Below are 54,584 nucleotides of genomic sequence, written 5' to 3'. Positions count from 1 at the left end.
GACCGCCGTTGCCACGGCGATGCCCGTTGCCGCGCGGGAGCTGGACGGGGTGGCGTTGTACGCGTTCGCCTTCTCCGGGTACTTCACTACCAGTCTGTTCGGGATGGTGCTTGCCGGGCAGTGGAGCGATCGGCGGGGGCCGCTCGGGGCGTTGACCACCGGGATCGGGGCGTTCGCGGTCGGGCTGGTGGTGGCGGGGACCGCCGGGGCGATGTGGGTGTTCATCCTGGGGCGGGCCGTGCAGGGGCTCGGGGGTGGGCTGGTCATTGTTGCGCTGTACGTCGTCGTGGGGCGGGCTTATCCCGAGCGGTTGCGGCCGGCCATCATGGCGGCGTTCGCGGCCGGGTGGGTCGTGCCGTCCATCGTCGGGCCGCTGGCCTCGGGGGCGGTGACCGAGCAGCTCGGTTGGCGGTGGGTGTTTCTCGGGATACCCGTGCTGGTCGTGCTGCCGTTGGCGCTTGCGCTGCCGCAGATACGGCGGCGGGCGTCCGGGGCGGTCGACGGCGGGGCGGCCCAATCCGCCTCCTTCGACCGGCGTCGTATTCGGCTTGCCCTCGGGATCTCTCTCGGGGCCGGGCTTCTTCAGTACGCCGCCCAGGATCTGCGCTGGGTCTCGTTGCTACCCGGCGCTGTGGGTGTCGCGCTGCTTGTGCCGGCCGTTCTTGGGCTGCTTCCGCGTGGCACGTATCGGGCGGTGCGTGGGCTGCCGTCGGTGGTGTTGTTGCGTGGGGTGGCCGCGGGGGCCTTCATCAGTGCCGAGTCGTTCGTGCCGTTGATGCTGGTCACCCAGCGGGGGTTGTCCCCGACGCTCGCCGGGTTCTCGCTCGCGGCGGGTGGGGCGACCTGGGCGCTGGGGTCGTGGGTGCAGTCCCGGGCGCGGGTGGAGCCGTATCGGGAACGGCTGATGGGGGCCGGGATGGTGCTGGTCGCCGCGGCCATCGCCACCGCGCCCAGCGTGCTGATCCACTCCGTGCCCGTCTGGACCGTCGCCGTCGCGTGGGGGTTCGGGTGTTTCGGGATGGGGCTGGTCATCTCCTCCAGCAGCGTGCTGCTGCTCAAGCTCTCCGCCCCCGAGGAGGCCGGCACCAACTCCGCCTCCCTCCAGATCTCCGACGGGCTGTCGAACGTGGTCCTGCTGTCGGCGGGCGGTGCGGCCTTCGCCGCGCTCGGGGGCGGCACGGTGGCTCATACGGCCACCACCGCGAGCGGGTCCGGGTCACATCCGGCCGCCTTCGCCGCCGTGTTTCTGCCGATGGCCGGGGTGGCGTTGGTGGGGGCGTGGGTGACAACGCGGTTGCGGGCGAATTCCTGGTGACACCATCTGGTACCACGTAGTACCGTGCTGGGCATGGCTGGACTGAACCTCAGGTTTACGGACGAGGAGCTCGACGCGCTGCGCGAGCGGGCGGCTGCGGAAGGGCGCAGCATGCAGACCTTCGCGCATGACGCCGTGATCGCTGCCGTAAACGAGCACTCACGGCTGTTCAACGAAGCGGCCGAGCACGTGCTGAACGCCAGCGCAGAGCTCAACCGGAGGCTCGCCTGATGCACTACCTCACGCTTCCCGAGCAGCTGAACCTGGCGCGGCGACTAGGAGCGGACGAGGTGCGCGACTACGGGCTTCTGGACTCCGCGCTGGTGCGGCCGCAGTCGAGCGTGTTCGGGCAGGACGCCTATCCGGACGTATGGCAGAAAGCCGCCGCGCTCATGGAGTCCCTTGCCCGAAACCACGCCCTCGTGGACGGGAACAAGCGCATCGCCTGGTACGCGACATGGGTTTACCTGCACATGAACGGGCATCCGCTGGACGCCGAGTTCGATGTCGACGAGGCCGAGCAGTTCGTGCTGGACGTCTGCCAGGGGGCCCTGGACGTGCCCAAGATCGCAACCCGGTTGCCGCGCTTCGCACGGTGACTGTGACGTCGATCCCACCCACGGGTGCCCCGGCGTCGTCAGCACGTTGACACCGCCGGCCCGCCGGTAGGGTGGCCCGGTTGTCATACACGTAGCCGCCTTGTACGTAGCAGAGCCGCCCGACCCCTCTACGGAGACCGTGACTACCACCGCCGCTTCCTCCTCGCACAACCACCACCTCTCCCCGGCCTTCCCCGGCCGTGCCCCCTGGGGTACCGCCGGCAAGCTGCGTGCCTGGCAGCAAGGGGCCATGGAGAGGTACATCCAGGAGCAGCCGCGCGACTTTCTCGCGGTCGCGACGCCCGGCGCCGGCAAGACGACCTTCGCGCTGACGCTCGCCTCCTGGCTGCTGCACCATCACGTCGTCCAGCAGGTGACCGTGGTCGCGCCGACCGAACATCTGAAGAAGCAGTGGGCGGAGGCGGCCGCGCGGATAGGGATCAAGCTCGACCCTGAATACAGCGCCGGGCCGCTCGGCAAGGACTACCAGGGCGTCGCCGTCACCTACGCCGGCGTCGGCGTGCGGCCCATGCTCCATCGCAACCGCGTCGAGCAGCGCAAGACGCTCGTCATCCTCGACGAGATCCACCACGCCGGTGACTCCAAGTCCTGGGGCGAGGCGTGCCTCGAAGCCTTCGAGCCGGCCACTCGGCGGCTCGCGCTCACCGGTACGCCCTTCCGGTCCGACACCAATCCCATCCCCTTCGTCACGTACGAGGAAGGGAACGACGGGATTCGGCGGTCCTCCGCCGACTACACATACGGGTACGGGTCCGCGCTCTCCGACGGAGTCGTCCGGCCCGTCATCTTCCTCTCCTACAGCGGCAACATGCGGTGGCGGACCAAGGCCGGTGACGAGATCGCCGCGCGGCTCGGCGAGCCGATGACCAAGGACGCGATCAGCCAGGCCTGGCGTACCGCGCTCGATCCGCGCGGTGAGTGGATGCCGAGTGTGCTGCGCGCCGCCGACCAGCGGTTGACGGAGGTCAGGAAGGGCATCCCGGACGCCGGCGCCCTCGTCATCGCCACCGACCAGGAACAGGCGCGCGCGTACGCCAAGTTGATCCGAGAGATCACCGGGTCCAAGGCGACCGTCGTCCTGTCCGACGACTCCGGCGCGTCCGACCGCATCGACAAGTTCAGCGCCAACGACGACCGTTGGATGGTCGCGGTGCGCATGGTGTCGGAAGGTGTCGACGTACCCCGGCTCGCGGTCGGGGTCTACGCCACCACCATCTCGACGCCCCTCTTCTTCGCCCAGGCCGTCGGGCGCTTCGTACGGTCCCGGCGGCGCGGCGAGACCGCCTCGGTCTTCCTCCCCACCGTCCCCGACCTCCTCACCTTCGCCAACGAGATGGAGGTCGAGCGCGACCACGCCCTCGACAAGCCGAAGAAGGAGGGCGAGGAGGACCCGTACGCCGAATCCGAGAAGGAGATGGAGGAGGCGAACAAGGAGCAGGACGAGGACACCGGCGAGCAGGAGCAGTTCGCGTTCGAGGCGCTGGAGTCCGAGGCCGTCTTCGACCGGGTGCTCTACGACGGTGCCGAGTTCGGCATGCAGGCGCACCCGGGGAGCGAGGAGGAGCAGGACTACCTCGGTATCCCCGGGCTCCTCGAACCCGACCAGGTGCAGATGCTGCTGCAGAAGCGGCAGGCCCGGCAGATCGCGCACAGCCGCAAGAAGCCGGACTCCGAGGCCGACCTGCTCGAACTGCCGGCCGAGCGGCGGCCCGTCGTCTCGCACAAGGAGATGATGGAGCTCCGCAAGCAGCTCAACACGATGGTCAGCGCGTACGTCCATCAGAGCGGCAAGCCGCACGGCGTCATCCACACCGAGCTGCGCCGCACGTGCGGCGGGCCGCCGAGCGCCGAGGCCACGGCCGGGCAGTTGCGGCAGCGGATCGCGAAGGTCCAGGAGTGGGCTACGCGGATGAAGTGACGGCCTCGCATTCGGTGGCGGGGTGTGTGTCTGCCTGCGCGGTGTCGGGGTGTGTCCGCGGTCGGTGGCGCAAGGGACGTGCGATCAGTCCGTAGGGGCGCGCAATCGGTGCGCAGGACGCCTTTGTTCGGTGCCGACGGGGGCCCGTATCAGGACAAACGCTGGTACTCCCGTCCCGTCGGTGCCCGGATTCTGGACGGAGCCTTCCGCTGAGCGAACCCGCTTCGCTACTGTCCCGCTACGCACACGCCCCGTGGCAGCGCCGCCGCGGAGCGCAGCCGTGAAGCGACGCGGTCCGGAGCGCCGGACCGCCGGCCGACCGGCGGCCTCTGAAGCGCGTCACTGACGGGACTCGGTGACGCAACCGCCGCGATGAGAGCCGCCGACCTCACCACTTGGAGGAGTGGGCGTCGTGACCGCGGAGACCTCTCAGACGCTCGACCGGGGACTGCGTGTCCTCAAGCTGCTGGCCGACACCGACCACGGGCTGACCGTCACCGAGCTTTCCCATCGACTGGGCGTGAACCGGACCGTCGTGTACCGGTTGCTCGCCACGCTGGAACAACACGCGCTCGTACGCCGGGACTTGGGCGGTCGCGCCCGGGTCGGACTCGGCGTGCTGCGCCTTGGCCGGCAGGTGCATCCGCTCGTCCGCGAGGCTGCGTTGCCCGCGCTTCGGTCGCTGGCCGAGGACATCGGGGCGACCGCGCATCTGACGTTGGTGGACGGGGCGGACGCGCTCGCCGTGGCCGTCGTCGAGCCGACCTGGACGGACTATCACGTGGCCTATCGGGCCGGGTTCCGGCATCCGCTGGACCGGGGGGCCGCCGGCCGGGCGATCCTCTCCGCGCGGTCGCAGCCGTTGAGTGAGCCGGGGTACACGTTGACGCACGGGGAGCTGGAGGCGGGGGCCAGTGGGGCTGCCGCGCCGCTTATCGGGGTGACGGGGGTGGAGGGCAGTGTGGGGGTTGTGATGCTGGTCGATGCGGTGCCGGAGCGGGTGGGGCCGCGGGTTGTCGACGCGGCGCGGGAAGTGGCCGAGGCGTTGCGCTGAGCTGCGTGCAGCTGAGCTGCGGGGTTGGCCCGGTTACCGGCGTTTCGTGGATGCCGGTGTTGATGGCACCGTCTGGGGGCTGCCGCCCCCAGGCCCCCGCTTCGGCCTGGACGGCCTCGTCCTCAAACGCCGGACGGGCTGGAATTGGCTGACCTGGGCTCATCCCCGCCTGTCCCCAGAGGCCGCCGCCTGGCCGAAAGTCCCCCTCACGTTAGATTGACCCCGTGCTCTCTCGCCTCACGCGCCCCCAAGCCGTCGCCGTCTGTGCTCTGCCCGTCGTGGCGTTGATCGCCACCGCGGTGTTCGCGCCGTTGCCGTTCTCGCTGGCGCAGCCCGGGATGACGGCGAACGTGCTCGGTAAGAACAAGGGCACCCCGGTGATCACGGTCACGGGCGCGTCGACGCGGGCCACCAGCGGGCAGCTGCGGATGACGACGATCGAGGCGACCAATCCGGACACGCACGTCTCGCTGAGCCAGGTGCTCGACGCGTGGTTCGCCACGGACCGGGCGGTCATGCCGCGGGACTCGGTCTATCCGAGCGGTGAGAGCACCAAGGAGATCGAGGCGCACAACACCGAGCAGATGGAGCAGTCCCAGGACGCGGCGACCCAGGCGGCGCTGAACTACCTCGACCTGAGCGACAAGAAGGTCAAGGTCACGCTCAAGCTCGCCGACGTCGGCGGGCCCAGCGCCGGGCTGCTCTTCACTCTCGGCATCATCGACAAACTGAACGGTGACGGCAGCGGCGGCGACCTCACGGGTGGCCGCAACATCGCCGGTACGGGGACCATCACCGAGGACGGGACGGTCGGCGCGGTGGGGGGCGTGGCCCTGAAGACGCAGGCCGCGCGGCGCGACGGGGCGACGGTGTTCCTCGTGCCCAAGGACGAGTGCGCCGACGCCAAGTCCGAACTGCCCAAGGGGCTGCGGCTGATCCCGGTGACCGACCTCAAGGGTGCGGTGAAGGCGTTGGTGGCGCTGGGGGCGTCGAAGGGGTCCGTGCCCAGTTGCTAGGCGACGGCTCCTAGACGGCCGGTACGGGGTTGGGGGCTGCGGCCAGTCGCAGGCCCACCTCGACCAGCGTCCAGCCCAGGCGGGTACGGAGGTCGCGGGGGCGCTTCGCTTGTAGGGCGAGGTGGTGTTCGGCGGCCTGGGCCTGGAGTTCGGCGGCGCGTATGCGGTGCAGCTGGAGGTATGTGTCCGGGTGCATCAGGCGTCCTCGTCTCACTCTGATTCGATCGGGAAGGCGTGCGTGTGGAAGCGCACCCGCTCGGTACCGGGGGCGTCCTCGTCCTCGTAGCTCTCGAGCAACTCGTGGATTTTGCCGATGAGTTCACGGGTCCGCTCCGGGGTGAGCCGGACGGTCCAGTCGCTCATGTCGGTGGCGCCCGACCAGGTGGGCTGCCAGTCCTCGCGGGTGCCGAGCCAGGTCGACAGCTCGCGGGTGTGGGTGGTCGCGATCTCGTGCAGGAACACGTCCGCGGCCCCTCGGACCGCCGGGTCCGGGTCCGCGAGCTGGGTGCTGTCGAACTCCAGCCCCTGGTCGACCGCCCGCCACCAGCGCTCCCGCCCCTTGCCCTGTTCCGGCGCGTCCTCGACGAAGCCGTGCGTGGCGAGCTGCCGCAGGTGGTAGCTGGTGGCCCCGCTGGACTCGCCCAGGCGCTCGGCGAGCCTCGACGCGGTGGCCGGCCCGTGCAGCCGCAGCGCGCTCAGCAACTGCATCCGCAGCGGATGGGCGATGCCGCGCAGTGAACGGGCGTCCAGCTTGCGGTACTTGGACTCTTCCGGCTGCGTCATGCGTACAAAGGTAGCGTTGCAAAGAGTCCTTTGCAACATCTTCTTTGTAAGTTCCGCCCCTGCCGGGCTACTTCACAAACCCCTCCGCCTTCATCCAGTCCAGCGCCACCTGATGCGGATCCTCCCCGTCCACGTCCACCTTCGCGTTCAGCGACTGCGCCACCGTGTTGTTCAGCTTCTTGGTGATCGGGTCGAGGACCTCGGCGATCGCGGGGTACTTCTTCAGGGCCTTGGAGTTGGTCTCCGGGGCCACGTTGTAGTTGGGGAAGAACTTCTTGTCGTCCCGCATCACCGCGAGGTTCATGGACTTGATGCGGCCGTCGGTCGTGAAGACCTCGCCGTAGGCGCAACTGCCCTTCGCCACCTGGGTGTAGATGATCCCGGTGTCCATCTGCGTGATGTTCTTCGCGGGCAGGTTCATCCCGTACGCCTTCTCCATGCCCGGCAGCCCGTCCGCCCGGTTGGCGAACTCGCTCTCCACGCAGACGGTGACGGCCCCGGGGTCCGACTTGGCCAGTGCGGCCACGTCGGAGAGGGTCTTCGTGCCGTACTTCTTGTAGTGGGACCGGTTCATGGCCAGCGCGTAGGTGTTGTTCAGGGCGGACGGCGGCAGCCAGGTCAGGCCGTTCTTCAGGTCCGCGTCGTGCACCGCCTGCCACTGCTGTTCGGGGTCGGTGATCGGCTTGCCGTTGCCGAGGTACGTGATCCAGGCGGTGCCCGTGTACTCGTACATGCCGTCCGCGTCCCCGCTCTTGACGGCCTCCCGCGCGCCGATGGAGCCCTGGATGCCCGTGCGGTCGAGGACGTCCGCGCCGGCCGCCTCGAAGGCGATGCCCATCATCGCGCCGAGGATCAGCTGCTCGGTGAACTCCTTCGAGGTGACCGTGAGATGGGCGCCCTTGAGGGGCTCGCCCTTCCCGATCGAGCCGGGCGTCACGTCGTCGACCATGGGTGAGCCGCTGGTCAGTCCGCAGCCGGCGGAAGCCACGAGGACTCCGGTCAGCAGCAGGCGACCGCCGATGTGCCGTCTCATGTCGACACCTCCAACCCCCGCGGCCGCAACAGCAGTTCGGCCAGGGACGCGAGCCAGTCCACGAGCAGCGCCAGCGCCACCGTGAGGATCGAGCCCAGCATCAGCACCGGCATGCGTTGGTTGGTGATGCCGGTGGTGATCAGGACGCCGAGGCCGCCGCCCCCGCCGAAGGTGGCGAGCGTGGCCGTGCCGACGTTCAGGACCAGGGCGGTGCGGACGCCGGCCAGGATCAGCGGGACGGCGAGGGGGAGTTCGACCTTGGCGAGCACGCCCAGGGGGGACATGCCGATGCCGCGGGCCGCTTCGAGGAGGGTCGGGTCGTTCGCCTTGAGGCCGGCGATCGTGTTGGACAGCACCGGCAGGACGGCGTAGATGATGATGCCGATCAGGGCGGCCTTCATGCCGGTGCCGAGCCAGATGACGAGCAGGGCCAGCAGGCCGATCGCCGGGGTCGCCTGGCCCATGTTGGCGAACGTCATCGCCACCGGGGTGCCCTTGCGGAACGCCTTGCGGGTCAGCAGGATGCCCAGCGGGATGGCGATGATCAGCACGAAGAACGTGGAGATCACGGTCAGTTCGACGTGCTGCCACAGCGCCTTGGAGACCTGCCCGTTGGAGATCGCGTTCTCGGAGATCGAGTCCAGGTGCGCCTGCTGGAACCAGAGCCAAGTGGCCAGGAGCACCGCGATCAGGAAGGCCGGCAGGAAGGTCAGCTTCTGCCAGGTGACGCGGCGCCTCGGCCGTTGCGGGGAAGCCTCTTGCCCGGCCCCATCCCCGCCCCCGTCCTCGCCCTCGTCCCGGAAGGCGAGCCCCTTCACCTCGTGCTCGCCGGCGGGCCTCTTGTGTTCCGCGGGGCTGGTCACGACGTCGACTCCCCTTCGTCGACGCCTTCCTGCTCCGCGTGTGTCTGCGCGGCCCGGGCCTCCTCCAGCTCGTGCTGGTGCTCCATGGCCTCCAGGCGGTCGGCCTCCAGCAGTTCGTGCACGGAGTTCATGAGCGTCTCCATGTCGACGACACCCTCGTACTCACCGCGCCGCCCGGTCACCACCGTCCGCCCCGCGTTGTCGGTCAGCACCGCCTCCAGCGCGTCCCGCAGGGTGGCGTCCCGGGTCACCGTGTCGTGCACCAGCGTGCCCGCGCGGGCCAGCGAGCCGCGGGCCCGCATGAGGTCGCCGCGTCTGAGCCACTTGTAGGGGCGGCCCCGCTTGTCCAGCAGCAGGATCTCGTTGGTGCCGCTGTCCCGGAGCTTGTCGAAGATCAGCTGGAGCGGGTCGTCGACGGTCACCGTCGGGTAGTCCCGGACCTCGACGTCCCGTACGCGGGTCAGGTTGAGCCGCTTGAGGGCCGCACCCGCGCCCACGAACCCGGAGACGAAGTCGTCGGCCGGGTTGGTGAGGATCGCCTCCGGGGTGTCGAACTGGGCGATGTGGGAGTGGTCGCGCAGGACGGCGATACGGTCGCCGAGCTTGATCGCCTCGTCGAAGTCGTGCGTGACGAAGACGATCGTCTTGTGCAACTCGTGCTGGAGCCTGATCAGTTCGTCCTGGAGATGGTCGCGCGTGATCGGGTCGACCGCGCCGAACGGCTCGTCCATCAGCAGCACCGGCGGATCGGCCGCCAACGCCCGTGCCACGCCCACCCGTTGCTGCTGACCGCCCGACAACTGGCGTGGATAGCGGCCCCGGAACTCGGCCGGGTCGAGCCCGACGAGGTCCAGCAGCTCCTCGACCCGCGCCCTGGTCCGCGTCTTGGACCAGCCGATCATCCTCGGCACGAGGGAGATGTTCTGGGCGACGGTCATGTGCGGGAAGAGACCGGCCGACTGGATCGCGTAGCCGACCTTGCGGCGCAGCTTCACCGGGTCGATGTCGGTGACGTCCTCGCCGCCGATGCGGATGCGGCCGCCGGTCGGCTCGATCAGCCGGTTGATCATCTTGAGGGTGGTGGACTTGCCGCAGCCCGACGGGCCGACGAAGACGACGAGTTCGCCCGCCTTGATCTCCATGTTCACGTTGTCCACGGCCGGGCTGGGGCTGCCCGGGTAGCGCTTGGTGAGGTTCTCCAGCTCGATCGTCGCCCCGGTGGTGGCGTTCGGCTCCTGGGCCTGGGCCGCCTCGGACCGGGCCGTTCCGGACGTGCCCGGCTCGGGCGCGGAAGTCTCAGTCACGGATGCCCCTCGGAATGGTCAGCCGTCCGATCAGGACGTAGGCGGCGTCGAACAGCAGCGCCAGGACGATGATCCCGAGCGTGCCCGCGAGGACCTGGTTGAGCGCGTTCTTGCTGCCCAGCGAGGCGATGCCGCGGAAGATCTCGTTGCCGAGGCCGGGCCCGGAGGCGTACGCGGCGATGGCGGCGATGCCCATCAGCATCTGCGTGGAGACCCGGATCCCGGTCAGGATCGGCGGCCAGGCCAGCGGCAGCTCCACCCGTACCAGTTGCATCAGCCGGGACATCCCGATGCCGCGGGCCGCGTCGACCAGCGAGGGGTCGACCCCGCGCAGTCCGACGATCGCGTTGCGCACGATCGGCAGCAGCCCGTACAGCGTCAGCGCGATCACCGTGGGCGGCACGCCCAGGCCGACGATCGGGATGAGCAGACCGATCATGGCCAGCGACGGCACGGTCAGGATGGTCGAGGTGGCCGTCGTCGCGAGGTTGCCGGCCCATTCGCTGCGGTAGGTGACGACCCCGATCAGCACGCCGAGCAGGGTGGCCACCACCATGCACTGGAAGACGGCGCTGGCGTGCTGGTAGGCATCCGTGAGCAACTGCTGATGGCGGTTGCCGAGGTACTCCCAGAAGTTCACACGCGCTCACTCCAGGCGGTCGGCGGCGGGGCCGTGTTCTTAAGGAGCTAGGTCCTCTCGCGGTCGGTGGGCCGGAAAGGGAGGCCCTCGTCCGTGGCCGCCTGCTCCACCAGCGGGATGAACCGCAGCGGAACGGGGTTCTCCATCACGATCGCGGTGGCGGCCCGGACGATCCCATCAAAACCGACAACCCGGTCGATGACCCGCTGGAGATCGGCGTTGGAGCGGGCCACCAGCCGGCACAGCATGTCCCCGCTGCCGGTGGTGGTGTGCAGCTCCAGCACCTCCGGCACGGTCGCCAAGTGCGCCCGTACGTCCGGGCCTTGCCCCTGCCGGATCTCCAGCGTGGCGAAGGCGGTGACCGGGTAGCCGAGCGCCGCCGGATCCACCTGCGGGCCGAATCCGCGGATGACGCCATTCGACTGAAGCCGGTCCAGCCGGGCCTGCGCGGTCCCGCGGGCCACCCCCAGCCGCCGGGACATCTCCAGCACCCCCATCCGCGGCTCCCGCGCCAGCAGCACGATGATCCGCCCGTCCAGCTCGTCAATGGCCACGGCAACCTCCCGGAATGGTGGTCATCCTGTACAGAATTACGAGGCAGGCCCGCCTCTCACTGAACAGAATGCCCAGCGAATACGCGAACTATTGCGCACCTTGCAGGGCAGGGTCACGCTTCCCTCATGACGCAGACCACACACCACACTCCCGACACCGCCCGGCAGGCCGACCCCTTCCCGGTCAAGGGAATGGACGCGGTCGTCTTCGCCGTGGGCAACGCCAAGCAGGCGGCGCACTACTACTCCACGGCCTTCGGCATGCGGCTGGTCGCCTACTCCGGTCCGGAGAACGGCAGCCGCGAGACCGCGAGCTACGTCCTGGAGAACGGCTCCGCCCGCTTCGTGTTCACCTCCGTCATCAAGCCCGCCACCACCTGGGGCCACTTCCTCGCCGAGCACGTGGCCGAGCACGGCGACGGCGTCGTCGACCTCGCCATCGAGGTCCCGGACGCGCGCGCCGCGTACGCCTACGCGATCGAGCACGGCGCCCGCTCGCTGGCCGAGCCGTACGAGGTCAAGGACGAGCACGGCATCGTCGTACTCGCCGCGATCGCCACCTACGGCGAGACCCGCCACACGCTCGTCGAGCGCACCGCCTACGACGGCCCCTACCTGCCCGGTTTCACCGCCGCGAGCCCCATCGTCGAACCGGCCGCCCAGCGCACCTTCCAGGCGATCGACCACTGCGTCGGCAACGTGGAACTCGGCCGCATGAACGAGTGGGTCGGCTTCTACAACAAGGTCATGGGCTTCACGAACATGAAGGAGTTCGTGGGCGACGACATCGCGACCGAGTACAGCGCGCTGATGTCCAAGGTGGTGGCCGACGGCACGCTCAAGGTCAAGTTCCCGATCAACGAGCCCGCCATCGCCAAGAAGAAGTCCCAGATCGACGAGTACCTGGAGTTCTACGGCGGCGCGGGCGTCCAGCACATCGCGCTCAACACGAACGACATCGTGCGCACGGTACGGACCATGCGTGCGGCCGGCGTCCAGTTCCTCGACACCCCGGACTCCTACTACGACACCCTCGGTGAGTGGGCCGGCGAGACCCGCGTCCCCGTCGAGACGCTGCGTGAGCTGAAGATCCTCGTCGACCGTGACGAGGACGGCTATCTGCTGCAGATCTTCACCAAGCCGGTCCAGGACCGGCCGACCGTCTTCTTCGAGATGATCGAGCGGCACGGCTCGATGGGCTTCGGCAAGGGCAACTTCAAGGCCCTGTTCGAGGCGATCGAGCGCGAGCAGGAGCGCCGCGGCAACCTCTGAGCACCATCCGAAGCACCCTCTGAGGCCATCCTCCAGGTGCGGTCCGGCGCCCTTCCCCTCCCGGCGCCGGACTCACCGCCGCCGTAGCCGCTTCGCGTCCATCACCGGCACGTCCTCGTCCGGCGGCTCCCCGAGCGCCGCCAGCGCGGCCGTCGCGAGGGGCGCGCCCAGCGGCGAGAAGTGCGGGTTGATCCGCAACGCGTCCTGAAGACGCCGCCGCGCGGGCGCGTACAGCTCCAACTCCCGCTCGATCATGCCCCGGTGATACGCGTACAACGCACTGCGTACGCCGCCCCCGTGCGCCTTGTCGGTCGCCGCGGTGGCGAACCGCAGCGCCTCCTTGTCGTTCCCGGCCCGGTGCAGCGCCCACCCCAGCGCGTCCGCGACCGCGGTCCCCGGCTGCCGTCGCCACTCGGCCCGCAGCCGACGTACCGCAGCCGCCGGATCCCCGTGGTCCGCCTCGAAGACGCCGAGCACCAACTCGTCGTCGACACCCCCCGCCGCCTCCTCGCGCACCCGCGCCCGCAGCAGGTCGTACTGCACCCGCGCCGCCTGCCCGAGCCCCAGCGAGTCGTACAACTCGCCCAGTTCCAGGGCGTATTGCGGGCTGGGCTGCCGGGCCAGCGCCACCCGGTACGCGTTCAGGGCCTCCGTCGTCCGGCCCAGCGCCGCCAGCGTCCGGCCCTGCCCGGCCTGCGCGGTCCGTTGGTCGGGGTCGACGCGTACCGCCTCCTGGAAGTGCCGTAGCGCGTCCTCCAAGTCACCGCGCTCCCAGGCGAGTTGACCGGACCGTTCCAGCCACGCGGCCCGCTCGGCCGGTGTCGATGCCGCCGCTGCCGCGTCGGAGAGGGTGGCCGCCGCGTCCTCGCGCCAGCCCCGGTCCCGGTAGACCCCGGCGGCCCGCGCCATCACGGCCGGCCCGGTCCGCAGCTCAAGGAGCGCGTCGAGCGTGCGCTGGGTCGCCTTGTGGTCACCGAGCCCGGTGTAGGCGTCGAGCAGCAGCGGATACGTCGTCCAGCGCTTGGCGTCCACCTTCAGCGCGGCCTCGCCCCAGCTCCGCGCGGCCCGGAAGTCCCGGCGCGCGTTCGCCAGCGCCGCCATCCCGTCCAGCGCATCAGCCTTTACGTCGTTCCCCTTCGCCGCCACCTTCAGCGAGGTGCGCAGCGCCTGCTCGGCCCGCGGATAGTCCGTCGCGTCGGCCGTCCGCCGCCCCTGTTCCACATACGCCGTCCCGAGCACCGCCCACGACCGCGCGTCCCGGGGATGCGCCCGCAGAAAGGTCTCGCGCTCGCCGATCAGCACGGCCAGATCGGGCAGCGAGGCCGGTACTCCAGCGGTGACCGCCGTCAGGGCCTGCGCGCCCGGGGCCGGCGCCGGCGGCCGGACCGTCTCCCGCTCCCACGGCCACAGCATCAGCACCCCGCCCAGCACACCGGACCCCACGACGGCGCCGGCCACCAGCCATCCGGCGACCCGCGAACGCCGGGCCCGCTTGCGATCCGTGGCGGCGCTGTCCATCGCGTTCGTCATGGCGCTCACTGTGCGTCAGTACGACGACCACACCCCGCCATCCGGCGGCTGCCGTACACGGGGTTCACACCGATGGCCGCCGGTGCGAGGCTGTGATCATGAGTCGTATCGAAGCGCGTCGCGACGAGGACACGGTGGCGGCCGGTGGCCTCGTGGACCGGCTGCTGGGCGGTCTGCCCGCCGAGGCCGTCCTGACCGACCCGGACGTCACCGCCTCCTACGCCAACGACATGGCGAGCTTCTGCCCGGCCGGCGTCCCGGCGGTCGTCGTCCTGCCCCGCACGGTCGAACAGGTCCAGCACGTCATGCGCGTGGCCACCGAGCTGCGCGTCCCGGTCGTCCCGCAGGGCGCCCGCACCGGCCTGTCCGGCGCGGCCAACGCCTCCGAGGGCTGCGTCGTCCTGTCGCTGATCAAGATGGACCGCATCCTGGAGATCAACCCGATCGACCGCACCGCGGTCGTCGAGCCGGGCGTCATCAACGCCACCCTCTCCCGCGCGGTCGGCGAACACGGCCTCTACTACCCGCCGGACCCCTCCAGCTGGGAGATGTGCACGATCGGCGGCAACATCGGCACCGCCTCCGGCGGGCTGTGCTGCGTGAAGTACGGGGTCACCGCCGAGTACGTCCTCGGCCTCGACGTCGTCCTCGCCGACGGCCGCCTCATGTCCACCGGCCGCCGCACCGCCAAGGGCGTCGCCGGGTACGACCTCACCCGCCTCTTCGTCGGCTCCGAGGGCTCGCTCGGCATCGTCGTACGGGCGATCCTGGCGCTGCGCCCGCAGCCGCCCCAGCAACTGGTGCTCGCCGCCGAGTTCGCGTCCGCGGCCGACGCCTGTGACGCGGTGTGCCGGATCATGGCGGGCGGTCACGTGCCCTCGCTGCTCGAAATCATGGACCGTACGACGGTGAAAGCCGTCAACGACCTTGCCAGTATGGGACTTCCGGAGACCACCGAGGCGCTGCTGCTGGCCGCCTTCGACACCCCGGATCCGGCCGCCGACCTGGCCGCCGTCGGTGCGCTGTGCGAGGCCGCCGGTGCCACCGAGGTGGTGCCCGCCGACGACGCGGCCGAGTCCGAACTGCTCCTCCAGGCCCGGCGGCTCTCGCTGACCGCGCTGGAGGCGGTCAAGGGCACGACGATGATCGACGACGTGTGCGTGCCCCGCTCCCGGCTCGGCGACATGCTCGAAGGGATCGAGCGGATCGCCGAGAAGTACCGGCTGACCATCGGGGTCTGCGCGCACGCAGGTGACGGCAACACCCACCCCACCGTCTGCTTCGACGCCCAGGACCCCGACGAGTCCCGGCGGGCCCGCGAGTCCTTCGACGAGATCATGGCGCTCGGCCTGGAGCTCGGCGGCACGATCACCGGCGAACACGGCGTGGGCGTACTGAAGAAGGAGTGGCTGGCGCGCGAGATCGGCCCGGTCGGACTGGAGATGCAGCGGGGGGTCAAGCAGGTCTTCGACCCGCTGGGCATCCTCAACCCGGGCAAGCTGTTCTGACGGGGCAGCCGGTGCAGGGGGTGCGGCGGGTTGGACGGGTTCACTGGGCGAGCAGCTGGTCGAGCGCGTCGTCGATCCCCAGCTGCTCGCCCTCAGTCCCCGGGGGCACCACCCGCAGCGTCCGCTCCAGCCAGGCCGACACCTGAGCCGACGGTGCCTCCAGCAAGGCGTCTCCGTCGGGTGAACTCAGCGCCATCAGGACGACACTGCGCCCCTCCGACTTCGTCGGCCACACCCGCACGTCCCCGTGCCCGCACGGCCGGAACACCCCCTCCACCAGAAGGTCGCGGGAGAACGTCCAGTGCACGGGGTACTCGGAGTTGATGTGGAAGGTGACGTGCACGGCGTAGGGGTCGTCGGTGCGGTAGCCCAGCCGGGCCGGGACCGGAATGCTGCGCTCCGGCGACAGGATGAGTTTCAGCTCCAGCTCGCGTTCCACCACTGTGTAGTGCATGGCGATCGGTTCCTCTCTCGGTCAGGTGTACGGGGCCTCGCGGCGAGTCCCGTACACGTGGAGAGGCGGCGGGGGCGCGACCATTACGCGGGTTCGGAGAATTTTTTTCCGGAACGGTGAAGCGGGTGCACGCCCTTGCCCGGAAAGGGGCGGGTCCTGCGGGAGGGGCAGTGGCGGCTGCGCCGGTCTGATAGATGTGGGGTCCCCCATATTGACCCCGAGCAGATACGGGACGACGGACATGAGCGCCCCAACCCCGGCACCCGGTGACGACAGGCCCCGCGAGGGGTATTACCCGGACCCGTCCATTCCTGGATATGTCCGGTACTGGAACGGTGCCTCCTGGGTACCGGGCACCAGCCGTCCGGCCCCGTCGGACGGCGCCCCGCTCGCCGCGCCGGACGGCTCCGGCTCCGCGCCGGTCGAGGAGACGGGCCCGCACTTCTTCGACGAGGACCCCGCGCCCCAGGTCTCCCAGCACGGCAACCGCCCCGAACCGGCGTCCGCCTGGGGCGCCGACCGCTCCCGCCAGGCCGGCTTCGGCGGCGAGCAGGACCGCCGCGTCTCCTGGGGCTCCCCGCAGGGCCCCGACCCGCGGGTCCAGCCCGATACCCCGGCGGCCGACCCGACCGGTCACACCGACGGCACGGCGACCGTCCCGCCCGCGGACACCTCGTCGGACATCCCGTCCGACGGCACCTTCGTCTTCCGCCGCCCCAAGGCGGGTTCCGGGGGAGCGGGGGGCTCCGCCGGTGGAGTGGGTGCTTCCGGTGCCGGTCGTCCCGCGGCCGCCGCGGGCTCCGGCATCCCGGGTCCCGGCGGACCCGTCGGGGACGAGGGCACCATGACCTTCCGCGCGATGACCCCGCGCGCGGGGCAGCAGGGGGCGCAGAGCGGGGGCACGGGGGCGCCCGGCGCCCCCGGTTTCGGCGCGGGCAAGGCCGCCGCCGATCGCGCGGCGGCGCAGTCGGGGGCGGGAGCCGGGGCAGGCGCTGCCGGGGTCCAGGGGCCGGCCTCCGCGCCGGCCGCCCTCTCCGGTCCCCAGGGACCCGCCTCCGCGCCGACCGCCCTCTCCGGCCCCCAACAGGCCGCCCCCGGCGTGCCGGCGCAGTCCAGTGGCCCCCAGCCCGCGCAGCCCGCGGCGGCGGCCGGGCAGGCCTCCGCCGCCCCCATGTCCAGTGGCTCCGGCGGCGGGCAGCCCTCGTGGGCGCAGCAGGTGCACCGGCTCGCGGGCGGTGAGGACCAGCCCGTCGCGCCCTGGAAGCCGCCCGTCGAGGACGTGTTCCAAGCCGCCGCCCGGCGCCAGTCGGAGGCCCGCCCCGCGCCGCTCGGCAAGCGTCTGGCGGCCCGCCTGCTGGACACCGTCGTCCTCGCGGGCGTCACCGCCGTGGCCGCCGTACCGCTCGGCACCAAGGCGATCGACCACGTCGACGAGAAGGTCGACGCGGCGAAGCTCTCCGGCGAGACCGTCACCGTCTGGCTGCTGGACGGCACGACCTCGGTCTACCTGGGCGTCGTCCTGGCCGTCCTGCTCCTCTTCGGCGTCCTGTACGAGGCGCTGCCCACCGCCAAGTGGGGCCGCACCCTGGGCAAGAAGCTGTTCGGCCTTGAGGTGCGTGACATCGAGGGCCACCAGCCGCCCACCTTCGGCGGAGCCGTCCGCCGCTGGCTCGTCTACAGCGTGCCCGGCCTGCTCGTGATCGGTGTCGTGGGGGTCGCGTGGTGCCTGTTCGACCGCCCGTGGCGCCAGTGCTGGCACGACAAGGCGGCCCATACGTTCGTCGCGGGCTGACCACGTACTCCATCCGTACCAGGTGATCCGGTACTCCGGACGGCCGCTCGTCGGATGCGGAGCGGCGAGGTTCGCGGTGCACTCGGGCCATGACCACCGAACCGCCTCCCGGTTCCGGCCAGCAGCCGCCGGACGACGACCCGTTCCGGAAGCAGCCCCCGCGGCAGCCCCCGCCCGGCCAGAGCGGGCAGGGGCCGGGCTCGCCGTACGATCCGCCCCCGGGCGGCGGTCAGCCGCCGCCCTACGGCGGCCCTCCCCAAGGCGGTGCCCCGACTGGCGGGGGCGCTCCCTACGGTGGGGGCGCTCCCTACGGCGGCGGCTCCTATCCCAACGATCCGCTCTCCGGCATGCCGCCGCTCGCCGACAGCGGCAAGCGCACGCTGGCCCGGATCATCGACCTGATCCTCGTCGGCATCGTCGTCTGGCTGGTCACCTGGCCGCTGGGCGTGCACGAGTACGACGTGAGCGGCGACAACATGTCCTACGGCAAGTCGTTCGCGCAGTCCCTGGTCGCCGCCGTCCTCTACATCGGCTACGACACCGTCATGATCAGCAGGACGGGCCAGACGCTCGGCAAGAAGTGGCTGAACATGCGGGTGGCCAACCTCGACAACGGCTCCACCCCCTCCATGCAGTCCACGCTGGCCCGCTCGGCGGTGCTGTGGATCCCGTTCGCGTTCTGCTGCGCCTGCATCTGGACCGCGATCTGCGGCGGTTGGAGCTTCTTCGACCGGCCCTACAAACAGGGTCTGCACGACAAGGCCGCCAAGACGGTGGTGGTCAGCACCGGCTGAGTCCGTACCAACTGAGCCTGCGCATACGACAGGCGGCGCCGGCCGAGTCACTCACCGACTCGGCCGGCGCCGCCTGTCGTACGTCGGGGCTGTCGTACGTCGGAGCTCAGGCAGCGTTGGAGGAGCGCGTGGCCGCGGCCGGCACGGGCTCCTCCGTCTGCTGCGCGAGAGGCGCGGTCGGTGCGGCGGGCGCGGCCGAGACGGCCGGAGCCGGCTGCGACTGCGCGACGATCCGCGACCTGGGCAGCGGTACGGTCATGGCGACCAGGAGCCCGAGCGCGAGCGCCGCGAAGGCGATGACCGCGATCCCCACGCCCGAACTCGTCTGTGACAGCAGCAGCATGGCGAGCGTCGAGAAGATCACGGTGAACGAACCGTAGGCGAGCTGTGCGGCAGTCGGACGAGGCATGGCAATCGTGTCCTCGGAAGTGGGGGTCCACGGGGGTGTCGGCCTGGCTTTCCGCCGTATTCCAGGCGAAGCGCCAACCGACTCTAATCGCGTGCATGCCCGACTGGAACGAACGGTAAGCGTGACCTAACCAACAGTGCCGGTGCACAGGGGGCGCACGGAGTCATGCCGTCCACCCTGTGGACGGGCCCGCGCGCCTGTTGAGCGCGCAACCACTCACCCGTTCACACGTTCGTAATGCGCGCGCCCGCTGTGCATAGAGCACTTGTTATGTTCAAGTCAAGGCCTGTCTTTTCTTACCAGTCTCTAGTCAAATTGCGTCACTTGAATACAGCCCTTCATCACAAGGAACTCAAGTGACCTATAGACACTGGACGTTCAGAGCGGCCGCGGTCGGTGTCGCGCTCGCGGCGGCCACCGCCACGTTCTCGACGTTCGCCGTGGCGCAGGCCGACTCGGCCGCGACCACCGCAGTGGACCGGCACGATCCGCAGCCGGTCAAGGCCAAGGAACACGACCTCGACGGCCCCCTGACGAAGACTCAGGAGGCCCAGCACAAGGAGGCGTTGGACCAGGTCATATCCGGTTCCGCCTCGGTGAAGGACCGGAACGGTTCGAAGGTCGTCAAGCTCAAGGGCCAGGACAAGTACGTCGAACTCGGCCGTGAGAAGACGGACAAGATCTTCACCATCCTGGTCGAGTTCGGCGACCAGGTCGACAGCCGCTACGGCGGCACGGTCGGCCCGCTGCACAACCAGATAGCCCAGCCGGACCGCAAGCAGGACAACAGCACGGCCTGGCAGGCGGACTACAACCAGGCGCACTTCCAGGACCTCTACTTCGGCACCGGCAAGAAGACCGAGTCGCTGAAGAAGTACTACGAGAAGCAGTCCTCGGGCCGCTACTCGGTCGAGGGCGAGGTCACCGACTGGGTCAAGGTCCCCTACAACGAGGCCCGTTACGGCTCCAACGACGCCTCGACCGGTGCTTGGTACGCGGTCCAGGACGGCGTCAACGCCTGGGTCGCCGACCGCGAGGCCGCCGGTGACACGGCCGCCGAGATCAAGACGGAGCTGGCCCAGTTCGACCAGTGGGACCGCTACGACTACGACGGCGACGGCAACTTCAACGAGCCCGACGGCTACATCGACCACTTCCAGATCGTGCACGCCGGCGAGGACGAGTCCGCCGGCGGCGGCGCGCAGGGCGAGGACGCGATCTGGGCGCACCGCTGGTACGCGTTCGGCACCGACGCCGGCTCCACCGGCCCGGACACCAACAAGCTCGGCGGCACCCAGATCGGCGACACCGGCATCTGGGTCGGCGACTACACCATCCAGCCGGAGAACGGCGGACTCGGTGTCTACGCCCACGAGTACGGCCACGACCTCGGCCTGCCCGACGAGTACGACACCGCGGGCGGCGAGAACTCCACCGGCTTCTGGACGCTGATGTCGTCCGGCTCCTGGCTCGGTACCGGCAAGGACACCATCGGCGACCTGCCCGGCGACATGAACGCCTGGGACAAGCTCCAACTGGGCTGGCTGGACTACGACGTCGCCAAGGCCGGCAAGAAGTCCACCCACAAACTGGGCGTCGCGGAGTACAACACCAAGAACCCGCAGGCGCTGGTGGTCGAGTTGCCCGAGAAGGAGGTCACCACCGAGGTGGTCGCCCCGGCCGAGGGCGCGACCCAGTGGTGGAGCGGCAGCGGTGACGATCTGCGCAACACCCTTACCCGCACGGTCGACTTGACCGGCAAGGCCTCGGCCGCGCTGACCCTCGACGGCTGGTGGGACATCGAGCAGGACTACGACTACCTCTACACCGAGGTCTCCACCGACGGCGGCGCCAGCTACACCCCGATCGACGGCACCCTCGCCGACGGCACCGCCATCCCGCGCGACGGCAGCGACAAGCCGGCCCTCACCGGCACGGTGGACGCCTACCAGAAGCTGACGTTCCCGCTGGACGCGTACGCCGGCAAGCAGATCACCCTGCGCTTCCGCTACGCCACCGACGGCGGTGTGGCCCAGAAGGGCTTCGCGGCCGACGAGATCAAGGTGACCGCGGACGGCGCGACCGTCTTCTCCGACAACGCCGAGGCGGCGGACGCCAGTTGGACGTCCAACGGCTTCACGCGGATCGGCGCCTCGATCACCGACGACTACGCGCAGTACTACATCGCCGAGAACCGGCAGTACGTGTCGTACGACAAGGTCCTCAAGACCGGTCCGTACAACTTCGGTTCGGCACTGCGCCCGGCGTGGGTGGAGCACTACGCGTACCAGAACGGCCTGTTGATCTGGAAGTGGGACACCTCGCAGGCGGACGACAACACCAGCGCCCACCCGGGTGAGGGTCTGATCCTCCCGATCGACTCGCACCCGAAGCCGCTGAAGTGGTCCGACGGCACGCTGATGCGCAACCGCGTGCAGGCCTACGACTCGCCGTTCAGCTGGTACCCGACCGACTCGTTCACGCTGCACAAGGCGGACGTGGCGACCAGGATCAAGTCGCAGTTCGGTGTCCCGCTCTTCGACGACGGACGGTCGACGTACTACGACGCGTCGAACCCGCTGGCCGGCGTCAAGGTCACTGACACCAACACTTCGATAAGGATCATCGACGAGCCCTTCAGCGGCTCGACGATCAAGGTGAAGGTCGGCCCCTCGACGAAGTAACCAGCGTTTACGCAGGTCAGACACATATCGGCGGTGACCCCCTGGCGGGTCGCCGCCGATCGTGTTTAGGTGCGTGCTGTGCCCTTCTTATTGACACAGACATCGACACCGACTCGTACGGGGGTGTGACGGAATGGCCGCAGGAGGTTTCTGCAAGCTGCCCACCGGCAGCGTCGTGGTGGCGCTGAACCTGCCCAGCCCCACCCCCGACGGCACGGGGGTACGGGTGCTCGTGCACGCCCACAACCGGGCCCGTGCCCTGACCCGGCTGCGCAACCTGGGGATGCGGGCGGTCTACCTGCGGGGCAACGGAGCCCCGCCGACCCCCGACGAGATCACCGCGGTCCTGCACCACCCCGACGGCCTCATATGGCGCACGGCCCCTGACAACGGTGTCCCCGTCGCCCCGGACCTGGTCCAGGAGCTGTGGCACCCGATCAGAGCCCTGCTGAGAAGACCGGCGGCACCAGCCTGACCTGCTCCTTTGCCAATCCGACGCCGCTGGGAGCCCTACGCGACGACGGGCTTGCCCGTCAGTTCCACGCCGGCCTCGCGCATCTCCTCCAGCGCGCGGTCGGTGGTCTCCTCCGCGACGCCCGCGGTCAGCTCCAGCAGGACCCGGGTGCGGAAGCCCTCGCGGACCGCGTCCAGGGCGGTGGCCCGCACGCAGTGGTCGGTCGCGATGCCCACCACGTCGACCTCGCCGACCTGCCGGGCCCGCAGCCAGTCGCCCAGTTTCACGCCGTTCTCGTCGGCGCCCTCGAAGCCGCTGTACGCGGCCGCGTAGGCGCCCTTGTCGAAGACGGCGTCGATCGCGCCGGAGGCGACGGCCGGCGCGAAGTTCGGGTGGAAGCCCACACCCTCCGTGCCCGCGACGCAGTGCGCGGGCCAGGAGTGGGCGTAGTCGGGGTTGTCGGCGAAGTGGCCGCCGGGTGCGATGTGGTGGTCGCGGGTGGCCACCACATGCTGGTAGCCGGAACCGGCCGCCTGACCGATCAGCTCGGTCACGGCGGCGGCCACATCGCCGCCCCCGGCCACCGCGAGGCTGCCCCCCTCGCAGAAGTCGTTCTGTACGTCGACGACGATCAAGGCGCGGCGCATGGTGGGTGTCCTTCGACTGTGAGTGAAGTTCGAGCCTAGAGACTTCGGGCCCCCAGCGGGAGGGCGTGCCCCGCATTAGCTACCCGAGCGCCCCAGTACGTACTCCGTCGGAATGACCGGTTCCCCGCGCGACAGCTGGGTCGCCGACAGCGGCAGCCCCGCCCGCGCGGCCGTGTGCCGGTCGCGTACGACGTCCAGCGGCTCGCGGGCCACCACGTCACCGCCCTTGACCAGTTCGACGAGCAGCTGCCGGTCCACCAGCTCGGCCGGCACGGCCCCGGTGCCCACGACCTCGGCCTCCGCGACCCCGTCCTCGTCCAGCCGCCGCGCGGCCCACTTGCGCCCGCCGACGGAGGTCTTGCCGCCGGCCGCCTTCTTCGCCACCGCCACCAGCGGCGCCTTGAGGTCGGCGGACTCGGCGCGGGCGACCAGCTTGTAGACCATCGAGCAGGTCGGGTGCCCCGACCCGGTCACCAACTGCGTACCGACGCCGTACGCGTCCACCGGAGCCGCCGCCAGCGAGGCGATGGCGTACTCGTCCAGGTCCGAGGTGACGATGATCCGCGTGTTCGTCGCGCCCAGCTCGTCCAGCTGCTGCCGCACCCGGTGCGCGACCAGGAGCAGGTCGCCGGAGTCGATGCGTACGGCGCCCAGCTCGGGCCCGGCCACCTCGACGGCCGTACGGACGGCCGTCGCGACGTCGTAGGTGTCCACCAGCAGCGTGGTGTCCCGGCCCAGCGAGTCGACCTGGGCCTGGAAGGCGTCCCGCTCGTTGTCGTGCAGGAGCGTGAAGGCGTGGGCGGAGGTGCCCACGGTCGGGATGTTGTAGCGGAAGCCGGCCGCGAGGTCGGAGGTGGAGGCGAAACCGCCGACGTAGGCGGCGCGGGAGGCGGCGACGGCCGCCAGCTCGTGGGTGCGGCGGGCGCCCATCTCGATCAGCGGGCGCCCGCCCGCCGCCGAGGACATCCGCGAGGCCGCCGCGGCGATCGCGGAGTCGTGGTTGAGGATGGACAGGATCACGGTCTCCAGCAGCACGCACTCGGCGAAGGAGCCCTCGACCCGCATGATCGGGGAGCCCGGGAAGTACACCTCGCCCTCCGGGTAGCCCCAGATGTCACCGGAGAAGCGGTAGCCCGCGAGCCACTGAAGGGTCGCCTCGTCGACGATGTCCCGCTCCCGCAGGTAGCCCAGGACACCCGCGTCGAAGCGGAAGTTCTCGACCGCGTCCAGGACCCGCCCGGTGCCCGCCAGGACGCCGTAGCGCCGCCCGTCGGGCAGCCGCCGGGTGAAGACCTCGAACACGCTCCGCCGCTCGGCCGTCCCCGCTTTCAGGGCGGCCTGCAGCATCGTCAGCTCGTACTGGTCCGTGAAGAGCGCCGTAGAGGGAACGTCCACCGGCAGCCCAAGGTCCGCTGTGTTCATGACGAGAGATGGTACTCCCTTCTCGTCGGTGTGACGATTTATGGGATGCGTGGCAGCATGGGCCCTGTGACGTCACCCGCACCCCTGGAGATCGAACGCACCGAGTCGGCGGAGGAGGTCTTCGCCGTACCCGAGCCGGACGTCCCCTGGGTCACGATCGTCCACAACGACCCGGTCAACCTCATGAGCTACGTGACGTACGTCTTCCAGGCGTACTTCGGCTACAGCAAGCACAAGGCCACCAAGCTCATGCTCGACGTGCACCACAAGGGCCGGGCGGTCGTCTCCAGCGGCAGCCGCGAGGAGATGGAACGGGACGTGCAGGCCATGCACGGCTACGGCCTGTGGGCCACCCTCCAGCAGGACCGGAAGTAGCGACCCAGCACCGGAAGTAGCGACGCCCTTCATGCCCGGACACTTCGAACCGCTCCCCGGCGGCGGCGCGGCCGTCGCACTCGACGACGTCGAGATCTCCATCATCCGGTCGCTGGCCGTCCAGCTGCTGGAACTCATCGGCCCCGGACCCGGCGAGGACGCCTCCGACGACCCGCTGGCCGAACTCTTCGCCGAGGGCCCCAGCGAGCCCCCCAAGGACCCGGTGCTGCGCCGCCTGTTCCCGGACGCCTACAGCGACCCCGAGCAGGTCCCGGACTCGCCGGGGCAGGCTGAGGAGAACCGGGAGTACTCGTCCGAGTTCCGCCGCTACACCGAGAACGACCTGCGGGCCGGCAAGCGCGAGAGCGCCCTCGCGGTGGTGCGCACCCTGGACGGACTGACCCCGGCCGGCGACGGCGGCGCGATCCTCAAGCTGTCGGCCGAGGACTCCCGGCAGTGGCTCGGCGCCCTGAACGACCTGCGCCTGGCGATCGGTTCACGCCTGGAGATCACCGACGAGGACGACACCGACGACCTCTACCGGCTGCCGGACGAGGACCCGCGCAAGCCGATGGTGATGGCGTATCTGTGGCTCGGCGGGCTCCAGGAGACGCTCGTGTCCACCCTGATGCCGTGACCGGTGAGCGTTTCCTGTTCGCTCAGCAGACGCTCAAATCCGGATAACGATCACGTCACCGCGGCGGCCGGTTATGCCGACGCCGACCGCGCTTTGTCCGCTTCTTCCTGTGGTGTGCGCCACAAACACACCCGTCGATCACCGGTACGGCCGTGATAGATCTTCACGACTGCACACGGTGGACTCGGCGAAAGGCACACCACACATGACCTCCGCTCAGGTCGACACGGAGAAGGCCCCCGAGGAGGGGTACGAGCGCGGGCTCGGCAGCCGACAGGTCCAGATGATCGCCATCGGCGGTGCCATCGGAGTCGGGCTGTTCCTGGGCGCCGGCGCGAACATCGCCAAGGCCGGTCCCAGCCTCATCGTCATGTACGCCCTCGCGGGCGTGATCATCTTCTTCATCATGCGGGCGCTTGGCGAACTGCTCCTGTACCGCCCGGTCTCGGGCTCCTTCGCGGAGTACTCCCGCGAGTTCCTCGGCCCGTTCTTCGGCTACTTCACCGGCTGGACGTACTAGCTGATGTGGGTGGTCACCGGCATGGCCGAGCTGACCGCCGCCGCGATCTACGTCAACTACTGGTTCCCGTCGGTCCCGCAGTGGGTGACGGCCCTGGTCTTCCTGGTGGTCCTCTTCGGGGTCAACCTGATCTCCGTGAAGGTCTTCGGAGAGCTGGAGTTCTGGTTCTCGATGGTCAAGGTCACCGCCCTGATCGGCATGATCGTGATCGGCCTCGGCGTCCTCACCTTCGGCTTCAGCTCCGCCGGTGACACCGCCGCCGTCGCCAACCTCTGGCAGTTCGACGGCTTCTTCCCCAAGGGCGTCGGCTCGTCCCTGATGACCCTGCAGGGCGTCATGTTCGCCTACCTCGCGGTCGAGCTGGTCGGCGTCACCGCCGGCGAGTCGGAGAACCCGGAGAAGACCCTCCCCAAGGCGATCAACACCCTTCCCTGGCGCATCGCCCTCTTCTACGTCGGCGCCCTCAGCGTCATCCTCTGCGTGGTGAAGTGGACCGAGTTCGCCCCCGGCGTCTCGCCCTTCGTCGAGGCCTTCGCGAAGATCGGCATCCCGGCCGGCGCCGGAATCGTCAACTTCGTCGTCCTCACCGCGGCCCTGTCCTCCTGCAACTCCGGCATGTACTCGACCGGCCGCATGCTGCGCAACCTGGCCGCCAACGGCGAGGCCCCCAAGGTCTTCCAGCGGCTGTCCGGCACCAAGGCCCCGGCCTTCGGTATCACCGTCTCCGTCCTCTGCATGGGCATCGGCGTCGTCCTGAACTACGTCGTCCCGGAGAAGGCCTTCGGCTACGTCACCTCGGTGGCCACCGCCGCCGGCATCTGGACCTGGCTGATGATCCTGATCAGCCACGTCCTCTACCGCCGCGCGGTCGACGCGGGCCGCCTGCCCGCCTCGCCCTTCCCGGCCCCGGGCGGCTCGAAGTGCAGCTGGATCGCCATCGTCTTCCTCCTCTTCGTCACCTGCCTGATCGCCTACGACGCCGACTCCCGCGTCTGCCTGTACGTGATGGCCGGCTGGGCGGCGGTGCTCGGCATCGGCTGGTCGATCCTGAAGTCCCGCAACCCGGAGATCGCGGCGCGCAGGGAACCGGAGTCCGAGGACTTCGAGAAGATCGGCTGAGTCCGACCCGGGGAGCCCCGAACAGCTCACCATGTGGGCAGTCCCGTACCACGCCTCGATACGGGACTGCCCTTCTCCTTATTACGACGACTTATCCTGACGACCATGCTGACCATCACCCAGGCCCTGGTCGACCAGATCGTCGCGCACGCGCGCAAGGACCATCCCGACGAGGCGTGCGGCGTCGTCGCGGGCCCCGAGGACTCGGACCGCCCCGAGCGCTTCATCCCGATGCTGAACGCGGCCATGTCGCCCACGTTCTACGAGTTCGACTCCGGCGACCTGCTCAAGCTCTACCGCGAGATGGACGACCGCGACGAGGAGCCGGTGGTCGTCTACCACTCCCACACCGCGACCGAGGCCTACCCCTCCCGCACCGACATCTCCTACGCGAACGAGCCCGGCGCCCACTACGTCCTGGTCTCCACCGCCGACACCGACAGCCTCGGCGACTTCCAGTTCCGCTCGTACCGCATCGTCGAGGGCGAGGTCACGGAGGAGGAGGTCAGGATCGTAGAGGCCTACTGATCTCGCAATTCGGGCAGAATTCATCCAGCATGCGAGATCACACTCCGGGGCCCCGACCGGGAATCGATACGATGACCCCATGGTTCTTCTCGACGTGAGCGACAAGGCGCCGGGCACGCTGCTCGTGGCGCGGCTGCACGTCGACCTGTGCAGGCTGAACAGCGCCATCTGTTGACCTCCGCGCTGTCGCCGCAGGCCGTGCGCCGCGGCGCTGTGCCGCGCTCTCTCCGAGACCAGACCCTTTCCGACAGGAGCCCTTCGCCATGGCCATCGAGGTCCGCATCCCCACCATCCTCCGCCCGTACACCGACGGCCAGAAGGCCGTGCAGGGCGACGGGGACACCCTCGCCGAGCTCTTCACCGACCTCGAGACCCGGCACGCGGGCATCCAGGCCCGCATCGTGGACGGCGGCGAGCTGCGCCGCTTCGTCAACGTCTACCTGAACGACGAGGACGTCCGCTTCCTGGAGGGCATCAACACCAAGGTCGCCGACGGCGACAACGTGACGATCCTGCCGGCCGTGGCCGGCGGCATGGCCTGATCCTCGATGCGCTACGACTCCCCGCTGGCCGCGGTGGGCAACACCCCTCTGGTGCGCCTGCCGCGGCTCTCGCCGTCCGCCGACGTCCGCATCTGGGCCAAGCTGGAGGACCGCAACCCGACCGGCTCGGTCAAGGACCGCCCCGCCCTGCACATGGTCGAGCAGGCGGAGAAGGACGGCCGGCTCACCCCGGGCTGCACGATCCTGGAGCCGACCAGCGGCAACACCGGCATCTCCCTCGCGATGGCCGCCAAGCTCAAGGGCTACCGCATGGTCTGCGTGATGCCCGAGAACACCTCGCAGGAACGCCGGGACCTGCTCGGCATGTGGGGCGCCGAGATCATCCCCAGCCCGGCCGCCGGCGGCTCCAACACCGCCGTACGCGTGGCCAAGGAGCTCTCCGCCGAGCACCCGGACTGGGTGATGCTCTACCAGTACGGCAACCCGGACAACGCCGGCGCCCACTACGCGACGACGGGCCCGGAGATCCTCGCCGACCTCCCCTCCATCACCCACTTCGTGGCAGGCCTGGGCACGACGGGCACCCTCATGGGAGTCGGCCGCTACCTCCGCGAACAGAAGCCGGACGTCAAGATCGTCGCCGCCGAACCGCGCTACGACGACCTCGTCTACGGCCTCCGCAACCTCGACGAGGGCTTCGTCCCCGAGCTCTACGACGCGTCCGTCCTCACGACCCGCTTCTCGGTCGGCTCGGCGGACGCGGTCACCCGAACCCGCGAACTCCTCCAGCAGGAGGGCATCTTCGCCGGCGTCTCCACCGGCGCGGCCCTCCACGCGGCAATCGGCGTGGGCAAGAAGGCAGTAGCGGCGGGGGAGACGGCGGACATCGCGTTCGTGGTGGCGGACGGCGGCTGGAAGTACCTGTCGACGGGTGTGTACACGGCAGCGACGACGGAAGAGGCCATCGAGACGTTGCAGGGTCAGCTCTGGGCGTGACAGGGGTTGTTCTTCTTCCGGGCTGACGGCTCAGTTCGCCAGATGACGGACCTGGTCCCACAGGACCGGGTCCACCACCCCCACCCTCCGACGGAACTCCCGGAGGGGAACGTCACGCAACTCGTCCGTCTCCAGAAAACTGGCCCGCCCCCGCGAATCGCCAACGGCCCCCGGCGGCAAGGGAATCACTCCGTCCCGCTCATCGTGATACTTGCTGGTGATCTTCGCGACGGTCACCTTCCGCCCGCGCACGGCCAGCACAAGACACGGCCGATCCTTCGCAACCCCCGGCTGATCCTCGTAGGGCACGTTCGCCCACCAGATCTCAGCGGGCCGAGGCCGATTACCGCGCCCGCCGCTACCGTCACCGCGACCGGGCCCGGCCGGCGGGCGAGACCTGCGCCCCGCCGGCCGGCGCCCCCGCCCCCAGCCGTCGATGAGCGTGGCGACCAGCGCCAGCAGTACCACCGCCGCGAGCGCCAACCACCAGGACCTGTCCATACGGACGACGTTACCGGGGCGCACCCTCCGACGCGCGCCCTCTCGCGCGCCCCCCACGCCCCGCTTCCAGCCGAACCGGTGACAGCACAGGTGAGTTCGCCCACAACAGCCCTTGGCGGAGGAGCGACCGGACGTTTTGCGCCTTACGCTCGACGAACCGCATGACCCCCGACGCCCCACTCCCCGATCTTCTGGATTTTCCGCCAGCGGAGGTTTCTGCTTTATGAAGCTCACCGTCGTCGGCTGCTCGGGGTCGTTCCCGTCCGCGGAATCGGCCTGTTCGAGCTACCTCCTTGAGGCCGACGGCTTCCGGCTGCTCCTCGACATGGGCAACGGCGCCCTTGGCGAACTGCAGCGCCACTGCGGTCTCTACGACCTCGACGCGATCTTCCTCAGCCATCTGCACGCCGACCACTGCATCGACATGTGCGCGTACTTCGTCGCGCGCTACTACCGCCACGACGGCGGTCGCTGCGACCCCATCCCGGTCTACGGCCCCGAAGGCACCGAACACCGCCTCACCACGGCCTACGCCGACACCCCCACCGCCTCCTCCATGAGCGAGGTCTTCGACTTCCACACCGTCAAGCCGTCCACGTTCGAGATCGGCCCGTTCACGGTGCACACGGAACGCGTGGCCCATCCCGTGGAGGCCTACGGCATCCGGGTCGAGCAGGGGGGCAAGTCCCTGACGTACTCCGGCGACACCGGAATCAGCCCGGCCCTGGACGAACTCGCCCGGGACACCGACCTGTTCCTGTGCGAGGCCGCGTTCACGTACGGCAAGGAGAACATCCCCGACCTGCACCTCAACGGCCGCGAGGCGGGCGAGACGGCGACCCGGGCAGGAGCCCGCCGCCTGGTCCTCACCCACATCCCCCCGTGGACCGACCCGCAGGCCAACCTCACCGACGCCCGCGCGGTCTACGCCGGGCCGGTGGAACTGGCGGCGCCGAGGAAGTCGTACGAGATCTAGGTTCTACGACGTGACAGAGGCCCCCGGAGCTTTCCCGCTCCGGGGGCCTCTGTCACGTCCTGCGAGAACTCACGCCTTGGTGAGGTCCTCGACCTCCTCCTCGGGTTCGCGGCCCGGGGTGGGGAGGTTCCACTTGGTGATGGCGAAGCGGAAGACCACGTAGTAGATCGCGGCGAAGGCCAGGCCGATCGGGATGATCAGCCAGGGCTTGGTCGCCAGGTTCCAGTTGAGGAAGTAGTCGATCGCGCCCGCGGAGAAGCTGAAGCCGTGGTGGACGCCGAGGGCCCAGGTGACGGCCATGGAGAGCGCTGTGAGGACCGCGTGGATGGCGTAGAGGACCGGCGCGATGAACATGAACGCGAACTCGATCGGCTCGGTGATGCCCGTGACGAAGGAGGTCAGGGCGAGCGACATCATCATGCCGCCGACGGCCTTGCGGCGCTCGGGACGGGCGGTGTGCGTGATCGCCAGCGCGGCGGCGGGGAGCGCGAACATCATGATCGGGAAGAAGCCCGTCATGAACTGACCGGCCGTCGGGTCGCCGTGGAAGAAGCGCGGCAGGTCGCCGTGCCAGACGGCACCCGAGGGGTCCTTGAAGGAGCCGATCTCCTGCCAGGCCACGGTGTTGACGAACTGGTGCATGCCCACCGGGAGCAGCGCGCGGTTGATCAGGCCGAAGAGGGCCGCACCGAAGGCGCCGAGACCGGTCATCCACTCACCGAAGTCGGTGATGACGTTGCCGATCGGCTCCCAGATCAGACCGAAGACGACGCCGACGGCGGTGCCGATGAAGGCCATCAGGATCGGCACCAGACGGCGGCCGTTGAAGAAGCCCAGCCAGTCGGGGAGCTTGGTGCGGTGGAAACGCTGCCAGGTGACGGCGGCTATGAGGCCCATGATGATGCCGCCGAGAACCTTGGGGTCGTTGTAGGTGGCGGCGATGTCCGCACCCTTGGTGACCTTGGCGTCGGTGATGGGGAACGCGGTCAGTACGTTCTTGTAGACGAGGAAACCGACCAGCGCCGCCAGGGCCGTCGAGCCGTCGGCCTTCTTGGCGAAGCCGATGGCGATGCCGACACAGAACAGCAGCGGCAGGTTGCTGAAGACGGCGTCGCCCGCGGTGGCGAAGACCGACGCGACCTTGTTCCAGCCGAGGCCGTCCTTGCCGAACACGTCGTCCTGGCCCAGGCGGAGCAGGATGCCCGCCGCCGGCAGCACGGCGATCGGCAGCTGCAGGCTGCGGCCGACCTTCTGCAGGCCCTGGAGCAGACCGGATCCCCGCCTTTTCGCGGGGGCCGCCGGTGCGGTGGCGGTGCTCATACTTCTTCCTCCATCGGGTGGTGGTCTACACCACTCAGTGGTGTAGACCTGTTCTACACGATGGAGTCGTTATTAAGGAACCCGTCAATTCCGCAACGGAATCGCTACGCGCAGTAGACGCCGGTTCACCTGCGCGTCAGGCCTTGGTGACGTCCTCTCGCTCGTCCTCCGGTTCCCTGCCCGGGGTTTTCAGGTCGAATCGCGTGATCGCGAAACGGAAGATCACGTAGTAGACGGCGGCGAAGCACAGACCGATCGGAATGATCGCCCACGGCCTGGTCGCGAGGTTCCAGTTGATGACGTAGTCGATGAGACCGGCCGAGAAGCTGAAGCCGTCGTGCACCCCGAGCCCCCACGTCACCGCCATCGACACACCGGTCAACACCGCGTGCACCGCGTACAGCAGTGGCGCGATGAACAGGAACGAGTACTCGATCGGCTCGGTGATGCCGGTGACGAACGACGTCAGCGCGACCGACAGCATGAGACCGCCGACCTCCTTGCGGCGGCTCGGCTTCGCGCAGTGCGTGATCGCGAGGGCCGCGGCCGGCAGGGCGAACATCATGATGGGGAAGAAACCCGAGGTGAACTGGCCCGCGTTCGGGTCGCCCGCCAGGAACATGTTGATGTCGCCGTGCACCACCGAACCGTCCGGCTTGGTGAAGCTGCCGAACTGGAACCAGATGGGCACGTTCAGGAACTGGTGCAGCCCGATCACCAGCAGCGCCCGGTTGGCCAGACCGAACACGCCCGCGCCCCAGGCACCCGCGTCGCTCAGCCAGTCGCTGAAGTTCTCCAGACCGTCACCGATCGGCGGCCACACCCACAGACACAGCGCCGCGAACACGATCGCGACGAAGGCCATGATGATCGGGACGAGACGGCGGCCGTTGAAGAAGCCCAGCCAGTCGACCAGCCGGGTGCGGTGGTAGCGCTGCCAGAAGTAGGCCGACAGCAGGCCCATGACGATGCCGCCGAAGACCCCGGGGTTCTGGTAGGTGAACGCCACCACCGAGTGGTCCACCGTCGCCTGACAGCCGATCCCGACCATGGCCGTCGCGCCGGACGGACAGTCCTCCGGGAACTGGCGCAGCACGTTGTAGTAGACGAGGAACCCCGCGAGCGCCGCCAGCGCGGTCGAGCCGTCGGACTTCTTCGCCATGCCGATGGCCACGCCCACACAGAAGAGGAGGGGGAGCCCGAGCGTGCCGTCCAGCAGCGCGCCGCCCGCCCCCGCCATCACCTTGGAGACGTTCGTCCAGCCCAGCCCGTCGTCCCCGAACACATCAGGCTGGCCAAGGCGGTTGAGGATGCCCGCGGCCGGCAGCACGGCGATCGGGAGCTGCAGGCTGCGGCCCATCTTCTGCAGCCCCTGGAACGCCGACTGCCACCGCCGACGTGCTGGTGAGATCTCGGTGGGGGCACTCATCAGTTGGCGACCGCCTGTCAGGTGGTGTAGACCAGTTCTCGACGATTGGCTTGCTGTAACGCCATCTTTCGGTACGTACGGCGCAATCGCTCATAAAGTTGGGCCAACTGTGCGTGAGGAGACCGAAATGGCCACCAAGGCAGAGAAGATCGTCGCCGGGCTCGGCGGCATCGAGAACATCGAAGAGATCGAGGGCTGCATCACCCGCCTCCGCACCGAGGTCATCGACCCGGGCAAGGTCGACGAAGCCGCCCTCAAGGCCGCCGGCGCCCACGGCGTCGTCCGGATGGGCACAGCCGTCCAGGTCGTCATCGGCACCGACGCCGACCCGATCGCCGCGGACATCGAAGACATGATGTGACGTGAGATGACGTGAGGTCAGTCGTGCGCTGACGCGAAGTCAGCCACGCCCGCTCATCTCAAGGGGCTCCTTTCCCGGTCGGGAGGAGCCCCTTCCGCCTGTGCCGATAGGCTCGTCGCCATGTCTCGAATCGACGGCCGCACGCCCGAACAGCTCCGCCCGGTCACCATCGAACGCGGCTGGAGCAAGCACGCCGAGGGCTCCGTCCTCGTCTCCTTCGGCGACACGAAGGTCTTCTGCACCGCCTCCGTCACCGAAGGCGTCCCCCGCTGGCGCAAGGGCAGCGGCGAGGGCTGGGTGACCGCGGAGTACTCCATGCTGCCCCGCGCCACCAACACCCGCGGCGACCGCGAGTCCGTCAAGGGCCGCATCGGCGGCCGCACCCACGAGATCAGCCGCCTCATCGGCCGCTCCCTGCGCGCGGTCATCGACTACAAGGCGCTCGGCGAGAACACCATCGTCCTGGACTGCGACGTCCTCCAGGCCGACGGCGGCACCCGCACCGCCGCCATCACCGGCGCGTACGTGGCGCTGGCGGACGCCGTGGCCTGGGCCCAGGGCAAGAAGCTCATCAAGGCCGGCCGCCAGCCGCTCACCGGCACGGTCTCCGCGGTCTCCGTCGGCATCGTCGGCTCGGTCCCGCTGCTGGACCTCTGCTACGAGGAGGACGTCCGCGCCGAGACCGACATGAACGTCGTCTGCACCGGCGACGGACGCTTCGTCGAGGTCCAGGGCACCGCCGAGGCCGAACCCTTCGCGCGCGACGAGCTCAACGCCCTCCTCGACCTCGCCGTCGCCGGCTGCACGGAACTCGCTGTCCTGCAGCGCAAGGCGCTTGATACGGTCCTCGAAAAGTAAAGGGAACCCCAAGAAAGGGCGGCCGACGGGGCAACCCGGCCGCCCGCACCGGCGTCCCTACCAATGCGGGCGCACGGCACACCACCGTGCGCCCGACCAGCACACGGGGGCCTTCCGGGCCTGGAAAAGGGAGGGAACACAGCCATGGCCGCAAGCCGCCGTCGCCGTTTCGTCGTCACCGCCGCCGCAGTGGCGGCCATCGGGTTGACGACCGCGGTGACCACGGGCTGCGACGCCGTCGACAAGGCCCTGGACTGCGTCCAGACCGCCGACGCCATCGCCGACAGCGTCACCTCCCTCCAACAGGCGGTCGAGAACGCCTCCAACGACCCGACCCAGCTCGACGAGTCCCTCGCCTCCATCGACAAGAACCTCGACAAGATCGGTGACAAGACCGACAACACCGACGTCAACAAGGCCGTCGAGGACCTCGGGGACGCCGTCGACAACGTCCGTACGGCGATCAAGAACGGCGACAACACGCCGGACGTCAGCCCGGTGACGGACGCGGCGGGCGAACTGACGAAGGTCTGCACGTCGTAGGTATCCACCTCGTGGCGACCGGCGGGACCAGGCCTGACCCGGGCCCGCAATACTGTCCGGCATGACCCGCCTGATCCTCGCCACCCGCAACGCCGGAAAGATCACCGAACTCCGGGCGATCCTCGCCGCGGCCGACCTGCCCCACGAGCTGGTCGGCGCGGACGCCTACCCGGACATCCCGGACGTCAAGGAAACCGGCGTGACCTTCGCCGAGAACGCGCTCCTGAAGGCCCACGCCCTCGCCCAGGCCACGGGTCTGCCCGCCGTGGCCGACGACTCGGGCCTCTGCGTCGACGTCCTGAACGGTGCCCCCGGCATCTTCTCCGCCCGCTGGTCCGGCCACCACGGCGACGACGAGGCCAACCTCAACCTCCTCCTCGCCCAACTCTCCGACATCGCCGACGAACACCGAGGCGCCCACTTCGCCTGCGCAGCGGCCCTCGCGCTCCCGGACGGCACGGAACGGGTGGTCGAGGGGCAGTTGCGGGGCCGGCTCCGGCATGCCCCTGTTGGCACGAACGGCTTCGGCTACGACCCGATCCTGCAGCCGGAGGGGGACACGCGAACCTGCGCGGAGCTGAGCGCGGAGGAGAAGAACGCGATCAGCCATCGGGGGAAGGCGTTTCGGGGGTTGGTGCCGGTGGTGCGGGAGCTTTTGGGCTGACAGCAGAAAGGCCCGACGCCTTTCAAGTAAAGGCGTCGGGCTACTTTTCCAGTGGGCCCGGTGGGACTCGAACCCACGACACACCGGACCTAAACCGGCGCCCTCTAGCCTGCTGGGGTACGGGCCCGCAGCGGTGCTTACTCTACTGGGCGCTGCTGCGAGGTCGTACGGGGAGATCGATTCGAGAAGGTCCGCGTCTGGCTGTGGCAGGACGGGCACAGATACCGAAGGTTTTCCTTCCGGTTGTCCAACCGGTCTCCGTTGATGTGGTCGATCTCCAGGACGAGTCGTCTGCCCTGCCATACGTCCCCGACCCCGCAGCCTGCACAGAGGTGCGGGACGCCGAGGTCGTCGAGCGCCCGTCGCAGTTGCGTCGTTCTGGTGCGGGCGGCACCCGGTTCCAGCCGGACCAGGATCTGGTCGGCGGACTTGCGGTTCCTGCCCTGAGTGCCGAGGCGATGTCCCTGACCGACGAAGTGACCGATCGACAGGTTGTGGGCTGCCACGCTTCTCTTGAGGCGTTCGCGGGCAGCTCCGTTGTCGACGATGCCAAGCAGTTTCAGGACGCCCGCGATGGTCCGGGAGGAGGCTGCGGCAGGCGCGAGTTGGCTGTACGGCAGGATTCCCGGGCCGTATCTGCGCCCGCTGGTGAAGTGCGATGTGTCGATCCCGAACCGGTCGAGCTTCTTCCGGATATGGCCGTACGGGCTGTCGCGCGGATCAAGGCCCATGTACTCGACCATCTCTCGGATGCTGGACGAACGGGCGGCCGCTTCCCGCAGAAGCGTCTCCGAGTAGCTTCGCCGCTCCCGTTCGGGCAGCGGCTCGTCGATGAAATGCGAGATGTCGATTCCGTAGTGTTCGAGACGCCTGAGCAGGTAGGTGCGCGGCGCGCTGCCCATCGGAGCGTTCAGTCGGCGCATCAGGTCGGGCAGGCTCGCGGAGGCGGCCGCGGTACGGGCGAGCAGGTCGCTCGTGTACTTCGGAGAGGTCATGCCCGGGTCCTCCGCTTGCGGCCGCGGTAAGTGTCCGTCACCGCATGGCAGTTGGGGCAGAGCAGTTGGAGATTCGCCTGGCGGTTGTCCCACCAGTCGCCGTTGATGTGGTCCACTTCGAGCCTGAGTGGTCGGCCTTGGTGCACCGGTCCCGTACCGCACATCGTGCAGCGCTCCTCGACCCCGGCGTGCAGCAGCGCGCGGCGCGGGCGGTCGCCCGGCACCCGTCCGTCCTCGGCGGAACGAAGACAGAGCGTCTCCCCGAGAGAACCTTTGGGGCGGCCTCGCCGTGTGGCCACGAAGTGGTTCGTGTCGATTCCGAGAGCGGCGATACGGCGACTGATGTGGGTCTGATTGCCGCCGACCTGGCTGATCCCGAGGCGGCGCACGACGTCCTTGATGCTGGTCGACGTCGCCACGGCCGCCCGGAGTCGCTCCTCGGTGTGACGCACCTGATTCGTCGTGAGATGGGAGATGCCGACGCCCGCCTCCGCTATCTTCTGGCGGAGATAGCGTCTGCTGCCGGGTGAGGGACTGCCTCCGCACCATCGGACCGCGTCATCGATGTGCGTCGTGCGGCGAGCCGCCTCTTCCAGTAACTCGCGGGTGTACCGGGCAGCCATGTTCCCCTCCGTTCCCGACCACACGTTCGCGGCCTCGTACGGAGTAACGAACCGTTTGTCGGACAGTCACGCCGGAAACGTAGAGCGGCCCGCACCGGGGTAGGCCGGTGCGAGCCGCTTGCTCAGGAGAGGCGTGGGAGTCAGATGCCCAGGTCCTTGATGACCTTTGCCACGTGGCCCGTCGCGCGGACGTTGTACAGGGCCCGTTCGACCTTGCCCTCCTCGTCCACGATGATCGTGGAGCGGATGACGCCCATGTAGGTCTTGCCGTAGTTCTTCTTCTCGCCGTAGGCGCCGTAGGCCTCGGTGACCGTTTTCTCGGGGTCGGCCAGGAGGGTGACCTTCAGGGATTCCTTGTCGCGGAACTTGGCCAGTTTCTCCGGCTTGTCCGGGGAGACGCCGAGTACGTCGTAACCCGCGCCGGTCAGCAGCTCCAGGTTGTCCGTGAAGTCGCAGGCCTGCTTGGTGCAGCCGGGTGTCAGGGCGGCGGGGTAGAAGTAGACGATGACTTTGCGGCCCTTGTGGTCCGCGAGGGACACCTCGGTGCCGTCGGCGTCCTGAAGGGTGAAGTCGGGGGCCACGTCCCCGGGCTGGAGTCGCTCACTCATCGGGCCAGCGTAACCGGGGGTCCTGACAGTGCGGCGGCGGGCGGAGCTGACAGACTGTCCAGAACAGCACGCACAACAGGCATCAGCTGACTTCGGAGGCCCAACGGTGGCGGACACGTCGGACACCAGAAACCCGGCGCAGATCGAGGCGGACATCAAACGCCGCCGCGACGTGCTGGCCGAGACGCTCGACGAGATCGGGGTGCGCGTGCACCCGAAGACGATCGTCGGCGATGCCAAGGCCAAGGTTGTTTCCACTCTCGATCACACCGTGGGCCGGGCCTACGTCGGCGTCAACCGGGTCGTCGGCGATGTGAAGGCCCAGTTCGTGGACGAGGAGGGCGCGCCCCGTCTGGAGCGTGTCGTGCCCGTCGCCCTCGTGGTGGTCGGCGTCGTGGGGCTGCTGGCCTTCGGTGCCCGCCGACGCAAGCGCTGACCCGGCGGCGTACGGACGCGTTGATGGCAGGTAGGTTCAGGGCGTGAGCGCCAAAAGAGACGAGTCCAGAAGAGACGAGCAGCGCACCCACGACGACAAGCTGCCGATCCGGATGCTGCACGACCGGGTTCTCGTGCGGCAGGAGGTCGGCGAGGGTGAGCGGCGTTCCGGTGGCGGGATCCTGATCCCGGCGACGGCGGCCGTGGGGCGCCGGCTGGCGTGGGCCGAGGTCGTCGCGGTGGGGCAGAACGTCCGGACCGTGGAGCCGGGCGACCGGGTCCTGTACGACCCGGAGGACCGCGCCGAGGTCGAGGTGCGGGGCACCGCGTATGTGCTCATGCGTGAACGGGATCTGCATGCCGTGGCGGCGGACCGGTTCGAGGGGTCCGAGGACTCGACCGGCCTGTACCTCTGAATCAAGGGTTCGGCAGGGGCTGGTGACCATGGTCACCAGCCCCTTTCCCGTTTCTTTGCTAGTTTTGAAGGACCCCGACGAGACGCGCCGTACCGGGAGCCGTTCGCAGAGCAGCTTGCAAAGACGACGCACCCCCGTTCAGTACGTACGTCTCGGAGGTGCCTGTCATGGCCTGGGTTCTGCTTGTCGTCGCCGGTCTGCTCGAAGTGGGCTGGTCGATCGGGATGAAGTACACCGACGGTTTCACCCGGCTGGTGCCGAGCCTGTTCACCGGGGCCGGGATCGCCGCCAGCATGCTGCTGCTCTCGTACGCCGCCCGCTCCCTGCCCATCGGTACCGCCTACGGCGTGTGGGTGGGGATCGGGGCGGCCGGGGCGGCGGTGCTCGGGATGGTGGTGCTGGGGGAGCCCGTCACCGCCGCCCGGATCTTCTTCGTCTCTCTGCTGCTGGTCGCCGTGGTCGGGTTGAAGGCGACCTCCGGTCACTGAGCGGCCGGCGCTACCACTCGCGTCTCGCCGTGCTCTGCGGGCCCGCCGTCGTGCCGGTGCTGTTGCCGCCGGTGTCCGTGCCCGTCGTGCCGCCGGTGGCGTCGCCGCCCGTGGTGCCCCCGGTGTCGGTCGTGCCGCCCGTGGTGTCGCCGGTCGTGCCGTCGGTGGTCGTACCGCCGTCGGTCGTGGTGCCTCCGGTGTCGGTCGTGCCGCCCGTGGTGGTGTCGCCGGTGGTTCCGCCGGTCGTGGTGGTGCCGCCGTCCGTCGTCGTGCCGCCGTCGGTCTGGCCCTGCGTCTGTCCCTGGGTCTGGCCCTGGTCGCCCTGGCCGCCGTCGGTGGTGCCGCCGTTGTCCTGGTCGCCGGTGTCCGGGGGCGTGGACTCCTCGGAGGGCGGGGCGGTCTGCTCGGCGCCGTCCTGGAGCTGGAGGTCGAAGTCGGCGACCTTCTCGCCCTTCAGGGCCGCCTTGGTGAACTGCGCCCAGATCTGGGCCGGCGGGCCGCCGCCGTTGACGCGATCCAGGCCCATCGCCTCGTAGAGCGGCATGTGCTTGGCCGTCACCGGGTCCTGGCCCATCACGGAGACCACGGTCGCGAGGTCGGGCGTGTAGCCGGCGAACCAGGCGGCCGTGTCGTTCTCCGCGGTGCCGGTCTTGCCGGCGGCGGGGCGGTCGGCGGCAAGGGCGGCGGTCGCGGTGCCGCTCTCGACGACGCTCTGCAGGATCGACGTCGTGGTGTCGGCGGACTCGCGGCTGACGGCCTGGTGGGACTGCTCCTTGGGCAGCTCCACCACGTCCTGGCCGTCCTTGGTGATCGAGTCGAGCATCGTGTACGTGCCGTGCCGGCCGTGGTTGGCGAGGGTCGCGTAGGCCTCCGCCATGTCGAGGACGCTGGCGGTGGCGGTGCCGAGCGCGATCGACGGGTAGGCGTTGAGGTCCTGGGTGTCGGAGGGGATGCCGAGGTCGACGGCGGTCCGCTTGACCTTTTCGGGACCGACGTCGACGGCCATCTGCGCGTACACCGCGTTGACGGACTTGTTGGTGGCGGTGCGCACGGTGACGTCGCCGTAGGAGGCCTGGTCCTCGTTCTCCGGCGCGTAGCTGCCGCCGGTCCAGCCCTCCACGGGGCGCTTGTTGGTGCCGTCGTAGTAGGTGTTGGGCGTGATGGTCTCGCCGTCCTGCGTCTCGGAGTGGTTCTGCACGGCCGAGGTGAAGACGAAGGGCTTGAAGGTGGAGCCGACCTGGAAGTCGCCGCGGGTCGCGCCGTTCGTGTACTGCTTGACGTAGTCGATGCCGCCGTACATCGCGACGACCTTGCCGGTCTTGGGGTCGACGGAGGCGCCGCCGGCGCGGACGTAGTTGTCGACCTTGCGGTTCTTCTTGTCCAGTTTGGACATCACCTGGTCGTCGACGGCCTTCACGAAGGCGTCCTGCTTGCTCTTGTCCAGGGTGGTCTTGATGCGGTAGCCGCCGGCCTCCAGCTCGTCGGCGGTGACGATCTTGTTCTTGATGAGGTAGCTCTTGACCGCCTCGACGATGTATCCGCGCTGCCCGGACAGGCCGGTGGAGGCCGTCTGCTCCTTGGGCATCGGGAACTTCAGCCCGGCCCGCTTCGCCTCGGTCAGCCAGCCCTTCTTGACCATGCCGTCCAGGACGTAGTTCCAACGGGCCACGGCCGCCGACTTGTTCTCGGGGTGCGCGACGACGTCGTACTCGCTGGGCGCGTTGACCAGTGCGGCGAGGTAGGCGGCGTGGGCCGGGTCGAGGTCGGTGGCGTCCATGCCGTAGTAGGCCTGGGCGGCGGCCTGGATGCCGTAGGCGTTGCGGCCGAAGTAGCTGGTGTTGAGGTAGCCCTCCAGGATCTGGTCCTTGGACTCCGTGCGGTCCAGCTTGATCGAGATGAAGAACTCCTTCACCTTGCGGGAGACGGTCTGTTCCTGGCCCAGGTAGTAGTTCTTTACGTACTGCTGGGTGATCGTCGAGCCGGACTGGCGGCCCTTGCCGGTCGCGGTGTTCCAGCCGGCCCGCAGCATCGCCTTGGGGTCGACGGCCGACTCGGTGTAGAAGTCGCGGTCCTCGGCGGCCAGTACGGCGTGCTGGGCGTCCTTGGAGACCTGCGCGAGCGACACGTTCTCCCGGTTGACCTCGCCGTCCCGGGCCAGCTGCGAGCCGTCGGCGTACAGGAAGACGTTGGACTGCTTGGTGGCGAGCGCGTTGGCCGGCGGGATCTCGACCAGCGAGTAGCCGAGGAAGAACAGGCCGACGAGGACCATCACGCCGATCACGAAGGTGCCGAGCACCATGCGCCAGGTGGGGAGGATCCGCCGCCAGCCGGTGCGCTTGGGCCGCTTCATCTTCTTCTTCCCACCCGTCTGTTCGGCCGCCAGCGGCTCTCTCGGTGCCCAGCCCTCGGTCGGCTGCTGCGGCTCGTCGCTCATGTTGTGCACGGACTCCAATTTCGCGTCATACGTTCCAGTACGCCCTCGTACGCGTTCTGCGCCCCCTCTTGAAGACTCTCGCACCATGCGTTCCGTTGCAGATCGCGGCGCGCGTCCTGCCCGGAAAATGCGTGGCGTACGTCACCACCTGCGGGCTAGGCTCCTGCGCTTCGGTGTCGTGCGGGCCTGGGAGGTCGTTGAAGGTGGGCTCGGCACGGTTGTACGCGGCTGTCGCGGCGGGGGGTCTGAAGCGGTACGCGACGTACCGGGCGGCCACCGCGGCGGGAGTGTTCACCAACACCGTCTTCGGGCTGATCCTCGTGTACACGTATCTGGCGCTGTGGGACGAGCGGCCGCATCTCGGGGGGTACGACCAGGCGCAGGCCGTCACCTATGTGTGGCTCGGGCAGGCGCTGCTGGCGGCGCTGGCGATCGGGGGCGGCGGGGTCGAGAACGAGTTGATGGAGCGGATCCGCACCGGGGACATCGCGACCGACCTGTACCGGCCCGCGGATCTTCAACTGTGGTGGCTGGCGGCCGACGTGGGGCGCGCGCTGTTCCAGTTGCTGGGGCGGGGCGTGATCCCGTTCGTCTTCGGCGCACTGGTGTTTCCGGTGGCGCTGCCGGGCTCCTGGGTTACCTGGGCGGCGTTCCTGGTGTCGGTGGCGCTGGGCATGGCGGTCGGTTTCGGCATCCGGTACCTGGTCGCGCTGCTCACGTTCTGGCTGATGGACGGCACGGGCGTGACGCACATGGCGATGCTCGTCGGGTTCTTCTGCTCGGGGATGGTGCTGCCGCTGAACGTGTTCCCGGGCGCGCTCGGCGAGGTCGTGCGGATGCTGCCCTGGTCGGCGCTGCTGCAGAAGCCGGCGGACGTGCTGCTGGGGGAGGCGGATCCGTGGTCGACGTTCGCGTTCCAGGGGGCGTGGGCGGTGGTGCTGCTGGTGGCGGGGCGGCTGGTGCAGTCGGTGGCGACGCGGAGGGTGGTCGTACAGGGTGGCTGACATGGGCGGAGTGGTCGACGGGCTGCGCACCTATCGCATGATCGCCGCGATGTGGATGCGCTCGACGATGGCGTACCGCACGTCTTTCGTGATGACGACGTTCGCCAACTTCGCGGTCACCGCGCTCGACTTCGTCGCGATCCTGCTGATGTTCTCGCGGGTCGACGAGCTCGGCGGCTGGCCGCTGTCCGAAGTGGCCTTTCTGTACGGTCTGTCGTGCGTCTCGTTCGGTCTCGCGGATCTGGCGATCGGCTCGATGGAGCGGCTGGGCCAGCGAGTTCGGGACGGCACGCTGGACACGCTCCTTGTGCGGCCGGCGCCGGTGCTCGCGCAGGTGGCCGCCGACCGCTTCGGGCTGCGCCGCCTGGGGCGTGTCACGCAGGGGGCGTTGGTGCTCGGATACGCGCTGCTGTCCGTCGACATCGGGTGGACGCCGGTGAAGGTGGCGCTGATGCCGGTGATCCTGCTGAGCGGCGCGGGCATCTTCTGCGCGGTGTTCGTGGCGGGCGCGGCCTTCCAGTTCGTGGCGCAGGACGCGTCGGAGGTGCAGAACGCGTTCACGTACGGGGGGACGACGCTGTTGCAGTACCCGCCCACCGTCTTCGGCCAGGAGCTGGTGCGCGGGGTGACGTTCGTGCTGCCGCTGGCCTTCGTCAACTGGGTGCCCGCGGCCTATCTGTTGGGGCGTCCGCTGCCGCTGGGTATGCCGCGGTGGACGGCGTTCGTGTCACCGCTGGTGGCGGTCGCGTGCTGCGCGTTGGCGGGGCTGGCCTGGCGGGTGGGTCTCAGGTCCTATCGGAGTACGGGGAGTTAGCGAGCAGACGATGGACCCTTTCATTGAACTCGACCGGGTCGAGAAGGTCTTCGACGTCCGCCGGAAGACCGGTTTCCTCAAACGGGAGCGCCGGCAGGTCCGGGCCGTCGACGGCATCTCCTTCACCGTCGCGCCCGGCGAGATGGTCGGCTACATCGGCCCGAACGGTGCCGGGAAGTCGACGACCATCAAGATGCTGACCGGCATCCTCACGCCGAGCGGCGGCCGGCTGCGGGTGGCGGGCATCGACCCGTCCCGTGAGCGCACGCGCCTGGCGCACCGGATCGGCGTGGTGTTCGGGCAGCGTACGACGCTGTGGTGGGACCTGCCGCTGATCGACTCGTACAAGCTGATGCACCGCATGTACCGCATCCCGGACGCCCGTTACCGCGAGAACCTCGACCGCTGTGTCGAACTCCTGGAGCTGGCCGACCTGTTGGACGTGCCCGTCCGGCAGCTCTCGCTCGGGCAGCGGATGCGGGGCGACATCGCGGCGGCGCTGCTGCACGACCCGGAGGTGCTGTACCTCGACGAGCCGACGATCGGTCTGGACGTCATGTCCAAGGCCAAGGTGCGGGGTTTTCTGCGGGAGTTGAACTCCGAGCGCGGCACGACGGTCCTGCTGACCACGCACGACCTCCAGGACATCGAGCAGCTCTGCTCGCGGGTGATGGTCATCGACCACGGGCGCATGATGTACGACGGTCCGCTCACCGGGCTGCACGAGGTGGGGGAGAGCGAGCGGACGCTGGTGGTGGACCTGGAGCGGGAGCTGGGGCCGATCGAGATCCCGGACGCGCGCGTGGTGAAGGTGGAGGGGCCGCGCCAGTGGCTGGCCTTCCCGGCGTCGGGGTCGGCGGCTCCGCTGGTCGCGCGGATCGCGGCGGAGTATCCGCTGGTGGACCTGTCGGTGCGCGAGCCGGACATCGAGGCGGTCATCGCCAAGATGCTGCACTCCTTGGGGGACAGCCCGAAATCCCCGCCGGAACAGGCCGAGGAAGCGGTCTCGTAGCCCTCGGCGGAGTGACCTCGTAGGCTGCTGTACATGACCGACGACGCAGTTCCGGAGCTTCGCGCCTCCGACGCCGACCGTGAGCGGGTCTCGGAGATCCTGCGGGACGCCCTCGCGGAGGGCCGACTCGACATGGAGGAGTTCGAGGAGCGGCTGGAGGCCACGTACAAGGCGCGGACGTACGGCGAACTGACGCCGATCACCCGTGATCTGCCGGCCCCCGGGGTCGCCCCGCCGCCGGTGAGCATGGTCAAGGAGCCGGTGGACAGCGGGAGTTGGGCCGGCCGGGTGGTCGGCGGCGAGGGTTCGTCGACCTGGGCCGTCGCCGTGATGTCCGGCTTCCAGCGCAAGGGGCGCTGGACCGTGCCCAAGCGGTTCAACTCCTTCTGTTTCTGGGGCGGTGGCGACATCGACCTGCGCGAGGCGAACTTCGCGGACCGCGAGGTCGTGATCAACTGCATCGCGATCATGGGCGGGGTGAACGTGACCGTGCCGCCCGGCGTCGAGGTCGTCGTGCGCGGCATCGGGATCATGGGCGCCTTCGACAGCCGCGAGGACGGCGTGCCCGGCGACCCGGGGGCGCCGCGCGTGATCGTCACCGGCTTCGCCTTCTGGGGCGGCGTCGACGTCGAGCGCAAGCTGACCAGGGAGGAGCGGCGCCGCATCAAGGAGGAGCGCCGCCAGGAGAAGCTGGAACGCAGGGGCTCGGCGCGCGAGCTGCCGGAGTCCTCGCACGGGGACGTGCACGACGCCCACCACCGCATACTCGACGGCCGCCACCGCGACGCCCACCGCGAACGCAACGAGGAGCGGCGCGAGCGCCAGGAGGAGCGCCGCCGGGAACGCCGTGAGGAGCGCGACCGGCGACGGTTCGGGGACTACTGAGACGCGTGCTGCCCGGCCGGCGGGCGCGTCACAGCTCGGCCGGTGCCGAGCCCTTCAGGTCGTCCAGGTCGAAGACCTCCGCCATCCGCGCGTACCCCTTGTCGCTGGGGTGGAGATGGTCGCCGGAGTCGTAGTCGGAGCGCAGCCGGCGCGGGTCGTACGGGTCGCGCAGGGCCCGGTCGAAGTCGACGACCGCGTCGAACACCGTGCCCGACCGGATCATCGCGTTGACCTCTTGCCGTACGCCGTCGCGGTCCCCGGAGTAGCCGCGGTGCCCCCGGAAGGGCATCAGGGTCGCGCCGACGACCTTGATGCCGCGGGCGTGGGCCTGGCGGACCAGGGCGCGCAGGCCGTCGAGGATCCGGTCCGGGTCGGCGAGCCGCGGGTTGCGCAGGATGTCGTTGACGCCGAGGTCGATGATCACGACCTTGACGTTCGTGCGGGAGAGCGCGTCACGGGCGAAGCGCTCCAGGCCGCTCTGGTTGTCGGCGGGGCGGCCGAGGCCGTCGGTGAGGATCTGGTTGCCGCTGATGCCCTGGTTGATCACGCTGTAGCGGGGCACGTCCCGGCCGGACTCGACGGCCGTGCGCAGCCGCTGCGCGAGGACGTCCGTCCAGCGGTGGTTGGCGTCCGTGGTGGAGGAGATGCCGTCGGTGAGCGAGTCCCCGAAGGCGACCACGGTGCCGTCCGACTCGTTGCTCAGCACGTCCAGCGCGGTCAGGTAGCGCCAGAACGCCGTCTGCTGGGTGTACGCCGCGCCGCTCACGTCCTCGGTGAGGTCGCCGTCGGCGACGTAGGAGATCTGGCGGGCGTGCGGGTGGTAGGTGACCGGGCCGGACGCGGTGGGGGAGTACGTGGTGACCAGGACGTCGCCGCCCTGCGGGATCACGATGCGGACCGCGTCGCTCAGCACCTGGCCGCCGGCCGGGATGACGACGGTGGTGGCGCCGCCGAAGGTCAGCCGCAGCATCGTCTGCGCGGTGGCGGCGGCGCTGCGGCTCGTGGCGGCGACGGCGATCGACGCGTTGGTGAGGGTCAGCGCCGACTGCCCGTAGAGGTTGGACAGCGTGACGCGGGCGCCGGTGCCGCCCACGCTCGCGTGCACGACGTTGCGCACCGAGCGTCCCGCGAGGCCGTAGGTCTCGGTGCCGGGCTCGGCACCCGCCGGGGACGCGGACCAGGAACCGACCCAGGTGCCGGTGGAGACGGGGGCGGCGGAGTTGTGCGGGGCGCCTCCCGCGCCGAGTGCGTGTGTGCTTGTCCTGCCGTCGTCGGCGGCGACACCGACGTATATGGCGGCGGACATGCCGACGATCAGGGCGACGATCGCCGACAGCAGGGCATAACCATTGAGTCTGGCCATGCGGTGCGTGTCTCCTCAGCTGTGATGAGGGGTAGTCGACCAGGACCCCCCACTGGGTCGCCGGAGTTCGTCACGAATTCCCCCTACCGACAGACGGCGGGAACTCTTGTTCCGTTCCGGGAGTCGGTCAGGAAGGGACAATATGTGCAGGGGATCACGAACGGGTGGAGTGGATGGAACGTACGAATCCGGATGAAGCGGGATCAAGCGACGTCGCCATGAAGCATGCCCGGCCCGAGTCGGCGGACGACCTCGCCACTCCGGCAGGCGGCCGTGCCGCGGCCACCCCCGCTCCGGTCGCCCGCGCGATGACGACGTTCAGCCCCGCCGACGAGGAGAAGCGGCGCGGGGTGCGCCGTATGAAACTCACCGCGACCGGTCTGCTGCTGTTCGTGGCCGTCGTCTACGTCCTCGCCAAGTGGGCCTCCCACGAGGGCGCCGGCGGCTGGGCGGACTATGTCGCCGCGGCGGCGGAGGCCGGCATGGTCGGCGCGATGGCGGACTGGTTCGCGGTCACCGCCCTCTTCCGCCACCCGCTCGGCCTGCCCATCCCGCACACCGCGATCATCCCGACCAAGAAGGACCAACTCGGCGTCTCCCTGGGCGAGTTCGTCGGGGAGAACTTCCTCTCCCAGGACGTCGTACGACAGCGGCTGCGCGCCGTCGGCATCGGCAGCCGGCTCGGCGTCTGGCTGGCGGACCCTGAGCACGCGGACCGGGTGACGGCGGAGCTGTCGGCGGCCCTGCGCGGCGCCCTGACCGTGCTGCGCGACTCCGACGTCCAGGCGATCGTCGGCGAGGCGATCACCCGCCGGGCCGACGCCCAGGAGATCGCGCCCGGCATCGGGAAGACGCTGGAGAAGATCGTCGCCGACGGCGGCCACAAGCGGGTCGTCGACCTGATCGTCACGCGCGCGCACGACTGGCTGGTCCTGCACGACGAGCAGGTCATGGACGCCGTCCAGGGCGGGGCGCCCGGCTGGACCCCGCGGTTCGTCGACAAGAAGGTCGGCGAGCGCGTCTACAAGGAGCTGCTGCGCTTCGTCACCGAGATGCGGGACATGCCCTCGCACCCCGCGCGCGGGGCCCTCGACCGCTTCCTCACCGACTTCGCCTCCGACCTCCAGTCCGACACCGAGACCCGCGCGCGGATCGAGCGGCTCAAGGGCGAGGTGCTGGGCCGCGGCGAGGTCCAGGACCTGATCGCCTCGGCCTGGACCTCCGTACGCTCGATGATCGTCTCGGCGGCCGAGGACGAGCGCAGCGAGCTGCGGCTGCGCGTGCGGGCCTCGCTGCTCTCGCTGGGCGCGCGGATGGCCGTGGACGCCAAGCTCCAGGCCAAGGTCGACGGCTGGGTGGAGGGCGCGGCGGTGTACGTCGTCACCACCTACCGCGGCGAGATCACCTCCCTGATCACGGACACGGTGGCGGGCTGGGACGCCGAGCACACGACGAAGAAGATCGAGGCCAACATCGGCCGTGACCTGCAGTTCATCCGGATCAACGGCACGGTGGTGGGGTCGCTGGTGGGGCTGCTGATCTATGCGGTGTCGCGGGGGCTGGGGGCGTAGGCCCGGCCTGCGGGGCGTGCAAGGGGCGTGCGGGCGGGGCGAGCGGAGTGAAGGGCGGACGGGCAGGTCAGACGGGCGGAGGGCGTAAAGCGGGCGGGTGGGGGCACTCGGCGAAAGTTCCGACGGAGGTTCCGACGGATGGTTCGCTCGATGAGGAGGGAGCCCATGGCCACCGCTCAGGCCGAAGACGGCCGCATCGTGACCACCAGCATCCCCGCCCGCCTCGACCGGCTGCCCTGGTCGCGCTGGCACTGGACGATCGTCATCGGCCTCGGCACGGTGTGGATCCTCGACGGCCTGGAGGTCACGGTCGTCGGCAACATCGCCGGCCGCCTGTCCGAGCCCGGCAGCGGACTGCCGATCAGCTCCGGCGAGGTCACCGGCATCGCCGCCGCGCTGTATGTGGCCGGTGCCTGCTCCGGCGCCCTGTTCTGGGGCCGCCTGACCGACCGCTACGGCCGGAAGAAACTGTTCATGATCACCCTGATCGTCTATCTGGCGGCCACCGCCCTGACGGCGGTCTCCTTCCAGACCTGGTGGTTCTTCGCCTTCCGCTTCCTGACCGGCTTCGGCATCGGCGGCGAGTACGCGGCGATCAACTCCGCCATCGACGAACTGATCCCCGCGTTCCACCGCGGGCGCGTCGACCTGATCATCAACGGCAGCTTCTGGGTGGGCGCGGTCTTCGGCTCACTGCTGTCCATCGTCGCGCTGAACACCGCGATCCTGCCGGCCGACGTGGGCTGGCGCCTGACCTTCGCGCTCGGCGCGGTCCTGGCCCTGGTGATCCTTCTGGTACGACGACACGTCCCCGAAAGTCCACGGTGGCTGCTGATCCACGGCCGTGAGGACGAGGCGGAACGCATCGTCTCCTCGATCGAGGAGCGGGTCGAGGCGGAGAGGGGCGAACAACTCCCCGCGCCCGAGGGCGAGATCACCATCCACCAGCGCAAGAGCATCAGCTTCCTGGAGATCGGCCGCACCCTCTTCTCCGACTACCGCCGGCGCTCGGTCCTCGGCTTCTCCCTCTTCATCGGCCAGGCGTTCCTCTACAACGCGATCACCTTCGGCTTCGGCGCGATCCTGACGAAGTTCTACGACGTCCCGACCGGCAACACCGGCTACTACTTCGCCGTGATCGCCGTCGGCAACTTCTTCGGCCCCCTGCTGCTGGGCAAGCTCTTCGACACGGTCGGCCGCCGGACGATGATCTCGTCGACGTACCTCCTATCCGGGCTGCTGCTGTTCGGCACGGCCTGGCTCTTCGACCGAGGCTCGCTCAACGCGACCACGCTGACGGCCTGTTGGTGCGCGGTCCTGTTCTTCGCCTCCGCCGGCGCCTCCAGCGCCTACCTCACGGTCTCCGAGATCTTCCCGATGGAGACCCGCGCCATGTCCATCGCCTTCTTCTACGCCATCGGCACCGCCGCCGGTGGCATCACCGGCCCTCTCGTCTTCGCCGACCTCACCGAATCCGGCGTCGTCGGCGACACCACCCTCGCCTTCCAGATCGGCGCGGGGTTGATGTGCGCGGCGGGCATCGTCGCGGCGTTCCTCGCGGTGAACGCGGAACGGAGGTCGCTGGAGGACATCGCCACCCCGCTCACGGCGGTGGTGGCGAAGGCGGGGGCGGCGGTGAAGGGGGCGGCGACACCCGGGACTTCGGGAACCTCGGGGACTTCGGGGACGCCTATTCGGCGGCGTCCCGCCTGACCCGGTCCCGACGGCGCATCAGGAGCAGGCCTCCGGCGACGGTCGTGAGGCCTGCCGCCGCCGCCCATCCGATGACGTCACCGGAGCCGGTGGTGGCGAGGTCGCCGGTGGCGTCCGGGGACTCGGAAGGGGTGGCGGCGGACTGGGGCCGGGGGCCGGAGTCAGTGCCGGTACCGGCGCCGGATGCGGTGGCCGTCGGTGCCGGCGTCGACGGCGGTGTCCCGATCGGGGCGGGAGTGGCGCTGGTCGTCGCCTTGTCCCGCGTGAACGCGAGCGTGCCGAAGCCGAGTTGGTCGTATCCGCCGCTGTTGGGCCCGTAGTCACCGCCGCCGCCCTCGGGGGCGGACTTGGCGGCGATCTGGGTGAGATAGGTGGCCGACAGCCCGCGCCGCTTGGTGTAGTGGTTGGCGATCATCGCCCAGATGGGCCGGGTCATGGCCGGGTCGACGCCGGCCGCGGCGCTCGCGGTCTCGCTCCCCGACCACCCCGCGACGGCACCCTTCCGACGGGTGTTGGGCGTGTACGGCACCTGCCCGCCCATGCTCCACTTCGCCACGTACTGGGCGCCCTTGAGGAACCGGCTGTCGTCGTACCCGTACAGATCGACGCCTTGATTCCAGGCCATCTCGCACACTGTCCCCATGAGCCCGACGCCGAGCAGGGCGTGCCCCTGATCGCGCCCGGCCTCCAGCCACTCGCCGAGCCCGTCGTCGTGCAGGACGGGGATGGCGTTGCGGACGGACCCGAGGCCCGCGCCGTGCTTGAAGTAGTCGACGGCGCGGGCGACTTGGGCCTTGTCGTCGCAGAAGATGCCGGTGGCGAGGACGCAGGCGACGGCGGTGAGGTCCCAGTTGGTCCAGTAGTTGGTGACGACAGCGCCGTTGTGCTTGGCCAGGAAGCCGTCGCTGAGCGGCGCGAAGACCTTGCTCAGCATCTCCTGGAACCGGCCCAGCTCGAAGTCCCCGTGATCCCGGACGAGTTCGGCGGCGTTCGCGAACTGGTACCCGTACAGCCCGGCGGCCAGGAACCGGTCGGCCGACCCCTGCACCGAAGTCAGCTTGGCCGACCAGGAGTTGAGGATCGCGACGGCGGTGTCGGCGTGGGCGCTGTCGCCGCCGGCGTGGTAGCGCAGGGCGTTCTGGTAGGCGGCGTGGACGTCGTTGTAGAGGGTCGCGTAGTTCTGCGGCGTACCGCTGCCCCGGTACACGACGGCCTGCGGATTGGCCGTCCAACCGCTCTGCGCATGCCGGTTGGCGGTCAGCTTGGCGTATCCGGCGGTGTAGGGCGCGGCGCCGGCCTTCACCTTCGCGGCCATACGGGCCAGGTCGGCGCGGGTGTGGAGGAGACCGGGGTGCGCGTATCCGCCGACGGCGGCCGCGGGGGCGGCGGTTGTGGCCGTGAGGGTGGCCGCGGTGGCGGCAACGGCTGCGGTGCCGGTGGCCTTGAGGAGGGTGCGGCGGGTGAGGGCGTGGCGGCTGAGGTGTCGTGTGGCGTGCATGCGCAGGAGACGTACGGGGGTGGGGGCCGATAACGAAAACTGGCGGACGTCTCCGCCGACGCGTTATCGCCATGTTGGCCTGACGGACCCGGAGTCCCACGCCCCGCAGGCTTTACACCCAGAGGCCCTACCCCCGGCGGTCGGCCACCGCCCATGAGGCCAGTGCCACGGCGCCGGCGACGCCGAAGACGGCGGGCCAGGCGCCCACCTTCTTGGCCAGCGGATGCGACGCGGCGAAGGCGGCGACGTAGGCCCCGGTCAGCGCCCCCGCGGCCGTCCCGCCGGCCTGCCGCCGCCACTGCTGCGCGGCCGCGGCCCCGGCGACGGCCAGCACGACCCCACCGAGCTCCCGCTTCCGCGTCCAGCGAGCCACGCCATACCCACCGACAAGCCCGCCCGCGGCGACCACCGCGCTGGGAACCTTGGCCATGCGTGCCTCCTGAACCGTTTGACTGGTGTGGGGGGAGGCTAACCCGCGAGCGCCGGGGCTCTGAGGGCGGGGGCGAGGGCGTGAGGAGGCGAGGGGGGTGAGGGTGCGAGGGGGTGAGGGTGCGAGGAGACACCCGGGAAGTCGGCCTCCGACCCTGACCCTCGAATTGGCCTCCGGCCCTGACCCTCAAGCCGTCCGATCGAGGTGCTCGTCGATGAGCCGGAACGTGACCTCCGGCTGCTCAAGCTGCGGCAGGTGACCGGCCTTCGGCACGAGCTCGAACCGCCCGTCCCCGAAGGCGGACGCGTACGTGGCGCCGTAGGCGGGCGTGAAGAGCCCGTCGCTCTCGCCCCACACCAACAGTGCGGGCTGCCGCACCCGACCGAGGCGGCGCAGCAACTTCGGGTCGTGCATGTTGGGTTCACCGGCGAGGATCCGCATGGTCGCCATGTTGCCCTGACGGACGGCGAGTTGCTCGGCAGGAACGGTCGCGGGATCGACGTAGAAACGATCGGGATCGTGCCACGACAACTCGGCGGCGGCACGGGGATCGAGGGCGAAGAAGTCGGCGATCGGTTCGCCTTCGACGTACACACCCGCCGAGTTGATGAGCACGACCCCGCTGACGCGCTCCTGCTCGACGTCCCGTACGGCCATCTCGGCGGCGATCCAGCCACCCATGGAGGAGCCGATGACGAGGACGTCCTTCAGGTTCAGGTCCTGGAGGAGATGGAGGTAGGCGAGAGCGAGATCGTCGACGCCGGTGAGCCAGTCGGGGCGGGGGTTGCCGTCCCAACCGGGGTGGACGGGGGTGAGGACGCGCGCGCCATTCCCGGCGAGGTGCTGCGCGAGCCCGGCAACGGTGAAGGGGCCTCCGCCGCCGTGCAGGACCAGGACGGGGCGGCCGTCGGCGGGGCCGGTTTCGGTGACGGTGAGGGGCAGGTCGGGGTACACGGAGTACGCCTGGGAGAGGTTCTCTGAGGTCATGCGACCACTCTAACTAAACATCCTTATATAAGGAAGCTTAGCCTTGAGGTAAACTTCCTCCATGCCGGATGACCTGCCCTTTCAGCACCAACGCCAGCGTCAACGCGACCGCCAACGCGACCGCCAACTCCAACTTCAGCTCCTCGGCCGAGCGGTCAAGCAGACCCAGTACCGCCAACACCGGGCGCTGGACAGCGCGTTGGCCGCGATCGGGACGACGCTGTCCCAGTGGGACGCCTTGCGCGCGATCGCTCGGACGCCGGGGGCGTCGGCGCGCGAGCTGTCCGCGGCGACCTTTCAGACGGAACAGTCCTTCGGGACCCTGGCCACGCGTCTCTCCGCGCAGGCGTTGATCGAACGGCGGCCGGGGCGGGGGCGTCGGATCGAGCATCATCTGACGCCGGAGGGGGAGCGGGTGCTGAAGGCGGGGCAGGTGGTGGCGGATGGGGTGTTGGGGGAGTGTTTTGCGGGGTTGGGGGATGCGGATGTTGGGGTGTTGTTGGGGTTGTTGGATCGGTTGAACGAGGCGGCTTCCGAGGGCAGGTAGCGGGTTCCGAGGCCAGGGGGCCGGCGAAGTGAGTTACGGCCTCAGCATCTACAGCTTCGTGAACGGTGAGGCGGTCCGACCGGACGTGGACGCGGTCCGCGCAGTCCTTTCGCCGTACGCCGTGGCGCCGGAGAAGGTCGGCGGGGACGCTGATACCAGCCGATCACCTCGCCCTGAATATCTTCCGTGCCGGTAGCCAGTCGCTGTTGCCGCGGAACAGAGTGAGTCATCGTGATTGGCGAACGAGACTCGCTCACCGGACAGGACACGCCAGTTGAGGCCGCGAGCGGTTCGGCGAACACGTCACCAGCGCGAGCGACAGATACGAGGGACGTTCGAGATAGAAGCCGAGCGATACGTCTGTTCCCGACTCCAATCTTGCGGCGGCGGAGTCGACCACCGAGGCCAGGCGCGCGATGTCGCGCTCTGTCCCCGCGGCGAACCGGGGTGCGTGCTCAGCCAGTTGCTCGCTGAGCCACACAGCCGCTTCCTTGGCCTCGTCCCACGTGCCACGCACCAGAGGACGCGGTTTGACGAGCCAGTACGCCGTTTCCAGCGGCGGAAGATCAGCCTCGGCGAACCCGGCAGCGACTTCGCGATAGCGCTGGACGAGTTCCGGTTTGCTTCCAGCGCCGGGTGGCTCCGGATGCGGTGGGCGACGTAGGGCCTCCTCGTCGAAGCGTGCCTTCGGGCCTGCCCACAAAAAGCCGTGATGGTGCACCAGTTGTCCCCATCTGGCGTCGAGATCGGGGGAAAGGAACCGGTCCCGCCTCCCCGGGTACGGGAGCCGGGACCGGTCGGACAAGAGACGCGGTCAGACGGACAGCCCGAACCTCGCCGGATCGATGCCGGCCGCCTCCAACTCCTCGGTCGTGAAGCGCAGCGGTTCCGCGCCCGGCCGTTTGCTGTCGCCCAAGGCCCAGGCTTCATCGCCGATCCGAGCCAGCGTCACGCACCCTTCGGTGCAGGGGCCTCCGCATGCCTTCACGAACGAGGCTCCGTTGATGTCCAGCTCGTACAGGTAGCTTCCGTCCAGCATTTGCTGCACCTTCCTGTTCAACTGCCGCGGTCTTGAACGACCGCCGCCGCCCGTGTCGGGCGGGAGTTCTTGCCTGATTGATTTCGATGGGGTCGCGTGAATCCGTAGCAGTCGAAGTCAGTCAGCGGCGTGCGGTGCCAGCCTCTGGCGACCAGCGGCGACGAGGGAGCGCACAGCTCTCGGGTGGCACAGATCGCCGTCGTATCGCGGCGGCACCACCCAGTGAGCATCTTCAGCGGTGCCGCTCCAGGGTGAGGACGGCTTTGGTGATTGACGTCATGCGGTTCGGGCTGCACCGGGCGTGACGGAAGATTCGCCAGCATTTC

The 54,584-nt window shown here is 69.5% G+C and carries 58 protein-coding genes, 1 tRNA gene and 2 pseudogenes (1 of these 61 running past the window's edge); 34 read left to right on the top strand and 27 right to left on the bottom strand.

The features are described 5' to 3' along the window. The 6 genes from M2283_RS42560 to M2283_RS42535 form a co-directional block, all read left to right on the top strand. A protein-coding gene (locus M2283_RS42560; protein WP_280881948.1) for an MFS transporter crosses the window boundary here: on the top strand, positions 1 to 1,315 show its 3' portion. 137 nt of this gene lie to the left of the window's left edge; 1,315 of the gene's 1,452 nt are visible here — the last part of the coding sequence; its start codon lies beyond the left edge, outside the window; it ends in the stop codon at positions 1,313 to 1,315. Positions 1,316 to 1,348: 33 nt separating this feature from the next. Then, entirely contained in the window at positions 1,349 to 1,546 is a 198-nt protein-coding gene (locus M2283_RS42555) for a hypothetical protein (protein WP_280881947.1), read from the top strand. Further along, positions 1,546 to 1,914, top strand: coding sequence for a type II toxin-antitoxin system death-on-curing family toxin (locus M2283_RS42550; RefSeq protein ID WP_280881946.1), 369 nt, complete (start codon positions 1,546 to 1,548; stop codon positions 1,912 to 1,914). The genes M2283_RS42555 and M2283_RS42550 overlap by 1 nt, the downstream gene beginning before the upstream one ends. 139 nt (positions 1,915 to 2,053) lie before the next feature. Then, positions 2,054 to 3,853 (top strand): DEAD/DEAH box helicase, encoded by a 1,800-nt coding sequence (locus M2283_RS42545; RefSeq protein ID WP_280881945.1) that lies wholly within the window; start codon positions 2,054 to 2,056, stop codon positions 3,851 to 3,853. A 412-nt stretch (positions 3,854 to 4,265) separates the two neighbouring features. After that, positions 4,266 to 4,907, top strand: a complete 642-nt coding sequence (locus M2283_RS42540; protein ID WP_280881944.1) for an IclR family transcriptional regulator — start codon at positions 4,266 to 4,268, stop codon at positions 4,905 to 4,907. Positions 4,908 to 5,131: 224 nt separating this feature from the next. Continuing rightward, positions 5,132 to 5,923, top strand: a complete 792-nt coding sequence (locus M2283_RS42535) for a YlbL family protein (RefSeq protein ID WP_280881943.1) — start codon at positions 5,132 to 5,134, stop codon at positions 5,921 to 5,923. Positions 5,924 to 5,933: 10 nt separating this feature from the next. On the opposite strand, the gene M2283_RS42530 is transcribed toward M2283_RS42535, so the two are convergent. The 7 genes from M2283_RS42530 to M2283_RS42500 form a co-directional block, all read right to left on the bottom strand. Beyond that, positions 5,934 to 6,119, bottom strand: a complete 186-nt coding sequence (locus tag M2283_RS42530; protein ID WP_280881942.1) for a hypothetical protein — start codon at positions 6,117 to 6,119, stop codon at positions 5,934 to 5,936. Positions 6,120 to 6,133: 14 nt separating this feature from the next. Continuing rightward, complete coding sequence (locus tag M2283_RS42525; protein ID WP_280881941.1) at positions 6,134 to 6,706, bottom strand: ArsR/SmtB family transcription factor; 573 nt, start codon at positions 6,704 to 6,706, stop codon at positions 6,134 to 6,136. Between the two features lie 67 nt (positions 6,707 to 6,773). Next, complete coding sequence (locus M2283_RS42520; protein WP_280881940.1) at positions 6,774 to 7,739, bottom strand: glycine betaine ABC transporter substrate-binding protein; 966 nt, start codon at positions 7,737 to 7,739, stop codon at positions 6,774 to 6,776. Further along, positions 7,736 to 8,602 (bottom strand): ABC transporter permease, encoded by an 867-nt coding sequence (locus tag M2283_RS42515; RefSeq protein ID WP_280881939.1) that lies wholly within the window; start codon positions 8,600 to 8,602, stop codon positions 7,736 to 7,738. Before M2283_RS42515 ends, M2283_RS42520 begins: the two co-directional genes overlap by 4 nt. Beyond that, a complete protein-coding gene (locus tag M2283_RS42510) occupies positions 8,599 to 9,810 on the bottom strand; it encodes a betaine/proline/choline family ABC transporter ATP-binding protein (protein WP_280882029.1) in 1,212 nt (403 codons plus the stop codon). Before M2283_RS42510 ends, M2283_RS42515 begins: the two co-directional genes overlap by 4 nt. A gap of 88 nt (positions 9,811 to 9,898) precedes the next feature. Next, entirely contained in the window at positions 9,899 to 10,546 is a 648-nt protein-coding gene (locus M2283_RS42505) for an ABC transporter permease (protein ID WP_280881938.1), read from the bottom strand. Between the two features lie 47 nt (positions 10,547 to 10,593). Further along, complete coding sequence (locus M2283_RS42500) at positions 10,594 to 11,100, bottom strand: Lrp/AsnC family transcriptional regulator (protein WP_280881937.1); 507 nt, start codon at positions 11,098 to 11,100, stop codon at positions 10,594 to 10,596. A gap of 126 nt (positions 11,101 to 11,226) precedes the next feature. Here M2283_RS42500 and hppD point away from each other — a divergent pair, with 126 nt between their 5' ends. After that, a complete protein-coding gene (hppD, locus tag M2283_RS42495; protein ID WP_280881936.1) occupies positions 11,227 to 12,372 on the top strand; it encodes a 4-hydroxyphenylpyruvate dioxygenase in 1,146 nt (381 codons plus the stop codon). A gap of 72 nt (positions 12,373 to 12,444) precedes the next feature. On the opposite strand, the gene M2283_RS42490 is transcribed toward hppD, so the two are convergent. Further along, positions 12,445 to 13,902, bottom strand: coding sequence for a tetratricopeptide repeat protein (locus M2283_RS42490; protein WP_432423206.1), 1,458 nt, complete (start codon positions 13,900 to 13,902; stop codon positions 12,445 to 12,447). Positions 13,903 to 13,994: 92 nt separating this feature from the next. Between M2283_RS42490 and M2283_RS42485 the strand changes: the two genes are divergently transcribed. Then, positions 13,995 to 15,410 (top strand): FAD-binding oxidoreductase, encoded by a 1,416-nt coding sequence (locus M2283_RS42485; protein WP_280881935.1) that lies wholly within the window; start codon positions 13,995 to 13,997, stop codon positions 15,408 to 15,410. Positions 15,411 to 15,450: 40 nt separating this feature from the next. Here the strand turns inward: M2283_RS42485 and M2283_RS42480 are convergent, their stop codons facing one another. Further along, on the bottom strand, positions 15,451 to 15,864 hold the full coding sequence (locus M2283_RS42480; RefSeq protein WP_280881934.1) for an SsgA family sporulation/cell division regulator: 414 nt from the start codon (positions 15,862 to 15,864) through the stop codon (positions 15,451 to 15,453). A gap of 241 nt (positions 15,865 to 16,105) precedes the next feature. Here M2283_RS42480 and M2283_RS42475 point away from each other — a divergent pair, with 241 nt between their 5' ends. Further along, positions 16,106 to 17,656: an RDD family protein gene (locus M2283_RS42475; RefSeq protein WP_280881933.1), complete on the top strand. Its 1,551-nt coding sequence runs from the start codon at positions 16,106 to 16,108 to the stop codon at positions 17,654 to 17,656. Between the two features lie 89 nt (positions 17,657 to 17,745). Then, positions 17,746 to 18,450: an RDD family protein gene (locus M2283_RS42470; RefSeq protein WP_280881932.1), complete on the top strand. Its 705-nt coding sequence runs from the start codon at positions 17,746 to 17,748 to the stop codon at positions 18,448 to 18,450. Between the two features lie 106 nt (positions 18,451 to 18,556). Here M2283_RS42470 and M2283_RS42465 read toward each other — a convergent pair whose 3' ends face one another. Further along, the gene (locus tag M2283_RS42465; protein ID WP_280881931.1) at positions 18,557 to 18,859 is read right to left on the bottom strand and encodes a hypothetical protein; all 303 of its coding nucleotides are present in this window, start codon (positions 18,857 to 18,859) and stop codon (positions 18,557 to 18,559) included. A gap of 356 nt (positions 18,860 to 19,215) precedes the next feature. On the opposite strand from M2283_RS42465, the gene M2283_RS42460 reads away from it, so the two are divergent. Next, entirely contained in the window at positions 19,216 to 21,543 is a 2,328-nt protein-coding gene (locus tag M2283_RS42460) for an immune inhibitor A domain-containing protein (protein ID WP_280881930.1), read from the top strand. Between the two features lie 133 nt (positions 21,544 to 21,676). Continuing rightward, entirely contained in the window at positions 21,677 to 22,018 is a 342-nt protein-coding gene (locus M2283_RS42455) for a hypothetical protein (protein ID WP_280881929.1), read from the top strand. Positions 22,019 to 22,053: 35 nt separating this feature from the next. On the opposite strand, the gene M2283_RS42450 is transcribed toward M2283_RS42455, so the two are convergent. Together M2283_RS42450 and M2283_RS42445 are read right to left on the bottom strand one after the other, a co-directional pair. Further along, complete coding sequence (locus tag M2283_RS42450; protein WP_280881928.1) at positions 22,054 to 22,644, bottom strand: nicotinamidase; 591 nt, start codon at positions 22,642 to 22,644, stop codon at positions 22,054 to 22,056. A 75-nt stretch (positions 22,645 to 22,719) separates the two neighbouring features. After that, positions 22,720 to 24,066: a nicotinate phosphoribosyltransferase gene (locus tag M2283_RS42445; protein ID WP_280881927.1), complete on the bottom strand. Its 1,347-nt coding sequence runs from the start codon at positions 24,064 to 24,066 to the stop codon at positions 22,720 to 22,722. A gap of 57 nt (positions 24,067 to 24,123) precedes the next feature. On the opposite strand from M2283_RS42445, the gene clpS reads away from it, so the two are divergent. From clpS to M2283_RS42415, 7 genes and pseudogenes are all read left to right on the top strand, one after another. Beyond that, entirely contained in the window at positions 24,124 to 24,441 is a 318-nt protein-coding gene (clpS, locus tag M2283_RS42440; RefSeq protein ID WP_280882027.1) for an ATP-dependent Clp protease adapter ClpS, read from the top strand. Between the two features lie 31 nt (positions 24,442 to 24,472). Continuing rightward, positions 24,473 to 25,078 (top strand): DUF2017 domain-containing protein, encoded by a 606-nt coding sequence (locus M2283_RS42435; RefSeq protein ID WP_280881926.1) that lies wholly within the window; start codon positions 24,473 to 24,475, stop codon positions 25,076 to 25,078. A gap of 205 nt (positions 25,079 to 25,283) precedes the next feature. Further along, positions 25,284 to 26,717: pseudogene (locus M2283_RS42430) on the top strand (amino acid permease). A gap of 105 nt (positions 26,718 to 26,822) precedes the next feature. Further along, the gene (locus M2283_RS42425; RefSeq protein ID WP_280881925.1) at positions 26,823 to 27,245 is read left to right on the top strand and encodes a M67 family metallopeptidase; all 423 of its coding nucleotides are present in this window, start codon (positions 26,823 to 26,825) and stop codon (positions 27,243 to 27,245) included. A gap of 79 nt (positions 27,246 to 27,324) precedes the next feature. Then, complete coding sequence (locus tag M2283_RS51770) at positions 27,325 to 27,420, top strand: putative leader peptide (RefSeq protein WP_019065921.1); 96 nt, start codon at positions 27,325 to 27,327, stop codon at positions 27,418 to 27,420. 88 nt (positions 27,421 to 27,508) lie between these two features. Continuing rightward, positions 27,509 to 27,787, top strand: coding sequence for a MoaD/ThiS family protein (locus tag M2283_RS42420; protein WP_280881924.1), 279 nt, complete (start codon positions 27,509 to 27,511; stop codon positions 27,785 to 27,787). Positions 27,788 to 27,793: 6 nt separating this feature from the next. Continuing rightward, positions 27,794 to 28,744 (top strand): PLP-dependent cysteine synthase family protein, encoded by a 951-nt coding sequence (locus tag M2283_RS42415; protein ID WP_280881923.1) that lies wholly within the window; start codon positions 27,794 to 27,796, stop codon positions 28,742 to 28,744. Between the two features lie 30 nt (positions 28,745 to 28,774). Here the strand turns inward: M2283_RS42415 and M2283_RS42410 are convergent, their stop codons facing one another. Next, positions 28,775 to 29,245: a type II toxin-antitoxin system PemK/MazF family toxin gene (locus tag M2283_RS42410; RefSeq protein WP_280881922.1), complete on the bottom strand. Its 471-nt coding sequence runs from the start codon at positions 29,243 to 29,245 to the stop codon at positions 28,775 to 28,777. A 223-nt stretch (positions 29,246 to 29,468) separates the two neighbouring features. On the opposite strand from M2283_RS42410, the gene M2283_RS42405 reads away from it, so the two are divergent. After that, the gene (locus M2283_RS42405; protein ID WP_280881921.1) at positions 29,469 to 30,221 is read left to right on the top strand and encodes an MBL fold metallo-hydrolase; all 753 of its coding nucleotides are present in this window, start codon (positions 29,469 to 29,471) and stop codon (positions 30,219 to 30,221) included. A 69-nt stretch (positions 30,222 to 30,290) separates the two neighbouring features. On the opposite strand, the gene M2283_RS42400 is transcribed toward M2283_RS42405, so the two are convergent. Together M2283_RS42400 and M2283_RS42395 are read right to left on the bottom strand one after the other, a co-directional pair. Beyond that, positions 30,291 to 31,541, bottom strand: coding sequence for a PTS transporter subunit EIIC (locus M2283_RS42400; protein WP_280881920.1), 1,251 nt, complete (start codon positions 31,539 to 31,541; stop codon positions 30,291 to 30,293). A 136-nt stretch (positions 31,542 to 31,677) separates the two neighbouring features. Next, entirely contained in the window at positions 31,678 to 32,970 is a 1,293-nt protein-coding gene (locus M2283_RS42395) for a PTS transporter subunit EIIC (RefSeq protein ID WP_280881919.1), read from the bottom strand. Between the two features lie 127 nt (positions 32,971 to 33,097). Here M2283_RS42395 and M2283_RS42390 point away from each other — a divergent pair, with 127 nt between their 5' ends. From M2283_RS42390 to rdgB, 4 genes are all read left to right on the top strand, one after another. Beyond that, on the top strand, positions 33,098 to 33,331 hold the full coding sequence (locus tag M2283_RS42390; protein ID WP_280881918.1) for a PTS glucose/sucrose transporter subunit IIB: 234 nt from the start codon (positions 33,098 to 33,100) through the stop codon (positions 33,329 to 33,331). A gap of 120 nt (positions 33,332 to 33,451) precedes the next feature. Beyond that, on the top strand, positions 33,452 to 34,189 hold the full coding sequence (gene rph, locus M2283_RS42385; RefSeq protein WP_280881917.1) for a ribonuclease PH: 738 nt from the start codon (positions 33,452 to 33,454) through the stop codon (positions 34,187 to 34,189). A gap of 144 nt (positions 34,190 to 34,333) precedes the next feature. Continuing rightward, positions 34,334 to 34,732, top strand: a complete 399-nt coding sequence (locus M2283_RS42380; protein WP_280881916.1) for a hypothetical protein — start codon at positions 34,334 to 34,336, stop codon at positions 34,730 to 34,732. A gap of 61 nt (positions 34,733 to 34,793) precedes the next feature. Beyond that, entirely contained in the window at positions 34,794 to 35,396 is a 603-nt protein-coding gene (gene rdgB / locus M2283_RS42375) for an RdgB/HAM1 family non-canonical purine NTP pyrophosphatase (protein ID WP_280881915.1), read from the top strand. A 52-nt stretch (positions 35,397 to 35,448) separates the two neighbouring features. On the opposite strand, the gene M2283_RS42370 is transcribed toward rdgB, so the two are convergent. The 4 genes from M2283_RS42370 to bcp all read right to left on the bottom strand — a co-directional run bounded on the left by M2283_RS42370 (position 35,449) and on the right by bcp (position 37,622). Next, positions 35,449 to 35,523: transfer RNA gene (locus M2283_RS42370), tRNA-Leu, on the bottom strand. Between the two features lie 10 nt (positions 35,524 to 35,533). Beyond that, positions 35,534 to 36,391, bottom strand: coding sequence for an HNH endonuclease (locus tag M2283_RS42365; RefSeq protein ID WP_280881914.1), 858 nt, complete (start codon positions 36,389 to 36,391; stop codon positions 35,534 to 35,536). Next, positions 36,388 to 37,014 carry an HNH endonuclease gene (locus M2283_RS42360; RefSeq protein ID WP_280881913.1) on the bottom strand — a complete coding sequence of 209 codons (627 nt, stop codon included), beginning with the start codon at positions 37,012 to 37,014 and terminating at the stop codon, positions 36,388 to 36,390. The genes M2283_RS42365 and M2283_RS42360 overlap by 4 nt, the downstream gene beginning before the upstream one ends. Before the next feature lie 140 nt (positions 37,015 to 37,154). Continuing rightward, on the bottom strand, positions 37,155 to 37,622 hold the full coding sequence (bcp, locus tag M2283_RS42355; protein ID WP_280881912.1) for a thioredoxin-dependent thiol peroxidase: 468 nt from the start codon (positions 37,620 to 37,622) through the stop codon (positions 37,155 to 37,157). A gap of 106 nt (positions 37,623 to 37,728) precedes the next feature. Between bcp and M2283_RS42350 the strand changes: the two genes are divergently transcribed. The 3 genes from M2283_RS42350 to M2283_RS42340 all read left to right on the top strand — a co-directional run bounded on the left by M2283_RS42350 (position 37,729) and on the right by M2283_RS42340 (position 38,961). Beyond that, entirely contained in the window at positions 37,729 to 38,058 is a 330-nt protein-coding gene (locus M2283_RS42350; RefSeq protein WP_280881911.1) for a DUF3618 domain-containing protein, read from the top strand. A 112-nt stretch (positions 38,059 to 38,170) separates the two neighbouring features. Continuing rightward, the gene (locus M2283_RS42345; RefSeq protein WP_280882026.1) at positions 38,171 to 38,473 is read left to right on the top strand and encodes a GroES family chaperonin; all 303 of its coding nucleotides are present in this window, start codon (positions 38,171 to 38,173) and stop codon (positions 38,471 to 38,473) included. A gap of 167 nt (positions 38,474 to 38,640) precedes the next feature. Next, a complete protein-coding gene (locus M2283_RS42340; protein ID WP_280881910.1) occupies positions 38,641 to 38,961 on the top strand; it encodes a DMT family transporter in 321 nt (106 codons plus the stop codon). Positions 38,962 to 38,971: 10 nt separating this feature from the next. On the opposite strand, the gene M2283_RS42335 is transcribed toward M2283_RS42340, so the two are convergent. Further along, entirely contained in the window at positions 38,972 to 41,395 is a 2,424-nt protein-coding gene (locus M2283_RS42335; RefSeq protein ID WP_280881909.1) for a transglycosylase domain-containing protein, read from the bottom strand. Between the two features lie 203 nt (positions 41,396 to 41,598). Here M2283_RS42335 and M2283_RS42330 point away from each other — a divergent pair, with 203 nt between their 5' ends. The 4 genes from M2283_RS42330 to M2283_RS42315 are packed head-to-tail and all read left to right on the top strand — an operon-like array spanning position 41,599 to position 45,110. Beyond that, positions 41,599 to 42,399, top strand: coding sequence for an ABC transporter permease (locus M2283_RS42330; protein WP_280881908.1), 801 nt, complete (start codon positions 41,599 to 41,601; stop codon positions 42,397 to 42,399). A gap of 1 nt (position 42,400) precedes the next feature. Next, positions 42,401 to 43,213 carry an ABC transporter permease gene (locus M2283_RS42325; RefSeq protein ID WP_280881907.1) on the top strand — a complete coding sequence of 271 codons (813 nt, stop codon included), beginning with the start codon at positions 42,401 to 42,403 and terminating at the stop codon, positions 43,211 to 43,213. Between the two features lie 10 nt (positions 43,214 to 43,223). Further along, a complete protein-coding gene (locus tag M2283_RS42320; protein WP_280881906.1) occupies positions 43,224 to 44,225 on the top strand; it encodes an ABC transporter ATP-binding protein in 1,002 nt (333 codons plus the stop codon). Positions 44,226 to 44,258: 33 nt separating this feature from the next. Further along, entirely contained in the window at positions 44,259 to 45,110 is an 852-nt protein-coding gene (locus M2283_RS42315; protein WP_280881905.1) for a DUF1707 SHOCT-like domain-containing protein, read from the top strand. A gap of 28 nt (positions 45,111 to 45,138) precedes the next feature. On the opposite strand, the gene M2283_RS42310 is transcribed toward M2283_RS42315, so the two are convergent. Then, entirely contained in the window at positions 45,139 to 46,473 is a 1,335-nt protein-coding gene (locus M2283_RS42310; protein ID WP_280881904.1) for an SGNH/GDSL hydrolase family protein, read from the bottom strand. 218 nt (positions 46,474 to 46,691) lie between these two features. Between M2283_RS42310 and M2283_RS42305 the strand changes: the two genes are divergently transcribed. Both M2283_RS42305 and M2283_RS42300 read left to right on the top strand, forming a co-directional pair. Further along, a complete protein-coding gene (locus M2283_RS42305) occupies positions 46,692 to 48,044 on the top strand; it encodes a DUF445 domain-containing protein (protein WP_432423205.1) in 1,353 nt (450 codons plus the stop codon). A 165-nt stretch (positions 48,045 to 48,209) separates the two neighbouring features. Next, positions 48,210 to 49,757 (top strand): MFS transporter, encoded by a 1,548-nt coding sequence (locus tag M2283_RS42300; RefSeq protein WP_280881902.1) that lies wholly within the window; start codon positions 48,210 to 48,212, stop codon positions 49,755 to 49,757. Here the strand turns inward: M2283_RS42300 and M2283_RS42295 are convergent. The 3 genes from M2283_RS42295 to M2283_RS42285 form a co-directional block, all read right to left on the bottom strand. Next, positions 49,735 to 51,255: an alginate lyase family protein gene (locus M2283_RS42295; protein WP_280881901.1), complete on the bottom strand. Its 1,521-nt coding sequence runs from the start codon at positions 51,253 to 51,255 to the stop codon at positions 49,735 to 49,737. The two genes, M2283_RS42300 and M2283_RS42295, sit on opposite strands and share 23 nt — an antisense overlap. Before the next feature lie 127 nt (positions 51,256 to 51,382). Further along, a complete protein-coding gene (locus tag M2283_RS42290) occupies positions 51,383 to 51,685 on the bottom strand; it encodes a hypothetical protein (protein WP_280881900.1) in 303 nt (100 codons plus the stop codon). Between the two features lie 186 nt (positions 51,686 to 51,871). After that, positions 51,872 to 52,672 carry an alpha/beta fold hydrolase gene (locus M2283_RS42285; protein ID WP_280881899.1) on the bottom strand — a complete coding sequence of 267 codons (801 nt, stop codon included), beginning with the start codon at positions 52,670 to 52,672 and terminating at the stop codon, positions 51,872 to 51,874. Between the two features lie 61 nt (positions 52,673 to 52,733). Between M2283_RS42285 and M2283_RS42280 the strand changes: the two genes are divergently transcribed. Next, complete coding sequence (locus M2283_RS42280; protein ID WP_280881898.1) at positions 52,734 to 53,219, top strand: MarR family winged helix-turn-helix transcriptional regulator; 486 nt, start codon at positions 52,734 to 52,736, stop codon at positions 53,217 to 53,219. Positions 53,220 to 53,472: 253 nt separating this feature from the next. On the opposite strand, the gene M2283_RS42275 is transcribed toward M2283_RS42280, so the two are convergent. The 3 genes and pseudogenes from M2283_RS42275 to M2283_RS42265 all read right to left on the bottom strand — a co-directional run. Next, on the bottom strand, positions 53,473 to 53,940 hold the full coding sequence (locus M2283_RS42275; protein ID WP_280881897.1) for a hypothetical protein: 468 nt from the start codon (positions 53,938 to 53,940) through the stop codon (positions 53,473 to 53,475). 93 nt (positions 53,941 to 54,033) lie between these two features. After that, a complete protein-coding gene (locus M2283_RS42270) occupies positions 54,034 to 54,258 on the bottom strand; it encodes a DUF397 domain-containing protein (RefSeq protein WP_280881896.1) in 225 nt (74 codons plus the stop codon). Between the two features lie 232 nt (positions 54,259 to 54,490). After that, a pseudogene (locus M2283_RS42265) lies at positions 54,491 to 54,584 on the bottom strand (IS5/IS1182 family transposase); the annotation flags it as partial.

This window comes from Streptomyces pseudovenezuelae (genome assembly GCF_029892565.1).
GTDB lineage: Bacteria > Actinomycetota > Actinomycetes > Streptomycetales > Streptomycetaceae > Streptomyces > Streptomyces pseudovenezuelae_A.
This window is presented reverse-complemented; position numbering and strand designations above follow the sequence as displayed.

What these genes read in the sequence shown, in the direction of transcription:
- M2283_RS42555 (WP_280881947.1), top strand. Translation starts at nt 1,349, where the DNA reads ATGGCTGGACTGAACCTCAGGTTTACGGACGAGGAGCTCGACGCGCTG.
- M2283_RS42550 (WP_280881946.1), top strand. Translation starts at nt 1,546, where the DNA reads ATGCACTACCTCACGCTTCCCGAGCAGCTGAACCTGGCGCGGCGACTA.
- M2283_RS42530 (WP_280881942.1), bottom strand. Translation starts at nt 6,119, where the DNA reads ATGCACCCGGACACATACCTCCAGCTGCACCGCATACGCGCCGCCGAA.
- M2283_RS42525 (WP_280881941.1), bottom strand. Translation starts at nt 6,706, where the DNA reads ATGACGCAGCCGGAAGAGTCCAAGTACCGCAAGCTGGACGCCCGTTCA.
- M2283_RS42520 (WP_280881940.1), bottom strand. Translation starts at nt 7,739, where the DNA reads ATGAGACGGCACATCGGCGGTCGCCTGCTGCTGACCGGAGTCCTCGTG.
- hppD (WP_280881936.1), top strand. Translation starts at nt 11,227, where the DNA reads ATGACGCAGACCACACACCACACTCCCGACACCGCCCGGCAGGCCGAC.
- M2283_RS42490 (WP_432423206.1), bottom strand. Translation starts at nt 13,902, where the DNA reads ATGACGAACGCGATGGACAGCGCCGCCACGGATCGCAAGCGGGCCCGG.
- M2283_RS42480 (WP_280881934.1), bottom strand. Translation starts at nt 15,864, where the DNA reads ATGCACTACACAGTGGTGGAACGCGAGCTGGAGCTGAAACTCATCCTG.
- M2283_RS42475 (WP_280881933.1), top strand. Translation starts at nt 16,106, where the DNA reads ATGAGCGCCCCAACCCCGGCACCCGGTGACGACAGGCCCCGCGAGGGG.
- M2283_RS42470 (WP_280881932.1), top strand. Translation starts at nt 17,746, where the DNA reads ATGACCACCGAACCGCCTCCCGGTTCCGGCCAGCAGCCGCCGGACGAC.
- M2283_RS42465 (WP_280881931.1), bottom strand. Translation starts at nt 18,859, where the DNA reads ATGCCTCGTCCGACTGCCGCACAGCTCGCCTACGGTTCGTTCACCGTG.
- M2283_RS42455 (WP_280881929.1), top strand. Translation starts at nt 21,677, where the DNA reads ATGGCCGCAGGAGGTTTCTGCAAGCTGCCCACCGGCAGCGTCGTGGTG.
- M2283_RS42450 (WP_280881928.1), bottom strand. Translation starts at nt 22,644, where the DNA reads ATGCGCCGCGCCTTGATCGTCGTCGACGTACAGAACGACTTCTGCGAG.
- M2283_RS42445 (WP_280881927.1), bottom strand. Translation starts at nt 24,066, where the DNA reads ATGAACACAGCGGACCTTGGGCTGCCGGTGGACGTTCCCTCTACGGCG.
- clpS (WP_280882027.1), top strand. Translation starts at nt 24,124, where the DNA reads ATGGGCCCTGTGACGTCACCCGCACCCCTGGAGATCGAACGCACCGAG.
- M2283_RS42435 (WP_280881926.1), top strand. Translation starts at nt 24,473, where the DNA reads ATGCCCGGACACTTCGAACCGCTCCCCGGCGGCGGCGCGGCCGTCGCA.
- M2283_RS42425 (WP_280881925.1), top strand. Translation starts at nt 26,823, where the DNA reads ATGCTGACCATCACCCAGGCCCTGGTCGACCAGATCGTCGCGCACGCG.
- M2283_RS51770 (WP_019065921.1), top strand. Translation starts at nt 27,325, where the DNA reads ATGGTTCTTCTCGACGTGAGCGACAAGGCGCCGGGCACGCTGCTCGTG.
- M2283_RS42420 (WP_280881924.1), top strand. Translation starts at nt 27,509, where the DNA reads ATGGCCATCGAGGTCCGCATCCCCACCATCCTCCGCCCGTACACCGAC.
- M2283_RS42415 (WP_280881923.1), top strand. Translation starts at nt 27,794, where the DNA reads ATGCGCTACGACTCCCCGCTGGCCGCGGTGGGCAACACCCCTCTGGTG.
- M2283_RS42410 (WP_280881922.1), bottom strand. Translation starts at nt 29,245, where the DNA reads ATGGACAGGTCCTGGTGGTTGGCGCTCGCGGCGGTGGTACTGCTGGCG.
- M2283_RS42405 (WP_280881921.1), top strand. Translation starts at nt 29,469, where the DNA reads ATGAAGCTCACCGTCGTCGGCTGCTCGGGGTCGTTCCCGTCCGCGGAA.
- M2283_RS42400 (WP_280881920.1), bottom strand. Translation starts at nt 31,541, where the DNA reads ATGAGCACCGCCACCGCACCGGCGGCCCCCGCGAAAAGGCGGGGATCC.
- M2283_RS42395 (WP_280881919.1), bottom strand. Translation starts at nt 32,970, where the DNA reads ATGAGTGCCCCCACCGAGATCTCACCAGCACGTCGGCGGTGGCAGTCG.
- M2283_RS42390 (WP_280881918.1), top strand. Translation starts at nt 33,098, where the DNA reads ATGGCCACCAAGGCAGAGAAGATCGTCGCCGGGCTCGGCGGCATCGAG.
- rph (WP_280881917.1), top strand. Translation starts at nt 33,452, where the DNA reads ATGTCTCGAATCGACGGCCGCACGCCCGAACAGCTCCGCCCGGTCACC.
- M2283_RS42380 (WP_280881916.1), top strand. Translation starts at nt 34,334, where the DNA reads ATGGCCGCAAGCCGCCGTCGCCGTTTCGTCGTCACCGCCGCCGCAGTG.
- rdgB (WP_280881915.1), top strand. Translation starts at nt 34,794, where the DNA reads ATGACCCGCCTGATCCTCGCCACCCGCAACGCCGGAAAGATCACCGAA.
- M2283_RS42365 (WP_280881914.1), bottom strand. Translation starts at nt 36,391, where the DNA reads ATGACCTCTCCGAAGTACACGAGCGACCTGCTCGCCCGTACCGCGGCC.
- M2283_RS42360 (WP_280881913.1), bottom strand. Translation starts at nt 37,014, where the DNA reads ATGGCTGCCCGGTACACCCGCGAGTTACTGGAAGAGGCGGCTCGCCGC.
- bcp (WP_280881912.1), bottom strand. Translation starts at nt 37,622, where the DNA reads ATGAGTGAGCGACTCCAGCCCGGGGACGTGGCCCCCGACTTCACCCTT.
- M2283_RS42345 (WP_280882026.1), top strand. Translation starts at nt 38,171, where the DNA reads ATGCTGCACGACCGGGTTCTCGTGCGGCAGGAGGTCGGCGAGGGTGAG.
- M2283_RS42340 (WP_280881910.1), top strand. Translation starts at nt 38,641, where the DNA reads ATGGCCTGGGTTCTGCTTGTCGTCGCCGGTCTGCTCGAAGTGGGCTGG.
- M2283_RS42335 (WP_280881909.1), bottom strand. Translation starts at nt 41,395, where the DNA reads ATGAGCGACGAGCCGCAGCAGCCGACCGAGGGCTGGGCACCGAGAGAG.
- M2283_RS42325 (WP_280881907.1), top strand. Translation starts at nt 42,401, where the DNA reads ATGGGCGGAGTGGTCGACGGGCTGCGCACCTATCGCATGATCGCCGCG.
- M2283_RS42320 (WP_280881906.1), top strand. Translation starts at nt 43,224, where the DNA reads ATGGACCCTTTCATTGAACTCGACCGGGTCGAGAAGGTCTTCGACGTC.
- M2283_RS42315 (WP_280881905.1), top strand. Translation starts at nt 44,259, where the DNA reads ATGACCGACGACGCAGTTCCGGAGCTTCGCGCCTCCGACGCCGACCGT.
- M2283_RS42310 (WP_280881904.1), bottom strand. Translation starts at nt 46,473, where the DNA reads ATGGCCAGACTCAATGGTTATGCCCTGCTGTCGGCGATCGTCGCCCTG.
- M2283_RS42305 (WP_432423205.1), top strand. Translation starts at nt 46,692, where the DNA reads ATGAAGCATGCCCGGCCCGAGTCGGCGGACGACCTCGCCACTCCGGCA.
- M2283_RS42300 (WP_280881902.1), top strand. Translation starts at nt 48,210, where the DNA reads ATGGCCACCGCTCAGGCCGAAGACGGCCGCATCGTGACCACCAGCATC.
- M2283_RS42295 (WP_280881901.1), bottom strand. Translation starts at nt 51,255, where the DNA reads ATGCACGCCACACGACACCTCAGCCGCCACGCCCTCACCCGCCGCACC.
- M2283_RS42290 (WP_280881900.1), bottom strand. Translation starts at nt 51,685, where the DNA reads ATGGCCAAGGTTCCCAGCGCGGTGGTCGCCGCGGGCGGGCTTGTCGGT.
- M2283_RS42285 (WP_280881899.1), bottom strand. Translation starts at nt 52,672, where the DNA reads ATGACCTCAGAGAACCTCTCCCAGGCGTACTCCGTGTACCCCGACCTG.
- M2283_RS42280 (WP_280881898.1), top strand. Translation starts at nt 52,734, where the DNA reads ATGCCGGATGACCTGCCCTTTCAGCACCAACGCCAGCGTCAACGCGAC.
- M2283_RS42270 (WP_280881896.1), bottom strand. Translation starts at nt 54,258, where the DNA reads ATGCTGGACGGAAGCTACCTGTACGAGCTGGACATCAACGGAGCCTCG.